The following is a 57,671-nucleotide window of genomic DNA, read 5'->3' on the forward strand; positions in this document are numbered from 1 at the left end:
GTTCCCCCAAGACCGCAATGCTCTCGAGCAGATGCCCAAGTCGGCATTGATTGACTTGCTTCTTGAGCAGCAAGTTATCGAGCAACTCGTCGCCGAGGTCGAACGCCTCAAACGTCTGCTCGACTCTGACTCCAAGACCTCCTCAAAGCCCCCTTTCAGCGACTTCATCAAGCGCTCAGAGACCCCGGTCAAACCCAAGCCGACCTCGGACCTGCCCCACCGTGCCGACCGGGCAGACAACCCGGTCATCCTGGCAAAACTCGCAAGGGGTTCGGTCACATCGACCCCCTGTGTTCTCATCGACCCGCCCGCTGTCTGCCCCATTTGCCAGTGACACACCTGGGAGTCAGCTTGCCTGCAGCCTCGGACTTAAACAGTTACCCAGTTTGTCGCTCGCCCCATCGAAATTGTCTCCCACCGCCAGCGGCGTCAGACTTGCACTCATTACGGCAGCGGCGCAGCGGGCGAGTGGAAGCAACCGTGACTGCCTCCGTGCAGGCGGTGCGCCAGTGGGTCCGGCATCAGCCCCACGTTCACGTTGACGAGTCTCCCTGGCTGGTGGGTGGCGTCAAAGAATGGCTTTGGGTGCTCTCGGGTAGGGGCTACAGCCTGTTCCACGCCGAGACCGTCGCAACCGCGACGAACAGGTGCAATTGCTCGGTCAGAGCGTTGCCAGGGTGCTTACTTCCGATGACTTCAGCGTCTACTAAGGCTACCCGGTGGCAGCGCAACATAAGTGTTAGGCGCATCTGCGGCAGCACTTCCAGAAGGTGTGCAAACTTCCCCCACCCCAGCAGGGGGAGCTGGGGGAGGCGTTCGTAAAACTGATTCTAGAAACTTTTACATGCCATCGCCAGTGGCGCACCGATGCAGATACCGGCGCATATGCTCGGAGGGCGGTAGAGTTCAAAGTCTGCTAGCAGCAAAACATCGCTCGCTGGCGGGGAGATGCCGGGCTCACGGCCGGTCTGCTGTTGAAGTCAATGCGAGAGCAGGAGTTGCAGTGGTGGTAACTCCTCGATCATACGGAGATACCGCCGAACAACAACAGTACCGAGCGGTCGCTGCGCTCGCGGTGACGAAACGCAAAGTCAGCGGAAGGTCGCACTAGTGGTCTTTATCATAAAATGTCGCTGACTTGCTGAGCGTTATCCAAACCAGTCGAGGACAGGGGGGCTCGGCGATGGAATTTTAGGGAGATGCGGTGGCACGGGCGGCAAGAGGGTGGTCGCAGGAGCTATGCCTTATTTCCTCATGTGACCAGAGCTAACCCTATTTCAAACCCTGCACCTGACTCCTTACGAATTGTTTCAGCCATATCTTGTTCGGATGCTATTGGATATCATGTATAAATCAAACAGACACAAATGCTTCAAACTAAATTCATTGATAGAGACGAAAATCAAAAATCTAAAACTCTTAGCATTTTGCTCTTGTTGCCACTTGGATTTTAGGTTTATGCCTATTTACTGGCATTTTTTTCCAAATCCAGTTCCATTATTTGCCAAGCTTTCTTAAACAATGAAATAGGATTGTTCCCATGAAGAATCGCGGAGTTTCTTTTTTTACCACCTTGCTTATTTCAGTTTCACTTCTTCTCGGTAGTATTCCAGCAGAAGCCCAAGAGAGGCAACTCGGAGAATGGATCTGGGACGGTGTTCGGCTGATTTGGAAACCAGCAATGAAAGTTCCATTGGTTGTTGGTGGCACGATTGTCGCTATTGTTGGGGGGCTTGAGTTGACCGACAAGGGCTATCAAATGTACCTGCAGTGCAAAAAGGGTTATGACCAAAGAGGAATTGTGAACCCATATAACCACAGTGTTTACGAAAGAATTTGTGCTGAATGGGCATATCAAAATCAGTATTCTTTTGAAGTTTATCAAAATAATGTTCCGAGTTATCAGTATCCCAGCCAATATTATCAATACTATCAATAAAATTTTGCATATGTATTTTGTGATCTCATTTTACAGTCTGCGCATGGCTTTGCGAATGAATGCATTTTACCTTCTTATTTGAAACCTCTGAAGTCATAAAACCTCTGAAGTCTCCTGACCTTGGAAGAAGTCCTTGGAAGAAGTCTAAGTTCTCCACACGATTTGATTTTAACGCACTTCGAGAATTCTTTGTGTAGCGGTCTGGAATTATCTTTCTTGAAGCTGACAAGCACCCTCTCAGGGTGGGTTTGAAATGTGTTTCAGAGCATAAATAGTTAGGGTTTGCTGAGAAAGGTTGGATTTTGACAATGAAAGGATCTCAGCGTTTTCTATGCCGGAAAAGTGCACGGCTATAGGCGCCACAGCCTCAAAGCCCTTACACTTGGGCCGAGAATCCGAGGCAAAAAGCTGGAGCTAGTTGGTAAAAGCCTTGTTCCATAAGCTCTCTGCCCATTAAATTTGATTTGTGGACTTTTTCGGCAAACCCTAGTTAGTACAAGTTTACTAATTGTCTTTAAGCGAGAGACTTGCAGATACTATACATTTTGGATAGCAACTTTAGGTTTATACATTTTGTCGCTGACATCGGCCTAACGCCCTTCGAGTTTGCACGCTGCTTCGAGCAATATCTTGAACATTTACGAAATAATATGTATGGTATGAAACTTCAGTTGCTCACTTTTGATTAGGAAATCGTACGACAAGACGTTCGTTTCAACAATCACCCCTCTAAAAGGGGTGATTGTTGATGTGACTAAAACTAATTGCTGCCAATCCTGACAAAACAATCCGTTGTATTGCGTGCTTTCAATGTTGGTATTCTCTGGCTCGATCTAAAGATATGAGTTATAGATATAGCTCGGCTCAAATGCTGGAGGGGGGAAATACTAGCTGAGTCTCTCAAACAATAGGGAGCATCTGCGAGGAAGGAGCGTTGAGAGAGGGTGGTCGAATGGTCAAGATCGGCTTTGGGCTTGGGAGCAAGTGCCAAATCAAGTTGGCAAAACAGAAACTTTTGCTCATGAAGGCTCGAAGAACTGAATCCCTGGGATGGCTACCGCCTAACGTTTCAACAAAATCTATGAGAGATAATGAAATTCCTCAGGACCGATGCCGACGGTTTAGGCGCTTGTTGAGGAAAAGATGTACCAAAGCTTCGAACGTGTCGTCGCAAGTAAAAACCCCATTGTCGTTGTAGGTAAGACTATAAATTGACTTGGGTGCCCCCCTCGGCGCAGCCGTAGTGCGCGCGACCCTTCTCGTCAGCCAAACATACCCTTCGAATGCCCCGTGCAACAGTGCGCCTTGCGAACATTCCCGGGACACCCAATTGCAACAACTCCAACCAACGCGATCGCCTGGCGCTATTTCAAATCTAGCAACCCTTGCTCCTTGAGCTTGGGATTGAAACGCATCTCCAAACGCGCGCCGCGGGCATCCAACGCCGACTTCACCTCCGCTTCCACGCGGCGCGCAGCGTTCTTGAGCAGCTTCATTCGTGTCAGTTCGTCTCCTCGCTGCAGCTGCTCGCGTTCCTCGTCGCTGAGGTGGAGTTTGGCATCGATCGCCTGCGTCCACAATTCGAATTCTTCGCCGTTACCGGGCGGCGACGTCTTGTTTTCCGTCAGCCAAGCCGTCCGCGCGCCATCCAAAATCTGCCGGCTCGGCCGGGCGATCGCGTGAGCCTTCACCCAATAGCATTGCTGCGGCCGGCGCGCGAGGTGCTGCTTCAAGCTGAGAAACACGTCGCGCGAGTAGCCCACGAATTGCAACACGCGATCGCGATCGAAAATCGCGTAAGCCCCGATCTTACCGCTTAGCTCGGCCGGAAGCTGGCCGTCGGCATCGAGGTAAGGCAAAAAGTCGAGGTCGGTGAGGGCAGGAACGTCGGAATTAGCAGTCACGGATAAGCTCGGCAAAACAATCGGCGATCGCCTTTCAGTCTACCGAGCAACGGTAACCGGTCGGCGATCGATCCACCTATTAGGCAATAAGTGCGAGTTGCAAGGAGTGCGCTGAGGGGGCGTATCAGCATGCAATCGTCTAATAGACCAACGGGCGCATAGACAAACAGCGTTTGGAAGTCCGCTCCAAACGCTGTTTGTCTTACATTCTGTTGGTTCCAGCTGGGGAGGGTAGAACGCCTTCCTGGCAAGTCTGGATCAGCCTAGCGAGTTCGCGCCGGCCACAACTTCCAGAATCTCCTGAGTAATCGCCGCCTGACGTGCCTTGTTGTAGTCCAGAGTCAAGCTGCGGATGAGATCTGACGCGTTGTCGCTGGCATTGTTCATTGCCGTCATCCGCGCAGCCAGTTCGCTAGCGGCCGACTCTTGCAGCGCGCGCAGCAGCTGATTGTTCAGGTACAGCGGCAGCAGCGCGTTCAGAATCTGAACCGGATCCTGCTCGAAGAGCATGTCGCGGGGAAGATCGCGCAGCTCGGTCGTCGGAGCTTTCTCTCGCTCCACCTCGAAGGCACCGCTACGGGATGTCAACCGGAAGATTTCGTCATCCGCTGCTTCTAGGCCTTGCGGGTCCAACGGCATCAGGGTTTGCACCACCGGCCGCGAACTAATCAGCGACACGAACTTGGTATAAACCAACTCCACGCGATCGACTGTCTCCGACATAAACAGCGCCAACAGCTTGTCGGCAATCTGGTTGGCTTCGTCTGCCGTGGGAATTTGCTCCAGGTCGGTGAAGGTTTCCGCAATCGGCGCACTGCGTCGCTGGAAGTGCTGGGTGGCTTTGCGCCCTACCAGTACGTAGGTATAACCCGCTCCGTTTGCCTGCAGCTCACGCGCGCGCGTCTCCGCACGCTTGATGACGCTGGTGTTGTAAGACCCGCACAAGCCGCGATCGCCCGAGACCACCAGCAGCGCTGTTGTCTGCACCGGGCGTTCCTCTAGGAGCGGCAGTTCCGCGTCCTCAAACCGCAAGCGCTGTTGCAAGCCATACAGTACCTGCGCCAAACGGTCGGCGAAGGGGCGCGTAGACGTTACCTGCTCTTGAGCGCGGCGGACTTTCGCCGCCGCCACCAGCCGCATGGCTTCGGTAATCTTGCGCGTGTTCTTTACCGATTTGATGCGATCGCGAATGCCTTTTAAGTTTGCCATGATGTTCTAGATGAACCGCTCGATATAGCTAGCGCGGGCGAGGCAGGGTGAGCCTGCCTCGTGATTTCGCGTGCGTTATAGGGATGCCATGAAGGCTTCCTTGGTCTCGGCGATCGTTTCCTTGAGGATTTGCTCGGCTTCGGGCGTAAGCGCCTTCTTCTTGTCGCCCTTAATCGCCTCAGCAAACTGCGGCTTGTTCACAATCGCCTCACGCAGCTGCTGCACGAATGCCGTGACATTCTCGGTGGGGATGTCGTCGTAATAGCCGTTGATGCCCGAGTAGACCACTGCAATCTGCTCGTATACCGTCAGCGGCGAGTACTGAGGCTGCTTGAGCATTTCCCGCAGGCGCTGACCGCGCGCCAGCTGCTTCTGAGTGGCTTGGTCGAGGTCGGAGGCAAATTGCGAGAAAGCAGCCAGCTCCGCGAACTGGGCCAGCTCGAGCTTCAACTTGCCAGCCACTTTCTTCATGGCCTTGATTTGGGCAGCCGAACCAACGCGGGAGACGGAGATACCGACGTTGATCGCCGGCCGCACGCCCGAGTTGAACAGGTCTGCCGAGAGGAAGATCTGACCGTCGGTAATCGAAATTACATTCGTGGGAATGTATGCCGATACGTCACCGGCTTGGGTTTCGATAATCGGTAGGGCGGTCATGCTGCCTTCGCCCAATTCGGGGCTGAGCTTAGCGGCGCGCTCCAGCAGGCGGGAGTGAACGAAGAACACGTCGCCGGGATACGCTTCGCGACCGGGCGGACGACGCAGTAGCAAGGACATCTGGCGGTAGGCTTGTGCTTGCTTGCTGAGGTCGTCGTAGATAACCAGCGTAGCTTTGCCTTGATACATAAAGTACTCGGCGATCGTGGCGCCCGCGTAGGGTGCCAGATACTGAAGCGTTGCCGGGTCGCTTGCGTTGGCAGCAACGACGACGGTGTAATCCAATGCACCGCGGTCGGCCAGGACACCCGTGACCTGAGCGACGGTGGAGGCTTTCTGTCCGATCGCCACATAGACGCAAATCACGTCCTCGCCCTTTTGGTTGAGGATGGTGTCGATCGCCACGGCGGTTTTGCCGGTTTGGCGATCGCCGATGATCAGCTCGCGCTGACCGCGACCGACCGGAATCATGCTGTCGATGGCGGTGATGCCGGTTTGAAGCGGCTCGTATACCGACATGCGTTCGACGATGCCCGGTGCCATCGACTCGAGCAGGCGCGTTTGTCCGGTTTGGATGTCGCCCTTGCCGTCCAGCGACTCCACCAGCGGGCTGACCACGCGACCGATGAGCTCCTCGCCGACCGGAATCGACGCGATGCGTCCGGTTGCTTTCACGGAGCTACCTTCCTGGATACCGAGACCGCTCCCCATCAGCACCACGCCGACGTTGTCTTCTTCCAGGTTGAGGGTAATGCCCACCGTGCCGTCTTCAAATTCGACCAGCTCGCCCGCCATCACCTTTTCCAGGCCGTAGACGCGCGCGATGCCGTCGCCCACCTGCAGCACCGTACCGACGTTGGACACCTGAATGTCTTGGTCGTACTGCTCGATCTGCTGGCGGATGATACTGCTAATTTCGTCCGGTCTGATGCTGGTAGCCATCGCGTTCTCCGTGCAATCTCGATCGTTGTTGTAGGTTGGGGGTGCCCGCTGGGGACACCGTCATTCTGTTGGGTTGCTCGTCTTCAGGATCGCTATCTCTAGGACGCGAGCTGCAAGCTCAACCGCCGTAACTGCCCGCGCAAACTTGCATCCAGCACCTGGGAGCCGACGCGCACGATCGCGCCACCAAGCAGGTCCGGATCGACCTTGACCTCTAGCTCCACATCCCGCGCTCCGGTGATGTTCTTGACGCGATCGCGAATGGTGTCGCGCTGCGATCCTGCAAGTTCGATGGCTGCAGTTACTTCAGCCAGCACCGTCTGGTTGCGGCGTCGCAGCAGCGTCAAATACTGCCGGCAGATGTCGTCGAGGAAAAACAAGCGGTTCTTATCCGCCAGCAGCATTAGAAAATTCGCAAACAGCGGGTCGAGGCGATCGCTCGCCAGCGTTCGCAGGACGCGTTTCTTGCTGTCGATCGCGATCGTCGGATTGGCAATCAGCTGGCGCAAATCTTCGGACGCTTCCAGCGCTGCGAGCAGGGTTCTCGCGTCTTCGCCGAAACGGTCGGCCAGATCCCGCGCGTCAGCCAGCGCCATCAGCGCGTCGGCATAGGGTTCGACAACGGCTGCACTGAGCAAACTATCTTTCATGGCAGACTAACTCCCCAACTGCGCAAGCGAACGTTCGAGCAAGTCTCGCTGTGCCGACGAATCCAAGCCCTCGCGCAACCGCGCTTCCACGCGCTCGATTGCCTGCGAGGCGATCGCTTGGCGGATTTCGGATACGGCGCGGGCGCGCTCGGCATCGAGATCCTGAACGGCAGCAGACTTAACGCGCTCCACCTCGCGCTCGCTCTCGGCGAGGATGCGCTCCTTGGTCTTGGTGGCAGCTTCTTCGGCAGCCAGGCGCAAGCGCTCGATTTCTTGCTGGGCTTGGGCGAGTTTCTGCTGTGCCTCGGCCAGCATGGCGGCGGCTTCCCGCGCCTGGGTTTCGGCAGTGCTGATTTCGGTTTTGATGCCGTCCTTGCGGTCCGCAAGCATCTTGCCGAGGACGCCGCGCCCGAAGTAAACCAGCACGGCGATGATAATGACCAAATTAATGACGTTAGCTTCGAGGAGGGTTTCGAGTAGATCCCCACCCTCTTCAGCGGACTTCGCCGCTTCAGCGAAATAAAACCACATTCCCATCATGCGTTCCCTACGCAACGTGCAAGTTGCCGCTCCCGGCAACGGTGACGCTAGCGACGCGCTAGCTCCGGTCCTACGAGCTTCTCCAGAATCTGAGCGCTGAGGTCGCTAACCTGTCCTTCCAATTCCTGTAAGGCAGCTTGCTTCTGTTCGGCAATCTCCCGAGCAGCTTGCTCGCGCTCGGCAGTTACTTCCTGTAGAGCAGTAGCAGCGCGCTCGGCAGCAATCTTCTGCGCCGCTTGTTGGGCAGCTGCGATCGTCTCCTGCGACTGGCGTCGCGCGTCCTTCAGCTCGTCGTCAAACTGGCGGGCGAGGGCTTGCGCCTGCTCCTGACTCGTCCGCGCGTCGGCCAGGTTATTGCGAATGTACTCGGCGCGCTCGTCGAGCATCTGCGTTACTGGCTTGTAAAACACCGCATTGAGTAGCGCGATCAGCAGTAAAAACTGTGCGGCCATCAGCGGTAGGGTGAGGTCGAAGTCGAACAGCCCGCCCTTGCGCGCCGTCTCGACTGCCTCTTCGGCAATCAGCCAAGTCGTCGTCCAGTCAGTCATATGCTTTCAACCCCTGCGGGTCTGTCGCGGCGGTTGGCTCGTCGCATCGTCGCTCGGACAGTGCTCGGATAATCGTATCGAGTGCAGTCTCAGTCGAACCGACCGGGGGCTGCGGAGAAACTGGCAAGCGCAGGCGGAGAGAACGCGATCGCGATCGCCGCCTGCAGCCGGATGTTATGCAAACGGGTTGGCAAACAATAGCACCAGAGCAACCACGAGGCCGTAGATGGTCAGTGCTTCCATGAATGCGAGAGACAGCAGCAGCGTGCCGCGAATCTTACCTTCAGCTTCGGGCTGGCGGGCAATACCTTCAACTGCCTGACCGGCAGCGGTACCTTGACCCACGCCGGGGCCGATTGCCGCCAAACCGATAGCGAGTGCAGCAGCAATTACGGAAGCAGCAGCAGTGAGAGAATCCATGATGTTCTTCTATCCTCTGTTGACAGTTTAGACGGAGTATGCGTCACTTGCGACGCCTGCCGCTCGGGCGGCTGTTAACGTGGTGCCACTGCAGGTGGCATGCTCTACTGAGCGACGCGGGCGTCACTCATGCTCTTCTTCGCCATGCCCTTCCATCGCTTCACCGATATACGCAGCCGCCAAAGTAGCGAAAATCAGTGCCTGGATGGCGCTTGTAAACAATCCCAATGCCATCAAAGGCAGAGGCACGAACAGCGGCACCAGCAACACCAACACGGCGACCGCGAGTTCGTCTGCAAGGATATTCCCAAACAGACGGAAGCTCAGGGAAAGGGGCTTGGTGAAATCTTCGAGAATGTTGATTGGCAACAGGATAGGCGTCGGCTGAATGTACCGTTTCAAGTAGCCGAGTCCGCGCTTGCTGAAGCCGGCAAAAAAGTAAGCCAGCGAGGTCAGCAGTGCCAGAGCAACAGTCGTGTTGATGTCCATGGTCGGTGCAGCGAGTTCCGATTCCGGTAGGGAAATCAGTTTCCAGGGCATCAACGCACCAGACCAGTTAGAGACAAAAATGAATAGGAACAGCGTTCCAACAAACGGTACCCACGGACGATATTCTTTCTCGCCAATTTGGTCGCGAGCGAGGTTGCGAATAAAGTCGAGGGCGTACTCCAGCAGATTTTGCAGTCCGCTCGGCACCCGCTGTAGGTTGCGCGTCCCGGCAATCGTCACGAGCAGGAGCAAGCCGATAACGAACCAAGAGGTGATGAAGACTTGCCCGTGTACGGTGTAGTTGCCGAAATCCCAGTAAAAATGCTTGCCGACTTCTAGTTCCGCAAGGGGAAAAAGCAATGAGTTCGGGCTAAAACCGTTCAAAAGTCCCATTCGCGAGCATTCTCCACTATCGACACGGGTCTGTTTGCCTGTGCTTGCAGCTACCCGCCCGCACGCGGCGGCGGAAACAGCGTTGTTCCAAAGACGTAAACCAGAATTGCGACTTTATAGGTCAGGAATCCCAGGAAAATTGGTAGTATCTGCAGATTTTGCAGTTGGGTTGCCGCCACAATCGCGGCTACCAATAATGCCAGACGATTGACCCCAAAGTTGAGGCGTCCGTTCTCGCCGAGCTGTTCTACATCCTTCGCTAACCGTCGCAGATAAAGGACTCCCACGCAAGCCCCCAACACGTAGTTCAGAGCAATTGCTAGCGAGTAGACAAGCCAAACCGAGCCGAAGACAACGATCGCAATTCCGAGACAGGTCAAGTAGAGGTTTTTCTGCAGTTGGTAGTACTCGCGCATGGTGTTGCGTTCGAGTGCTGGGGGGGCATTCTCTACAGCGGTTTCCTCCTCGGATGGCGCGATCTCTGCTGGGGTTTCGGGTAAATTGACCATGTACGGACGTGCGGTACGTCGGGTGCGCCGCCACTGCAAGCAAACCAGCAGCAATCATATCACGGCATAGTTACATTACTTTATCGTTTGCCTTTTTTGCGACTGAGTCTGCCGATCGCCGGTGAGAAAAATGGCTCAAACGCTCGCCTTTGCGGGCAAACCCGACACGTTCAACGGGGCAATCGTGCCAGTGGAAATGCTTCGAGGTGAAATGCTTCTGGGTGAAATGTTTCTAGGTAACAGCAAGCCGTTCGCGGAAAAGAGCGAGGGTTTTGTCCCAAGCATCGGCGGCGGCAGGGGCATCGTAGCTGTCGCGGCGATCGCAGAAGAAACCGTGGGTAACGCCGGTATAGCGGTATAAGGCGTGAGGAATGCCGTGCTCTTGAAGGGTCGCTTCGATGCGATCGACCTGTTCGAGGGGAATTAACGGGTCTTCGGACCCGAAGAACAAGACGATTGGGTGAGCGATCTCCGGGGTGCGGGCGATCGTCGGCACGCCTCCGCCGGGGGTCATGGTGGCGATACCCGCACCATAGAAGGACGCGGTTGCGTCGACTTCGGGGAGGGTGGCGCCGAGGTAGACAACGTGACCGCCGAAGCAGAAGCCGATGGAGCCGATGCCGCCGCCGTAAGCCGGAATTTGTTTGAGGTATGCGATCTCCGCGCGCAGGTCGGCGAGAAGTTCGGTGGCAGTTGTCTTGTCCTTATATTGCCGGCCGAGTCGGACGCTGGCATTGTCGTAGCCGACTTCAAAGTCGGTAACTTGGCGCTGGTAGATCGGCGGAGCGATCGCGATATAGCCCTCGCAGGCGAAGCGCTCGGTGACGTCGCGGATGTGTGCGTTGACTCCGAAGATTTCTTGCACGACGACGACACCCGGAAAGGGACCGTCCCCGAGGGGATAGGCGAGGTAGGCGTCGAGCTGGGCGCCATCGCTGGGAATGCGGATGCGCTCGGTGCGAATGTCATTCACGGGCGGTCGGGCCTGAAGGAGGAAATTCGTTTCCGATTCTACGGCCGCGCGCTCGGCAATCGAGGTGCGGCAACGATTCGATGCCGTCGCGCGCTCGTCGCACGGGAGCAACCGGTCGCTGCCCCTTACAGTCGCGTATAAGGTGGGAGGACTGCAGACCTTATATTGCCAACTATCCATAGCAACTGCTGCACTGACAATGTCCCCTGGTGAAATGACTCAGCCGACACCCGCACCTGTTTGGATTGCCGGACCGACCGGTAGCGGTCGCACCGGCCGACTGGTGCAACACTTTCGAGCATGGGTGGAAGCCCAATTTCGCCAACGTCGCCAGCCGATCTTGCCGCAGGCTCCCGGCGTACTTGTGTTAGCTGCTAATGAAGAAACGCGACGTCGCTTGGGCGATCGCTTGGCGGCGAGCGTGCGAGGACGCTATCCGATTGTTGCCAAGACGCCGCTCGGGTTCTGCGCCGATGAAGTCGAGCTATTTTGGCCGCTGCTGTTTCAGCGGTTGCACTTGCGCGCCCAGTTTCCGTTGCGCCTGCATCCCGAAACCGAACAAGAACTGGCCGCGCGCTTGTGGCACTCGCACTGGCAGCCCGACGAAATCCCTAACCCCGCTAGCGAAGCGCGCCTCGTACGCTCCACCCTGGATCTGATGCAACTTGCTGGGGCAAGCGGTACGGACTTGGCCGATATTCCGACGCTTCTATCCGAGGGACTGGCCGGTGCCAGCGGCGAAACCGCTCGCTTGCCCGCCGCTGCCCTGCAAGACGATCGCCAGCTGTGGTCGCGCATGAGCGAACGGTTGCAAGCGTGGCGGCTATGGTGCTTGGAACGCGGTTTGCTGACCTACGGATCGATCTACGAACTCTACGGGCGCGAATTGCTCGGCGACCCCACCTACCGCGATCGCCTGCAAGACCGCTACCGCGCGATCTTCGCCGACGACCTCGATGACTACCCGGCAATCGCCCGCAACTTGTTCGATATCCTGCTTGACAGCGGCGCCACCGGTGCCTTTACCTTCAACCCCAACGGCTGCGTGCGCCTCGGGCTCGGTGCCGACCCCGATGAATTGCTAGAGCTGCGCGATCGGTGTGCCATCGAGACCTTGGAGTTGCCCGTGCCCACCGGCGAGCAACTGCCTCCCAATGCTTTGGCGACAAACGTTGTGCGCCTCGCGCTCGACCCGTTCTACACCGAACCGCTGCCTCCCTCGCTGCGATCGCTCCAGACCATCTCGCGGGCGGCACTGCTGCGCCAGACCGCCGAGGCGATCGCACGAGCTGTTGACAGCCAGGCGGTCCGCCCGAGCGACATCGCCATTATCGCTCCCGGGTTGGACGACATCGCGCGCTACACCCTCATCGAAATCCTGGACGGCAGGCAGATTCCCGTCAAACCCCTCAACGAACAGCGACCGCTCGCAAGCTCGCCCCTGGTCCGTGCCCTGCTGACGATGCTGTGCTTGGTCTATCCCGGCTCGGGGCGCGCGACCGAACGCGATGCCGTTGCCGAAATGTTGGTGATGCTGTCGCGCACAGAGGCGGATGCGGCTATCGACCCCGTTCGGGCGGGCTTGCTGGCCGATCATTGCTTCGTTCCCAACCCCGAACTGCCCTGCTTGCTGGCGGCGGAAGATGCCTTCCCCCGATGGGATCGCCTGGGTCGCCGCGCCAGCCATGCCTACGATCGCATCCGCACCTGGATCGACCGTACGCGCGCTACTGAAGACGCCCGGCCCATTCCCAACGCGATCGCGGTGCTCGAGTCCGCCATCCAAGCGTTCTATGGCGGCGGGAGCAGTTTGCCGCATGCACGCCTCGCTGCCCTGCGCGAGCTGATGGAAACCGCCCAACATTTTTGGGATGTCGATCGCCGCCTGCGTCTGCACGACCCCAGCCCCCAGTCGCCCCGCGCTGCGATCGCTCAGTTCGTGCAGCTCGTCCGCAAGGGCACGATCTCGGCTAACCCCTATCCGGAACGCGCGCTTGGCACTGCCGAGGCCGTCACCCTTGCCACGATCTTTCAGTATCGCTCCAGCCGGCGCCACCACCGCTGGCAATTTTGGCTCGATGTCAGCTCGCCGCTCTGGCTCAAAGGCGGCGCGGCCGACCTGTTCGGCGCGCCGCTGTTCCAACGCAACTGGTCCGGTCGCGCGCTGACGGCCGGCGATCGCCTGGCCGCCGACGAAGCCCGCTTGGAGCGCCTCCTACACGACCTCCTCGGTCGTGCCACCGAGCGCGTCTACCTCTGCCACAGCGACCTTGCGGCCAGCGGCGCCGAGCAAACCGGACCGCTGCTAACCCTCATGCACGCTGCCGAACCGCTGCGGGAAGCGAACGCGGCTCCATCAAGTCTTTAGATATGCCTGGAAAGAGTATGTCTTGAATGCGGGGGTAGTTGAGGCAAGAATTTGAAGAAACTTGTACCCGCCTCGATCGCTTGCTCTCGGAGCCGGGGGAGGCGATCGCCTCAAACCGACGGGCGGCGACCGGGCGGGATGCCGGCGAGCTCGAACACATCTTTGAGAGTCGGGCAATATGCCGACAAGCCCAAAGATGCCGGTGCAACGGGATCGCGATGCGTAAAGTGGCGATAGCGCAAGCAATGCCGATCCCATGCCGCCATCTGGATCGGCAATACGGTAACGAGGAAACTTGCCAGCGCAAACGAAAGCGGGATGCGGAAATAGATGCGCTTGTCGAGGTAGGTGCAGAATGCTTCGATCAACTGGTTGGCCGTCACGCAGGGATTGCCGAGGACCCATCGGCGAGGTCCCGGTTCCGGTGGCGGGCTATCGATCAGATGCGCCACGACGCGGGCGATGTCTCGAGCGTGGATGAAGTGGAAACTACCGTCGGCTTTGAACCAGCGGACGAGCGAAACCCAACGGGCGATCGCGGGCAGCCCGGCGGAGATGTGAGATTCGGGGAAGGTGCCGCCGCCGCCGAGGACGAGGGTCGGGAAAACAACCGTGAGGCGATCGCGCAGTTCCAGGTCGCCGAGACGCTGGAAGCACTCGTACTTCGTACGGATGTAGTCGGTGCCGATTGCGCCGGCCTCCGGGAGCGGTTCGTGGCGGTAGTTGAGAATGCTCGCCGTGGAAAAGTAAATGGCTTGTCGGCAGGTTGCTGGATCGAGCAGTTCCAAAAAGCGCAGCGTTTGGGTCACATTAATGTCGTAGGTCGTCTGTGGATCGCCCCAGGCTGTTGCTGCCAAGATTGCCGTGTCGATAGTGGCAAGCAGGTCGCGGTAGCGGTCGATCTCGCGCAGGTCGCCAACGAGTAGCTGGACGCCCGGTCGCGCCTGCCAGTCGAGTTTTAGCTTGCGAGGGTCGCGCACCAGGAGAAAGACTTCTAAGTCGTCGCGAGCGAACAGTTCGTCTGCGATGTAGTGACCGATACAGCCGCTGGCTCCGGTGAGGAAAACACGCTTCATCGATTAATGCTGCTATCACCTTGGGCGCGTCGCGTGCGCCTGTCATCTGCCGGACCGTCGAACGTGCCGCTGATTGCCTGCAGGACCGGCCGCAGGGCTTGCGCGATCGCGTCGGCGGAGACGAACTCTAGCGTAGCGCGACGGCTATCGCCGACCATTTCCAGCCACAGGTTGACGTAGCTCGGCGGCAGATAGGGCAGCCGTTGCGCCCATTCGATGGCGACAATCCCTGGCAGCACTTCTTCGCCTTCCCAGTAAAGTTCCGGCAGTAGCCCGGCAACTGCCGGCGGCTCCAACCGATAAAGATCTAGATGGTAAAGTGGCACGCGCCCTTCAAGATACTCGTTCGCGAGTGCGAAGGTCGGGCTAGCGATCGCCTGGTCGATGCCCAATCCCGCACCGAGACCCTGCACGAGCGTTGTCTTGCCCGCTCCGAGGTCGCCGTGCAGCAACAAGGTGCTACCTGGGATTAATTGCTGCCCCAAACGGTAACCGAGCCGCTGCGTGGCGGCGGCATCCTCAAGATGGGTTTGCCAATGCACGATTCGATTTCCAAGTCGCTGCGCGACTGTACCACCGCAACAAAGCACGCGCGACAAGATGGGAGTCGTGGCGAACGCGACTGTTCTGCGGGTCTTCCCCCATCACATTAGCCAACACCGCGCGTCGCCCGAGCTGGTCGATTGCCTCGCGATCGACGAATACCGGATGCGATCCTTCCTCAGCATAGCGAATCAGGCTTTGCGCCGATGGAGTGCGCCGCTGCACCAACACAGCATCGAAGATCTGCTCGCCGCCACAGGCAGCATCGATTGCCCGAATGTGATCGGCAACGCTGTATCCGTCGGTTTCGCCGGGCTCGGTCATGATATTGCATACGTAGATGCGCGGAACGACCGCTCCAGCGATCGCTTGGCGGATCTCGGGAACCAGCAGGTTTGGAATCACGCTGGTGAAGAGACTGCCGGGTCCCATGACGATTAAGTCGGCGTCGGCGATCGCCTGCAGGGCAGCTGGCAAGGCCGGTGGGGCGGCCGGCAAGCACCCGATGTGCTGAATTTTTCCTCGTGCTTTGGCAATTTGCGATTCGCCCTCGATCCGGCGGCCGTCGGCGAGTTCCACCCACAGACAGACGTCGCTGAGGGTCGCGGGCAAAACGCGACCGCGCACGGCCAGAACCTTTGAGCTAGCTGCGATCGCTCGCTCGAGGTCCCCGGTGATATCGTTCATCGCCGTTAGGAACAGGTTGCCAAAGCTGTGACCGCTAAGCCCGTCCCCAACGCTGAAGCGATATTGAAACAGTGCGGTTAGCAGCTTCTCTTCGTCGGCAAGGGCGGCAAGGCAGTTGCGGATGTCTCCGGGCGGCAGGACGCCGTGTTCGCGGCGCAACCGGCCGGAGGACCCGCCGTCATCCGCTACCGTCACGATTGCGGTGATGTTGGAGCTGTATGCCTTGAGGCCGCGCAACAACGTTGAAAGTCCGGTCCCACCGCCCACGGCAACGATTTTGGGACCGCGATTGAGGCGGCGTCGCGCGGCGATCGCCTCGACGAGCTCTTCGTCGCCATTGGGACTGAGGGCTTCGGCGACCGACCCCAGGGTCCGTGACTGACCCCATAGAATCAAGAACAAGCCGACAGCGATCGCGAGGGGACCGGAAATGTAACTCGGCACGACCGTGGCGATCGTTTCGAGGGTAGTGGAGGTGAGCTCGATCAGGCGATAAACCGGCGTCAGGTTCGCCCAAATGGCAATACCGACCAAGACCACGATCAACCCCGTACTGCTAACCAGCAGCCAGCGCTTGACCACCAAGCCTGGTGCCAGCCACTTGAACCAACGCGGCACGCGCTTGCGCGCACCCGGAGATCTCCCCGGTGCGGAACTAGAACGGTGCCGATCGAGACCGTTGGACATAGGGAGCGAGCCGCGCCGGACAGTCGGCGAGGGGGCTGGCGGATCCGCCAAGTGCGATAGTTCGTCCCTGCTATTGTATGGGCTATGGAAACGCGTATTCTAGGACTTGACCCCGGTCTTGCAACGTTGGGCTACGGCCTCGTTGTTGCCACTGCCCCCACGAAACTTCCCCAAGCAGTAGGGTGCACGCTCGCGACCACGCCCGTACGATCCGCACGTCCCTTGGAATTCGGGACGATCGAGACATCTGCCCGCACCCCGATCGGCGATCGCCTCTGCACGATCTACGCGGACTTGCAAGCACTGGTGGCGGACCTGCAACCAGATTTGGTAGCCGTCGAAAAGCTCTTTTTCTACCGTATGGGCAACACGATTTCGGTGGCGCAAGCCCGCGGCGTAGCATTGCTCGTGCTGGCGCAAGCCGCACTACCATACGTTGAATTCACACCGCCGCAGATTAAGCAAGCGCTAACCGGTCACGGTGGCGCTAATAAGCAGGAGGTCCAAGCAGCCGTGGCGCGAGAACTCAAGCTCGATCGCGTGCCGCGCCCAGACGATGCGGCTGATGCACTGGCGGTAGCACTAGCAGCTTGGTTACACGCAATCTGAGGCCGGCGATCGCGGGCTGGCTGAGATGCATGCGCAAAACAGGGCAATGTCAACTTAACGGCACATTTCAGAAAATCGACTATTTTGATGGATGCCTCGAACCGTTGGTTACACAGCCTCGTTCATCCCTAGTAGATCTCGCCTACTGATACTTCGTAGGCTTATCCCCGCAATAGTCTTCACCCAAGATAAAATCATCAGCGTCACAGGGGTTCGTGAGGTCGCGAGCCGATGGAGCAGTAATTGTCAAATTGGGTTATCGAGACTCTCTTTGGGTCTCTGGCTTGAGCCGGTCCCTAGCGCTGCGCGTGTTCCTCCAGGAGGCCGCGCGCGCGCGGTTTGTACAGCAGATGGAACAGTGCCTCAATGTAGCGGAGTTTATCCTCGCGGTTCTCCTCGGACGTAAAGCGCCAGAAGCCGTAGATGCGCGCTAGCGATAGCAGCTTCGACGTATGAATCGACCACGTGTACGTGCTATAAACTCGGTCGATCGCCGCATTGGAGATTTCGTGCCAGCGCTGCGGGTCGCGATCGCAGCTCTCAACAAACGTCAGTAATTTGCTTGCTGTTTCGTCGAGATTGGTCGGGTTGATGTAGAAGCCGTTCGTGCCATCCTGAATGATTTCCAGCGGCCCGCCGAATTGCGTACCGAAGGTCGGCAACCCTGAAATCATCGCTTCGAGAATCGTCAGACCGAATGCTTCGAACAACGCCGGCTGCACGAAGATCCCTTGGAGATCGGCAATGACGCGATAGGCTTCTCCTGAGTCGCTTTTCGCCAAGCGCACGCCCAACCAACGAATTTTGCCGTGCAAGCCGAACTGCTCGATGAGACGATACATTTTCTCGATTTCGTCGCGCTCTTCGTTGTCGGTCGTTTCTTCCGTGCGCAACTTCCCGGCGATGAGGATGAGATTGCAGCGCTCCTGCAGCTCGGGCGATCGCCCGAAGCATTCCACTAAACCCGTCAGGTTTTTAATGCGGTCCAAACGCGCCATCGAAAACAACGGCCGCTTGTCAAGATCGTCAAGCTGTCCGTAGGCCTGTGCCGGATCGTCGAGGTGGAACAGCAACTCGCGGACGCGATCGCTACTAACCGGAACGCGCTCGGCTCTGCGGGTGTAAGGGAAATAAACGGCTTCATTGACGCCGGGTGGTACGACATTGAATTTCGGCGAGAAGAGCTCGATGCCGTTGACGACATGATACAAACTCGGCATCGTGAAGTTGTCGTAAGACTCGTACTGCCCGACACTATCGGGACGGCCGACAATCTCTTGATAGGTGCTGCTGATGATGCAATCGGCAGCATTCATCGCGATTAAGTCCGCTGTAAATTGCAGCGAGAAGTGATAAGTCGGCTCCAGATCTTGCCAATATAGATTGCTAAACAGGTACTTTGACTTTTCCAGAGCGTGTGCGACGTTAAACTGGGTAACTTGCAGGCGGCGGGCAAGTAAAAACGCCACGAGATTGCCATCAGAGTAGTTGCCGACAATCAAGCTCGGTTTGCCTTGCAGCTCGGCATACAATTCCTTTTCAGCATCGATCGCAAACGTTTCCAAATACGGCCAGATTTCAAAACGGGAAATCCAATCGCGCGTCAGTTTTGGGTTGTACTCCCGGAAGGGAACGCGCAGGACCCAGGCGTTGTCGGTGCCGTAAATCTTTTCGAGACGCTCGTTGCAGCGCGTCCCATCGCTGTTAGGAATCAGGCGCGAGAGAACGATGACTTTGGGACTGATGCCGAGCCCGTCCAGTCCGGCCAGGCGCAGGTCTTCTTGCAGCTGTTCTTCAAGACTGCGAGCTTGATCGAGGACGTACACGACTTGTCCGCCGGTATCGGGACGGCCGAGCACCCCTTCTTGACCGAACCAACCGTGAATGGACACGAGCACGATTGTGAAGATCGTGGGGATACGCGATAGCAACGCTTCGAGGACGGTCGGGTCGGGTGAATCGATCAGCGCGTCGAGCATGTCCAGACTCTCACGCACGCGATCGGACGTATCTCCCCACCCCGGCTCGAATCCAAGATCTTGAAAGTCATAGCGAAACTCCTCGTAAGGACGCTCCCCAGGGAGCTTACTAACAAAGTCAATCGCGCGCTTGGTTTGCTCGGAAAGTTGCTGCCGGTTCTGAATGCGTCCGTTGACGAGCAGTTTCATTCCTTGGAAATGGTGTAAGCTCAGAAAGTTAAACAGAGCAGCTTGCCATTCATGCGGATCCTGAAATAGTTTGCTCGACAAATAGCGATTAAGCAGATCGACTCCTTTTCCGATATTTTTCGGGTCGTGCACGACAGGCGAATAATCGTAAAACGGGCCGAAATCGATTGCGAATGAACTCCCTTCTTCGGGGTGAAATTGGTTGACAAAGCGATCGCGAACGTCAAGCAGCTGCTGGATTGTTAGAGGTTCCACGCTATAGTCTTCTGCGATTCGATAGCTTTCCTGGGTAGCAATAACTGGACGAATAATTAGGTAGAAACTCTCAGGCTCTAGAATAATCTCCTGGGTGAAGTAGATTAGCTTGCCTAAAAAGGATTTGGTTCCGTAGTCGGGAGATCGACCGCTCTCTTGGCAAAAACGCTCGAAAGCGTTAATAATGTCATTCCGCAACAAGTAACGCTCGCGGTCGCTGCCGCGCAATCCGTCAACAAATTCGCGCAAGTCGACGCGCTCTGAAGAATCCAGTACAGAAGCAATCAGCTCGGACATCAAACCTTCTCTCTATTCGCAGGACGTATTCGGTCGGGTATATAAGACGATCGCGCAATGGGTGGGTAGCATTGGCTGGCAATCGTGCCAGTATTAGCACCCTCAGCCTACCGATAACCGTGGCGACCGCCCAGTCGATTGTCTGGCGGCAGCCGCCTCCCAGATTCAGTCGCGGAGCAACGAACTCACGAGGTCGCTGTCGCGAATACCGTCAAAACTTGGGTCGGTGCGTGCGAGCGCGCGGTTGGTGCTGTCGAGGTGAATGGCTTGCCGCAAACTGTTTGCGGATTGTTCGATCTCTTGGCAGAGTGCCTTACAACTGGCGTGGTTATACCAGGCACAATCGTCCTCGGGACGGATAGCGACAGCATTGCGGTAACCGCTGGCGGCTTCGCGATCGCGACCGAGGTAGCGCAACACCTCCGCGCGTTTGTAATGCGCCCAAAAGTCGTCGGGGTCGATATCCAGCGCACAATTGTAACTTTCGAGGGCGGCAACTTGCATACCCGAGTGTCTCAAGGCGTCGCCACGTCGAAACCACGCCCAAAAATCATCGGGTCGCACCAACGAAGCTCGATCGTAGTAGGCGATCGCGTCCGCAAAATCGCACAGATGGCGTAAGGCGTCTCCGCGCCGGAAAAGCGCCCAGTAGTCGTCCGGACGCGCGCACAAGGCCTTGTCAAAGCAGGCGATCGCGCAAGGGAAGTCCTCGAGTTCTTCGAGATTGACATATCCTTTGCTGTACCATGCCCAATAATCTGTTGGGCGCACGGCAAGTGCGTTGTCGAAACTCGCCACCGCTTCTTCGGGTTCGCCGAGGGCGCTCATTACGCGGCCGCGGCCGTACCACGCCCAGTAATCGCGGGGGCAAAACAACAATGCCTGCTCGTAACAGGCAAACGCTTCTTCATAACGTTCGTCGGCTTCGTAACTTTTGGCTTGGCGGTAGCTGCTAGCGTAGTCGGCTCCATACAGTCGCGATCGCTTATCTTCCACGGTAGTGAGCGGCACTGGCGTTACTCCCCAATCCCGAAGCGTTCCTTCAACTAGATCATTCTAGGCGAGTTACGAGTTGCCGAGACACCAGCGTTCGCAAGAGTGTGATTTGAACTGAAGGTTAGGAAGAATACTGTTTGCTTTCTCCAGCATGTTGTTCTCCATACCCATAGGAGCACTTCCGGAGAGATATGGTAGTTCGAGCAGCGAATGAGCGCATATGTATCGCAATCCAAAAGTGGGTTTAAAAGGGGTTAGAGTGCTCCAGATTACACCAAGATCCCGAACTAACGACCGCATCATTGCAACTCACATCCTCACCTTTACCCCCTCCACTAAATATTCCAAACCTCCTGCTAAATCGTCAGCCCCAGTTCGATCGTCCGAAAACACCCTCCATAACCAAGGCTGCTTCAGCGGCACCAATCACTTCACTGCTTGCTGCTAAGCTCTGCTTCATAGCTTTAAAAATCTAGCGGCAACAGTCAATCACTCAGTGCAGCAATAGTTCGTTGCCCGACTGACACAAGTGCTTCAAGCCCAGCAAGCTCGAGGCGAAATTTCAGGGGTTTTAGGAGATGTGTCAGTCTAGAAGGTTTGTTGCCGCCGCCACTGTCTGCCCCGAACAGGTCGAACCGACCAACCAACCTCCGATTGCACCCCAGCCACCGCGGTTTTTTCAGGATTCATTTTCCGTCTTTAGCTCAACAGCAGACCAGGTGTGGCGATCGGTTCAGGACCTTGCCAACATGCTTTAAACAAGTCAGGAGAGCCACTGATCGAGCACATAAAATCTTTGCTTGGATTAGTTCCTGCGGATTCGAGCCTCCTTAATTCATGACCATTCGGGGCAATGGCGGTTCTTCATAACTTGGTTCAGGGAGCGCAAGGGGTCTTCGAGCCCTATCAGGGACTTCTCACATCAAGTTCAGGCTTACGGTGGAGTTAAAAAATCCTTTAAACCGAGGCCAAGGTGCTCGATTACACAAACAGACGTAAAAACTAGTTGTAAGCGTATTGAGGTCCTGACTTGGTCGCAACCAGGAGCTCGTGAGAGTAGCCGGACTCCGATTCATTACGCAGTCTACTGAACTAATATGCAACGAACCCGAGGCTTACATTTGAGAAATATACGGGGCGACCTGTTTGGGGGGATAACTGCTGCAATTGTCGCTCTGCCTCTAGCACTGGCCTTTGGAGTGGCGTCCGGCGCAGGGGCGATCGCGGGTCTCTACGGTGCCATTTTTACAGGATTCTTTGCCGCTCTATTTGGTGGAACCCCCTCCCAAGTATCGGGACCAACCGGCCCGATGACCGTGGTCATGGCGAGCGTGTTTACCCAGCTGATTGCTGCCAGTCCTGAGAACGGCATGGCAATGGCCTTCACCGCAGTGATGCTCAGCGGGGTGTTTCAGATTCTGTTCGGCATCCTGAAATTAGGTCAGTTCATCACCTTGATGCCCTACACCGTAATTTCGGGTTTCATGTCCGGCATTGGCGTTATCATCATCGCTTTGCAGATTGCGCCGTTGGCCGGGCATTCAGCCCAGGGCAAAGTGGTGGACGGGTTGCAGGAACTTCCTGAAGCTTTAGCAAATCCCCATCTCGTGGCCGCAGGGCTCGGCCTCTTAACCTTAGCGATCGTGTTTGGTTGGCCGCGTAAACTAGAGCGCATCATCCCGTCACCTTTGGTAGCACTAATTTTCTGTACTACCATTGCAGTTCTGGTCTTTCCTAACAGCGACTTTGACCGCATTGGCACCATTCCTCAAGGTTTACCACAGTTACAGTGGCCTCAGCTGAGTCTCGAACAAATAAAAGATGTTGTTGGTTACGGCTTAATGCTAGCCACTTTGGGTGCTATTGACTCGCTGCTAACATCTCTCGTTGCTGACAGCCTTACTCGCACTCATCATAACTCCGAAAAAGAGCTGATAGGACAAGGGATCGGCAACTTTCTATCTGGATTATTCGGGGGTCTGCCCGGTGCAGGAGCCACGATGCGCACCGTGATAAATGTGCAAGCCGGGGGGCGGACGCCCCTGTCGGGAACGATCCATGCGCTAATCCTATTGCTTATTGTATTGTTTGCAGGAGATATAACAGCTCAAATACCTCAAGCTGTACTAGCTGGAATTCTAATCAAGGTCGGAATCAAGATTATTGACTGGAGTTTCCTGTGGCGCGTGTGTCAAGTGTCTGCCCGTGCGTCGATCGTGACTTATGGGGTGCTACTACTGACAGTCTTTGTCGATTTAATTACAGCAGTGATTGTAGGAGCCTTTGTCACAAATATCCTGACGATCCAGCGACTATCAAGTCTCCAGATTGATAAGATTCGAGCAGTGACTCATCCAGATGAAGACTCAGAGGTGGAGTTAACGTCTGAAGAAAAAAAGCTAATGCGAGAAGCTCAAGGACGTATCCTACTAGTACGGATGAGCGGCCCTATTACCTACGGTGCTGCGAGAACCATTTCGTATCATATGGGCCGAGAATATAGTGTTTTAATACTCGATTTAACCGAGGTCTCGTTGATTGGAGTCTCTGCATCACTGATTATTGAAGCTAAAGTAAAGGAGGTCTGTCAACACCGATCTGGTCAGGTATTCGTTGTGGGAGCAAAGGGCCAGGTAAAGGAGCGGTTGAGACGATTTCGGGTTCAAGATATGTTGCCTGCAGCAAACTTTTTACCGACTTGCTCTGTTGCCCTAAGAATGGCTGCGACACTTCCTAAAGTCGGAGCCTCAGGGTCACCACCGGTGCTCTCATCACCAGTACGCACGGAGTACACTGAAGTAAGCTAGAAGCAAAAACCGTGGGTTTGAGTATCGAATTTCTGGAAACGAACTTCGAACACGGTCTTCCTCGAGCAGCAGAGTTTATAGCCAATTTTATGACAACCTATCCGAGAATTATCCGACAGCAAAGCTATTATTGGCCGAGACTGATATGGCAACAATAGAAGGAACTTCTAGACTCGCAAATATTGATACTTGATAATTTACGATCGCATGCGATTCTAGGCGAGGACTTCAAGGGGCTAGGGCTCGTATCGTCAATTTTAGGACTCCACCAGAACACTAGCTTTAGTGGGGACTGCTTTACCATTAATTGGGAATACTTTGCTCAAAACCTAAGAGCTGTATCTTTGGGCGACATCATGACAACCAGAAATACAACAGGCTTTGGTCGAAGCCTTCAATGCGATCTTGGCATTTCTACTGTATGGGGCAGACTTCTCCAAAGCATCCATTTGGCTGAACTTTACCCACATAGACGAAGACTCGCATTTCAACGATCTTTCAGTCCTCTTTAATTTATTAGCCTCTGGCCGAGCCTAGTTCGATTTCGTGCTGGTATGGCAGTTTAGAGGCTGTTTGAAAAGTCGAATTGCGCAAAATCAGGCACGTGCTCACGACGCGGGAACTGGACTTTCGGGACTTTTATGCAGGTAGCTCAGGGTAGCCTGATACCCGGTTGGATCCTTTTCAAACAGCCTCTGGGGACAATGTACGCAATTGGTTTACTCACTGCTGCTACTATGTTGCCCTTGATGTATTTAAGCAGGGCTATACTGGCCCATTGATGCATCAATGGGATAAAATCTAAAGGTTTGGCTTGCTGCATCAATGCAGCGGGAGACGGCAATCAGGGAGGATATGCTATGGATGGCAAGCACATGCTGATGATTCCGGGACCGACGCCGGTTCCAGAGGGTGTTTTGCTCGCGCAGGCCAAGCATCCTATTGGTCACCGCAGTTCTGAATTTGGCGAGCTCATTTCGGAGGTGAATTCCAACCTCAAGTGGTTGCACCAAACTGAAAGTGACGTGCTGACGCTGACAGCTAGCGGCACGGGTGCAATGGAAGCGGCAATTATTAACTTTCTTAGCCCTGGCGATCGCGTGTTGTGTGGGTGCAACGGCAAATTTGGCGATCGCTGGGCAGAGATGAGTGAAGCTTTCGGGCTTCAGGTAGAGCGCGTGAGTGCTGAATGGGGACAGTCCCTAGATCCAGATGCCTTTGGAGCTTTGCTTGATGCTGACACAAACCGGACAATCAAAGCTGTTATTGTCACCCACTCCGAAACTTCCACGGGTGTTCTCAACGACCTTGAGGCAATTAATCGCTACGTCAAAAATCACGGCCGATGTTTGATTATTGTTGACGCCGTTACGAGTGTGGGTGCGATCGATATTCCTATTGATGAGTGGGAACTGGATGTTGTTGCATCTGGCTCTCAGAAGGGCTACATGATTCCCCCTGGGTTGGGCTTTGTCGCCGTCGGTCCGAAGGCATGGGATGCTTATAAGACCGCGACGATTCCCAAGTTCTACTTTGACCTCGCGCCATATCGCAAGTCAGCAGCTAAAGACAGTACGCCGTTCACGCCTCCCATTAATCTGATGTACGGTCTGCAAGCAGCGTTGCAAATGATGCGTGCTGAGGGATTGAGCAACATTTTTGCACGACACGAGCGCGTCACGCGTGCAGCTCGAGAAGCTGTCAAGGCAATGGGTTTGCCGCTGTTTGCACCCGATGAGGCAGCCAGTCGTGCTGTCACTGCAGTCGAGCCAGCGACAGTTGAAGCCGAGCGCGTGCGCTCGGTGATGAAGAAACAGTTCGATATTGCCTTAGCTGGCGGTCAGAATCAACTTAAGGGGCGTATCTTCCGCATCGGTCACCTCGGCTTCGTGAGCGATCGTGACTTGCTAACGTGTATAGCTGCTCTGGAAGCCACTTTGCACGAACTCGGCCACGAGAATATGACTCCTGGAGTTGGTGTTGCGGCAGCAACGCGCGTTTTCTCTATGTCTTAAGTCTTTTAGTTGGAAGTGATGTCCCTGCTCAAATACATGAGGTGCAGTAAAATTACGGCATTTGCAGCATTTCTCAGTCTCGTGAGGTGAGATCTCACTTCTCTAAAGACTGCTATTCAGTCGAGCTAAAAACCATGTACACCTCACTAGTGCTCTGTCAAGAGAGAGTTATCGGGTAAAGGGGTCTTCAGTTTCAGGCGCGCATCGTCCACTTGGAACGACCAATTTCCCCCTCGCTGACTCTTGTTGCTCATTTCCGCGCACGCCTGCATTTCCCCTCTCTGAGGTGGCAATGCGTTCATCCTCGAGCCCGATTTCTTTCTCTTGACATCGAAACGCTGTTGTCCAACGTCCAGTAGGTGTCTGGAGATCGACAACCTTAGCGTCGTTGACAGGAAGCCGACCTGACAAAACGTAATCCGCGATTAGCTTAATGTCCGGTCAGTTTGACCATCCCGATGCCGCCGAAGTACAACCCTAGCACCGCACCTCCCAGCAATGATTGCGTTAGCGGGTCGGTAGATGGCGTAAGGACGGCACCGAGGATTGCTGCGCCGAGGATAACGTAACGCCAACTAGAAAGCATTTGCCTGGAATCGACGATACCTAGAAAGCCAAACAACAATTGAATGACCGGAATTTGAAACGCGATGCCAGAGCTGAACATCAGTAGTAGAACGAACTTAAAATACTTCTCAATCGACCACATCTGTTCGACCACGTCCTGACCGTAGCTGATAAAGAAGTTCAAAGCAGCCGGGACAAGTGCGAAATATGCAAATACTAAACCGACTAGGAAAAGTAGGGTCGAGCCAAGCACGATGGGACCGATTAGGCGCTTTTCGCGGCGGGTCAACCCCGGCAACACGAACATTAATCCTTGATAGATGATGAACGGACTGGCAACTAAAATGCCACTGTAACCCGCTACCTTGATCGAGACAAAAAAGTATTCCCCCGGTGCGAGTTGCAAGAATTTCACCCCGCGGGCTGGAATTTCCAACGCCTGAACGATCGGTCGAACGCCGATAAAGCAACCAATAGCGCCCACTGCTACGGCAATTAGCGAGTAGAAAATGCGCTGTCGCAACTCCTCGAGGTGATCGAACAGCGACATTTCTTTTTCGTTGGGAAGCTCGTCAAGGTGAGCGTCGTGGTCTTGTTGTATGGGCGTATTTAATTCAGACGTCGGCATCGCTGGCACTCGGCTGTGAGTCTCCACTCATTTTACCGACACCGGTTGGCTCGCCCTATTATCCTGTCGGACTCCGGGCAGTTGGGGCGGCCGCAAGGCATGCATCATAGTCTCTCACGCTGCCGAAAAGGTCGTTAGCGCTGTGCTAGCTGACCGCATCGTGCTAGTTCCGTCCGTCGCCATTCGCGATCGCCACGTCAGTCGGTGCGGAGGTAATGTGCTTCTCTGGTGGAACGAACGGGCGATGCAAGCGGATCAGCTGTGCTAGCGTCTGCTTGAGCTGTGCGCGATGCACGATCGCGTCGACAAAGCCATGCTTTAGCAGGTATTCCGAAGTTTGGAAGCCGTCGGGGAGCTTCTCACGCAAAGTTTGCTCGATGACTCTCCGCCCCGCAAATCCAATTGTCGCCTGCGGTTCGGCCAAAGTCACGTCACCGAGCATTGCAAAGCTAGCCGTCACGCCGCCGGTGGTCGGATGGGTCAATACGGGCACATACAGCAAGCCTGCGGAGCGATGTCGCTCCAGTGCTCCGGAGATCTTCGCCATCTGCATTAAGCTGAGCATCCCTTCCTGCATCCGCGCTCCACCTGAAGCACATACAGCGATCGCGGGTAACTGGCGAGCGGTTGCCCGTTCGATCGCTCGGCAGATTTTCTCGCCAACAACCGAGCCCATACTGCCACCCATGAACCGAAAGTCCATCACGGCCAAGACCGCTGGCAGTCCATCAATACAGCCAATACCGGTTTGTACCGCATCGGCCAGTCCGGTCTTAGCTTGGTAATCCTGCAGGCGTTCGCGGTAAGCCTTGCGATCGCGAAAATTGAGGGGGTCAGTTGGGTAGATGTTCGCGTCCAGAGGCTGCCAAGTTCCCTTATCGACGAGCTGGTGAATGCGCTCGCGACTGTCTGCAAGCATATGATGGTCGCACTCACTGCAGACCATGAGATTTGCACGTAGATCCTTCGCATAGGCCAGCACCCCACAAACAGCGCACTTGCTCCACAAGCCATCGGCAATCTCGCGCTCGGGCGACTGATGGGCTAGGGGCTCGGTTTTGCGGCGGTTGGCAAACCAATCGAATAAGGACATCGGCAATCATTAACCTGTGTTGTCGGGTTCGTCTGACTCCAGTGGGTTCTCGGGTGAACTGAGCAGAAGCATTGCCGTCCAGCGATCTTCCGACCGCACCTGCAAGGCAGCCGGGCTGCCCTGACCGAGGTATACGCTAGCGCCCATATCGATAATGCGCGCTGGAACGTCGTGGGCTGCAAGCATCTGCTGCATCAGCTCAGCTTCCCAGCGAGCGGGCGTGGTTCTCAGGACAATCCAAGACGTAGATTCGATCATATATCAATGACTGGTAGCACTCGTAGCGCGAACGCAGCGAGCGTCGTTTTACAAGCGGATGGAGTCGGCTGCAGCTCTCCCGGTTATTATCGAAAATGAAGCTTTTATAGGGTGCCTGTCGCTCTGCCCCGATCACCTGCTCTAGGTTGCTGGTAGGGTAGGGACCGATAGGGCACCTCTGACAAGAGAACGCGATTCCTCGATTCAGCCTTGTCCCATCCTTTATCCATAAGCGCGATGACCCCTGCGACGATTCATCAGCTTTGGTCGCTTGTCAGTGATAGTCAAATACAAAGCTTGTTGAGCCTCGATGACGCCACGCTCGCGCAAAGGCTCGTCGGACAGCTTGCAGCGCGACGGGCTCTGCCCGATCCTGAAGCTATCGCCGCTCGCGACTACATTCACAGTAAGCTTTCGCTCATTCGCGATTTGGCTGCAGACGGCGGCATTTAAATACCGAGAGTATCAGTAACCTGCATTTCTGAAATGATGAGCCAGTATCGATAGTCCGGGGCAGAGTTCGCAGGGTCCCCCAAATGGCAACTTATACTGGCAGCTGTGTCCTGTTACTGGCACCCGTGTATTGAGAGTACGTTACTAGATAGCAATCCGCAGTACAGGCGGGACCGTTGTTTGAGTGAGAACGATTGCCGATGTAAGGTACTAAGTAAGGCTTCCACTTTGGGACGAATGGAGTTGGAATGGATGTAAAGTCACCACTTCATGCGCTGCGTATCGAACACATCTCTTTATTTCCCTGTTGCGGTTGGCGAATGTGCCTACTCTAAAACATTTCGAGGATCGAGATCGAGTCGAGCGACCGTTAGGCGGACGCTATCGGATCTTGCGGCAACTCGGTCGAGGTGGTTTCGGGCAAACCTTTTTGGCAGAAGATCTACACCTGCCCGATCGCCCGACGTGCGTGGTCAAGCAACTCAATCCGCAAACTGAGGATGAAGAGAGTTTGGAGATCGCTCGGCGCCTATTTGAAACCGAAGCACGCGTGCTCTACCGGCTCGGAACCCACAGCAAGATCCCGAGGCTGCTCGCTCACTTTGAGGACGAGCACGAGTTTTACTTGGTTCAAGAGTTCGTTCCCGGCCATCCCCTTTCCAAAGAACTTAAAACTGGTCATCCGTGGAGCGAAGCGGCTGTTGTCTCATTCTTGCTCGCTGCTTTAGAGCCGCTGACGTTCGTCCACGAGCAGGGTGTTATTCACCGCGATCTCAAGCCGCCGAATCTCATGCGTCGCGATCGCGACGGGAGTATTGTTCTCATCGACTTCGGTGCGGTTAAGCAAGTGAGCGCTCGCTCGACCGAAACTCACATTCACACCACGGGTACCGTTGTTGTGGGGACTCCAGGCTTCATGCCCAGCGAACAGCTTGCCGGCAAACCGCGCTATAGCAGCGATGTGTTTGCAGTTGGTATTATCGCCATTCAGGCACTGACCGGCGTGCGGCCCGACGAGTTTCCCCAACACCCCGATACAGGCGAGCTGGAATGGCATTCGCACGCCCCGCAGCTTACGCCGGAACTGGGAGCGCTGCTGGATCGCATGGTGTACTATCACTTTCGCGATCGTTACAAGACAGCTCGGGAAGCACTGACTGCCGTCTGCACTTTACCGACCAACTTGCTGTCAGCCGCCGCAGCGCTCGCGCCCGTTTCTAATCGTAAAGAAGCTGGAATTCCGGAGGGCGGGGGATTGCCGAGTGCCATAGCAGACGAACCTGCTGGAGTTGTCGAACCAGGAGCGGTTATGGGAATTGCCCGTACAGTTCCCGAGGAGGCAATTGCCGAACCTCCAATAACCGTTTCGGCAGCGGATATGATGGCTTCCCCGATTCAGCCAGCTCCACGGGACATCAAACCAGTAAAGGATTCGGCGGCAGCTCCCCAACAGACCGTTGCGAGGAGTCAAACGGCAACATTAACTGCTGCTAGGAATAACTCAGCCCTATCGATTTTGAAGTCTACGCCGTTCGAGCGCCGGACGGCAATCGGTGCGGCTACAGCACTCGGACTCGTCGCGATCGCCGCAATTGGGTTGCTGTTTGGCAGTTCCGACTCGGCATCGCAATTGGCCGACTCGGATGGCACGGCACCTACTAACTCTTCTACTGCAGTCGTCGATCCAGCCACTGAAGATAAGGTTGACACCACCGAACTGGATGCGCCGCCAGCCCCCCAGAAACCTACACCAGCTGAGTTGGTGACTCGTGCCGATGAATTGCGCGCTCGCGAACAATATGCTGAGGCAATCGCTCAATACGATCGCGCGATTGCCGAGGGTGCAGATTCGGCGGATGCCCACTGGGGACGCTGCTACAGCCTCAATCAACTGCAGCGCTTCGATACCGCCTTGTCGGCTTGCAACCGCGCCCTGGCTATCGCGCCCGAAGACTACCGCGCGCTCAGCAGTAAAGGCTTCGCGTTTGAAAAACTTAAGAGAGCGCAGGACGCACTGATCGAGTACGATCGCGCTTTAGACATCGCGCCTGATTACGCGTTGGCTTGGAACAACCGCGGCACGGCTCTGCTCGCACTCGGGCGTAACAGCGAGGCACTTGACGCATTCGACAAAGCGATCGCCCTCGACTTAAAATTCGCTGAGTCCTGGAGCAATCGCGGTGTGGCGCTGTGGAACCTACGCCGTTTTCCAGAAGCACTGAAATCAGTGGAGACAGCCCTAGAACTGCAGCCCGATCATCCAGCTGCCAGCACACTGCACCAGCAGATGCAAGAGCGCTTGTAAGCACTGAAAATATTGCGAGCTCCTACAAATCACTAGAAATAAATCCCTAGATATGATTTGGCAAGCGTGGAGAGGGATCGCTGGGGAATGTTTCGACAGGTTCTCAGGTGTGAATCAGCAATAAATGTTGTCATCTCATAACATCCTGCACTCCGATCTCCAAATAACAATGGTTGTCGGGACGCATACCAACCTACTTGATGGGGTCTTCATGATTTGCACTCGGGAGCGGCAAAAGTAGCAGCCATACGGGACTGGTGCGACTCGAACGCACGACCTAACGCTTAGGAGGCGCTCGCTCTGTCCAACTGAGCTACAGCCCCAACCAGCCCGTCATGATAACAGCTGCTCTGTCGAACGTCAGCCCGTTTGCAAGTAACCTGACAGAAAGTTTTGACGAACTGAGCAAAATCAATGCGCTCCCCGTGCGGGAACAGTGCGGGCGCGCAGAACCATTTCCGTTACGCGAGCGAGACGGTCGAGGGTGTCTTTGTCGAGAGCGGCTTGGCGCTCGAAAGCGCGCTTGCGGTGCAATGCCGCGCGGGCGAGGTCCTCGCGCTTGCGGTGCAATGCCGCGCGAGCAACCCGATTCCAGCTTCGAGCTTCGGCGATCGCGTGGCGGTAGCGCGGCTGGACCTCGTTCCAAACGGCCTTCAGATCGTCGAGGGCGCGATCTACCAGTTGCTCGGTTTCTCCTGCCGGACCCGTCTCCAAAGCAACGCGCAGCGGTTCGGAGAGCGTCTCGAGTTGCGCGCGCGACAGAAATGGTAAGAAATCCTCCACCTGCTGGCTGTGGTGGACGCCGGTTTTACACCAGGTCGCAAAATGCTCGCAATTATTGAACAGGAGGTTGTAGTCGGCACGTTCGCCAAGGCGGCTGCGGGCGCGATCGATGACGGTATCTGGCAAATAGCACGTCGAGTATAGCCGCCGGCTAACCGGACGCCCGAGCGCAAACTCTGCCAGCGAGGTTTGCTCGATCGTCGCGTTGCCTTTTCGCAAATGCACCACCGTGCCGTCGCCGCAATCAATGCCGTGGTGTTCGTACAGCCCTTGAATTGCTGCCAGCGGCTGCAATGTGAAAATCTGGTCGCCACGCGCCATCGCCTGTTGCCTCCCGAGATTGCCACCACTGTTTGCCACGAGTGCTTGCTGTCAATTGCCCGCCGCTAGTTCGGGGGGGCGACGGTCGCGTTTCCCCGTGCATCTCGATTATCGGCAATTTACTGCCGACTTCGTCAGAGAGCGCCTGGCTCGTTGAAGTAATAGGCAGCTGCGCGATACAGATCCAACACCTGGCAGTCGTCGAGCGTGCAGTAGATTTTGCCCCCCTGCTTGCGGTAGCGCACCAAGCGCATCGCGCGCGGCATTAGCACTTGATGCGACACGGCCGACTCGTTCAGCGCCGCAATTGCTGCTAGATCGCACGCGCTCTCTTCGCGCTCGGCCCGCGCCGCCAGCCGCCTTAGTCGATTGGCATCGGCAAGCACCTTAAAGACCTCGGCCATCCTCTGGGCTTTTTCAAGGGGTAAGACGCGCTCGCCCCAATCCCGCAGGCTTGCTGGATCGGTTGCATGGGCAATCTCGCAAAGATCGTCTGCAACCGCAAACATGGGAAGGTCGGTGGTTGGCAGAGAAGCAGAGGGGGGATTAGGCACAATTGCTCGACGTTAGTTCGACTAGGGCGGCTACTATCTCTGCCCGCTCCAGCGGTGGAACGGTTCGGTAACCTGCACTTTTGGGAACCTAGTAATCGCCCGCAGTATAGGGGTATATGGTGTCGGCAGCGATCGCTATCTCGTCAGGCATGCACGCCATATAGCCATGCGAGCAAGCGCGTTGTCAGCCATCACAGCAGTCACGTTGGAGTAACAGATCATAGATGGCTAAGGTTGTAGGGATTGACCTCGGAACGACGAATTCCTGCGTGGCGGTGATGGAAGGGGGCAAGCCGACTGTCATCGCCAACGCGGAGGGCTTTCGAACCACACCGTCGGTGGTGGCATATGCCAAGAACGGCGATCGCTTGGTCGGGCAGATTGCCAAGCGCCAGGCCGTGATGAACCCCGGCAACACCTTTTATTCGGTCAAGCGCTTCATCGGTCGTAAACACGAAGAAGTCAGCAACGAATCTACTGAAGTTGCTTACAATGTTTTGCGCGATGGCAGCGGCAACGTCAAAATTGACTGCCCGGCTGCAAGCAAGCAGTTTGCTCCAGAAGAGATTTCCGCGCAGGTCCTGCGCAAGCTAGTTGAGGATGCCAGCAAATACCTCGGCGAACAGGTTACGCAAGCCGTGATCACGGTTCCGGCATATTTCAACGACTCCCAGCGTCAAGCTACAAAGGACGCCGGCAAGATCGCGGGCATTGAGGTATTGCGGATCATTAACGAGCCGACGGCGGCTTCTCTGGCCTACGGGATGGAGAAAAAGAGCAACGAGACCATTCTGGTCTTCGACCTCGGCGGCGGCACCTTTGACGTCTCGATCCTGGAAGTTGGCGATGGTGTCTTTGAAGTACTGGCAACATCCGGCGACACGCACCTCGGCGGCGACGATTTCGACAAGAAAATCGTGGATTACCTGGCTGGTGAGTTCAAGCAAGCAGAGGGCATTGACCTGCGCCAGGATAAGCAAGCCCTGCAGCGATTGACCGAGGCGGCGGAGAAAGCCAAAATCGAGCTTTCCAGCGTTACGCAAGCTGACGTCAACCTGCCATTCATCACGGCTACTCAGGACGGGCCGAAGCACCTCGATACAACTCTGACACGGGCGAAGTTTGAGGACCTGTGCTCGGATTTGATCGACCGCTGCCGCATCCCAGTAGAGTCCTCTCTCCGCGATGCCAAGCTCGGTAAAGGCGACATTGACGAGATCGTCCTCGTTGGTGGCTCTACACGCATTCCGGCTATTAAGGACTTGGTCAAGCGCGTCTTGGACAAGGATCCGCATCAGGGTGTCAACCCCGATGAGGTTGTGGCGGTTGGCGCCGCCGTTCAAGCTGGGGTTCTCGGCGGCGAGGTTAAGGATATCCTGTTGCTGGACGTGACGCCACTTTCTTTAGGCGTCGAAACCCTCGGCGGTGTGATGACGACCATGATTCCGCGTAATACGACCATTCCTACTAAGAAGGCAGAAACCTTCTCGACGGCGGTGGACGGTCAGACCAACGTGGAGATTCACGTCCTGCAGGGCGAGCGCGAGTTCGCCAAAGACAACAAAGACCTCGGCATCTTCAGACTCGACGGTATCCCGCCCGCGCCGCGCGGCGTTCCGCAAATCGAAGTCACCTTTGATATTGACGCTAACGGTATCCTTAACGTCACGGCTAAGGATAAAGGAACCGGCAAGGAGCAGTCGATCAGCATTACGGGTGCTTCGACGCTATCCGACGACGAAGTCAATCGCATGGTCGACGAAGCAGAAAAGAACGCATCTGAAGATAAGGAGCGCCGCGAGCGCATCGAGCGCAAGAACCAAGCAGACTCGCTGGTCTACCAAGCAGACAAGCAGCTGCAGGAACTCGGCGACAAAGTTCCGGCTGACGACAAGTCCAAAGCTGAAGGGTTGATTGCCGACCTGCGCGATGCGGTTGCCAAGGAAGACGACGATCGCATCCAAACTCTGATGCCCGAGCTGCAGCAGACGCTTTACAGCATCGGCACGAACGTCTACCAGCAAGGAGCGCCAGCAGGTGCTCCGGATGGCTCAGCACCGGACAGCGGACCGACCGACGCCGGATCTTCTGCTTCGTCTGATGGCGATGATGTCATCGACGCCGAATTCTCCGAGACCAAGTAAACTCGTCAAGTTCGCGATTGCCGCGATGCGCGTTCTGAAACTAATCCGGCAAGCTTGACAATCCGATTGACACCAAAAGGGGGCGCGAATGTCGCGCCCCCTTTTGTATACGTAAAGCTTTCCCGTACGGACAAGATCGCCTACAAAGTTTTGTCCCGTTCTAGAACATCGTCAGAATATACAGCAACACAAACAGCACGATCCAGATGACGTCTACGAAGTGCCAGTAGATTTCAGCCATTTCGATGCCGACGTGCTTGGTGGCGTTGTAATGTCCTTCGCGACGCGATCGCCAGAGTACGCCGAGAATTAACAAAACACCGACGAACACGTGGAGCCCGTGGAATCCGGTCATCACGTAAAAGCAGTTAGAAAACACATTTGTGCTCAATCCGTACCCGAGCGTCAAGTACTCGTAAGCCTGACCGGCTAGGAAAATAATGCCCATCAATGCAGTTGCGGCATACCACAAGCGCATCTTACCGACGTTGTTTTCTTTGATGGCCGTGTCACCCTCGTGGATTACAAAGCTACTCGACACCAGAATGACGGTGTTGATTGCCGGCAATAACAGCTCCACTTCCGTGCCTTCTGGCGGCCACTCTGCAGCCATACCGCGATAGACCAAATACGTTACGAATAGTCCGCCGAACATCAACGATTCCGATGCCAGGAAAACCAACAGCCCCAGCACTCGCAGATCGGGATGTTCTTCGTGATGACCGTCTGCGCTGTGGGCGATCGCGCCCGGTGCAACCGGCTCGTTTATTGCTCCTTGCATAGGTCAAACCTCGTTCGACAACAGTTTCTAGGACGTCAATTTCGCTTTTCTGTTAGCTCGGTAGACCAGTCGCATCCCGTCAATAATCCCCGAGAACTGAATTACCAGGCAACCAAGCGGCGATCGCTTCAGTAGCCGCCGCTCGGTTTGCTCGGTCTAGGTTGCCGACTGTTCGGGTTCGGGGGCGACGGCGGGTGTCTCCGTCAGCGCGCCCTGGAATAAGCCCATCCCGTAGTCGTAGGGTCCATGGGTTACCACTGGCAGCACTGCCCAGTTTTCGATAGCTGGTGGCGATGCTGTCGTCCATTCCAGCGTCAGCGCTTGCCAAGGATTGTCGCCCGCCTTCTCACCGGCTATCCAGCTCCACACGCAATTAATGAAGAAGGGAATTACCGAAATGCCCAACAGCATCGCCCCATAGGTCGATAGGTGATTGAGCGCTTCAAACTGCGGGTCGTACATTGCTACGCGCCGGGGCATACCCTGGAGACCCATTTCGTGCATCGGAAGGAACGTTAGGTTCGTACCGACGAACGTCAATGCAAAATGCAGGTAGCCCAGCTTCTCGTTGAGCATCCGCCCGGTCATCTTTGGAAACCAGTGGTATATGCCTGAATAGATGCCGAAGACCGAGCCGCCGAAGAGAACGTAGTGGAAGTGCGCCACCACGTAGTAGGTATCGTGAACGTGGATATCGACCGGTGCCGTGCCCAAGGTCACGCCACTGAGACCGCCGAGAACGAACATGGCCAGCAGTCCGATCGCAAACAGCATGGCTGAGGTATAGCGGATTTTGCCTCCCCACAGAGTCGCCACCCAGCTGAAAATTTTCACGCCGGTCGGGACGGCTACGATGAGCGTCGAAATCGTGAAGAAAATCCGCATCCATGGCGGCGTGCCGCTAGTGAACATGTGGTGGACCCACACAAACAAGCCCACCAAGCAAATCATCAAGCTGGAGTAAGCGATCGCCTTATACCCGAAGATCGGCTTGCGGGCGTGAACTGGGATGACCTCGGACATGATGCCGAAGATCGGCAGAATCATCAGGTAAACAGCCGGGTGGGAATAGAACCAGAAGAGGTGCTGGTACATCACCACATCGCCGCCCGCAGCCGGATTGAAGAACGACGTCCCAAAGTTGATATCAAACAGCAGCAAGATCAAGCCAGCTGCCAGCACGGGTGTCGAAAACAGCGCGAGAATCGAGGTTGCTACGATCGCCCAGCAAAACAGCGGCAGCTCGTCCCATTTCAGGCTCGGTACGCGCATTTTGTAAATCGTGACCAGGAAGTTCACCGATCCCAAAATCGACGAGGTGCCTGCCAGCACGATGCTGAGAATCCACATCGATTGCGCGGTGTTTGCCGTCACCAAACTCAGTGGCGGATAGGACGTCCAGCCGGACTGCGCGCCGCCAAAAAAGAAGCTTCCTAAAAGCAGCGCACCCGAAGGTGGCACCAGCCAGAAGGCGATCGCGTTCAAGTTGGGAAAGGCCATGTCGCGCGCGCCGATTTGCAGCGGCACCAGGTAATTGCCGAATCCACCGATCGCGGCCGGAACGATCCACATGAAAATCATGATCGTTCCGTGGTTGGTCAAAAACGCGTTGTAAAGCTCCGGAGACAAGAAGTCGGAGTCGGCAGTAAACAGCTCGGCGCGCATCGCCATCGCCATCAAACCGCCGATCAGGTAAAAGGCAAACGAGGTGACCAAGTACTGAATGCCGATCACCTTGTGATCGATATTGAAGGTGAAATAGTGCCACCACTTCCAGACTGTATGTGGATGTGCCGATGCCTGAGGCGCGCTCTCCTGAGCGGGAAGCGAATCAAATGCTTGCGATTGTGCCATGATTGCAGTTTTTATCGGAGTCTTCGGGATTTTAGAGAGAGTCAGAAAAAGGAAACGAGGCATCGCGGTAGAGATCTCCTGTTTCCCTTCAGCAGGCGCGATCGCCCCATCCAATCAATTACGTCAGTGGGCGGCTTGGTGGTGTCCGACCAGTTGAGACAAAATGCCGTCGTCCATGCCTTGATCGCTAGCGTATGGGGCGAGGTAATCTGCAGCGCTCAGCGCGTTCGCGTCTACTGCGACTGCCGCCGGCTTTAGGTTGCTGGCGATGCGATTGTCTGCCAGCCATGTGGCATAGTCCTCTTCACTGTCGACCACGAGTTCGCTGCGCATTGCCCCGTGGTAGCTACCGCATAGTTCCGCGCAGACAATCGGATAGCGTCCGGTCTTAGTTGCTACAAACTGTAGCTGCGTGTCCTTACCGGGAATGGCATCTTGCTTGAGGCGGAACTGCGGTACCCAAAACGAATGGATGACGTCTTGCGCGTTCAAGTTCAGCTTGACGCGTTGGCCGATCGGGACGTGCAGTTCGCCAGTCATAATGCCATCGCTGGGGTACTCGAACAGCCACGCAAATTGCATTCCCGTCACGTTAACCACCACGTCTGGCACGCCCTGTTCGGAGGCCGACCCAAAACCGTACTCGATCTCGCGGCGGGCATCAGCTAGCTCGCGACCCACAAATCCCAAACCGGCCCCGACATCCTGGGCTGTTGCCATCGCGTTATCGCTAGGGACTTGCGCTACCTCCACGACCTGCTCGCCCGCTTCAAACGCCGGAGCGAAGCCGCCCATGTCACGGTAGACTTCTACGCTGTAGATGCCCAAGCCGATGACAATTACTGCCGGAATTGCCGTCCAGAAAGCTTCGAGAGGGAGGTTGCCTTTGATCGGCTCTGCATCGCTGTCATCATTGCGCCGCTTGCGGAATTTAAACATGGCAAAGACAATCGCGCCTTCCACGACGATGAAAAGCGCCGTCGCGATCGTAATCAGCACGTCGAAGAAGCGATCGACCAGCGGTGCCTGTTCCGATGCCTGCTCCGGCAACAAACCGTGGTTCTGGCCATACCAGAGGCTGATCAAGGTTACCGCTACCCCGGCTGTCAAGGTCCAAAGAGCAACGGGAACGGTTTCATTTTTTTGGTCCATGTCAGGAGCGTCTCTTGCAATGGCTGCGGCTGATCCTTCCGACTCTGCTGTCGGAACACCTTTACATTGTGTGAGCGCCTGCTAGAAGCGGCCGCTTTCTTAAAGACTTTTTAACCCCCTTTGTCAAGATGCTCTGGCCCGATCGCGATCGCCATCGGACAACAAAAAAAGAGACGGCATAAAAGCCGCCTCCGCATGAGTTATTGAACTCAAATCTTAGGCTTGGGTAGCCAGACGCTCTTTCACCGGAATATCAGCATATTCGGAGAGAATTTGGCGAAATTCGTCGCCGTCAATGGTTTCCTTCTCGATCAAAAGATCCACCAGGCGATCGACTGCCTCGCGATTGTCGCGAATGAACTGGCGGGCGTGTTGGTGACACGACTCAGCAATTTCGCGCACCTGTTTGTCAATGCGTGCGGCGATCTCCTCAGAGTATTCGGCACGGTTCATCAAGCCACTCCCGAGGAATACTTCGCCACCCTGACCCTCAAGCGACAGCGGTCCCAAAGCCGACATTCCGAAACGCGTCACCATCTGTCGAGCCATGCCCGTGAGCTGCTGCAAGTCGCCGCCAGCACCAGAGGTAACCTCTGCGTCGCCGAAGACTTCTTCCTCGGCCGCGCGCCCACCCAGCGCAGCGGTGATGCGTGCTTTGAGCTGCGCTCGCGAAACGAGCATTTGATCTTCCCCGGGAGTAAACCATGTCAGACCGCGCGCCTGACCGCGAGGAATCAGTGTCACCTTCTGCACGGGGTCGTGATGCTCCAGCAGCGTACCGATCAGGGCGTGCCCGACCTCATGGTAGGCAATCAGTCGCTTGCTCTTGCTGTCTACTAATGGGGTGCCTTCCATTCCCGCCACAACGCGGTCGACTGCGTCATCGATTTCGCGTAAGGTAATAGCTGGTTTGCGACGGCGGGCCGTCAAGATCGCGGCCTCATTGAGAAGATTGGAAAGGTCTGCACCCGTAAAACCGGGCGTGCGACGAGCGATACTCTCGATCGACACGTCTTCTGCCAGCTTTTTGTTGCGAGCGTGCACGTCGAGAATATCCAATCGACCTTTGTAATCGGGCGGATCTACTGAAACTTGACGATCGAAGCGACCCGGACGCAGTAACGCCGAATCCAATACGTCGGCGCGATTCGTTGCTGCGATGACGATGATACCTGTATTGCCCTCAAAACCGTCCATCTCAGTCAAGAGCTGATTGAGGGTTTGCTCGCGCTCGTCATTCCCACCGCCAATGCCAGCACCGCGCTGGCGTCCGACTGCATCGATCTCGTCAATAAAGATCAAGCAGGGTGCGTTCTCCTTGGCTTTCTTGAACAGATCGCGGACGCGCGAGGCACCCACGCCAACGAACATCTCTACGAACTCCGAACCAGAAATACTGAAGAACGGTACGCCAGCCTCACCCGCGATCGCTTTAGCTAAAAGGGTTTTGCCCGTTCCGGGGGGGCCTACAAGCAACACGCCTTTGGGAATACGCGCGCCCACCGCGGTAAAGCGTTCCGGTTGCTTGAGGAACGTCACTACCTCTTGCAGCTCCAGCTTGGCCTCTTCAATACCAGCAACGTCGTCGAACGTGACACCAGTTTTGGCTTCCATCAAGAAGCGTGCCTTCGACTTGCCGAAATTCATTGCCTGACCTGGACCGCCTGGGGCATTATTCGAGCGGCGGAACAGAAAGAAGAGCGCTGCAATTAACAGTACTGGGAAGATCAAGTTCCCTAAAAGACCCCAAAGAGCTCCGTTATTACCAGCGGGATGCGCTTCGATAGCGATGTCGGCATCGCGCATCTTTGCAATCAGCTCGGGCGCTCGCTGCGGCAAGTCCACACGTAGGCGCTGCAAACGGCCGTCGAGTTGCGGATCCGTCGCTTCGACAATCGCGGTACGACCGCCTTCATAAAGATCGACCTGGCGGACGCGACCGGCGTCGATGTATTCCAGGAACCGACCGTAACTCATCCGCGTGCTTGCCGAGTTGCCACCCGGACCGCTACTGGCCGTCGCGAATGCGCCCTGCCAGATGAAAAAACCAACGACCAGGAGGGGCAGCGTCCAAAGCAGAACGACTTTCCAGGAAAGTTTCATCAGCTAATGTTCTCTCGTTACAGGCAGTACAAAAACTAGAATGCATTGCGCTTGCGCCGCGCGATGGCGGTTCGCGCTTTAAGCGTTTTGGTCGTAATGTTTCAACTTTGTGCTTCCTATGGGGCGTTGCTCGCAGCCCGCACTTGCTGGGATAGCAGGAGTGTATGTCTAGCTTTCTTAACCGAATTTAACTTAGTGCACCGTTGAGGAGCAACGTGTCCTTAGGAGGAAATCCTCCCGCGCGCCGGATCGGTTCGCGATTGGATCTCCAACCTCCACCTCAGGAACAATGTGAAAAAACGAACCAGCTCGACGCCAGTAGGCGATGAGCTGGTTCGCGGGCGCGTGGCAGGGCTTGCTTGTCCGAAGTATTCCGAAATGAAAGATTCCGAAATCTAGTATGTCTCCACGTGCCAGCGATCTTGGGACTTCAATTGCTTGCGGAATGCAGACCATTCAACGCCGTGCTTCTGGGCTTCACCAGCAAACGCTTCATCGATGCCGTCTTCCATGCCCTTGAGCCCGCAGATGTAGGTGTGGGTCTTCTCGTCTTGCAGGAGATTCCACATTTCCTCAACGTGCTCCGCCACCCGATTCTGGATATACATCTTCTGACCGTCGGCAGTCTGCTGCTCGCGGCTGATGGCATAGGTCAGGCGGAAGTGGTCCGGGTACTCGGACTGCATGGCCTCGAGCTTGTCCTGGTACAAGATATTCGGCGTTTTGGGAATACCGAACACCAACCATGCAAAGCCGTTGAACTTGTAATCGTCGTGTTGCTCGACGAACATGCGGCGCAAGTAAGCGCGGAACGGTGCGATGCCCGTGCCTGTAGCCATCATGATAATTTTGGCCTCCGGGTCTTCCGGCAGCAGCATTTCCTTGCCAACCGGGCCGGTGATCTGCACGTCATCGCCATCGTTTAGCTCGCATAGGAAGCGGGAGCAGACACCGTAGACCGTTTCACCAGTTTCGGGGTGCTGGTAAACCAGTTCGCGCACGCACAAAGACACGGTTTGGTCGTCGAGGCGATCGCCGTGACGGGTAGAAGCAATCGAGTAAAGACGCAGTTTGTGGGACTTGCCTTTGTCGTCGCTGCCAGGCGGAATGATGCCGATACTTTGGCCTTCCAAATAGCGCAAATCACTGCCGGACACGTCGAACGTCAGGTGTCGCACGCGACCGATGCCGCCTTCGCCGACCAGTTCGCGGTTTTCGACGCACTTGCCAATCAGCGGCGTCTTTGGGCGATAGATATTAACCGGAATATCGGTTTTGGCTTTGGCTTGAGTCATGGGCTTGCTTGGCTTGCTGTCCTTTGATGACGGGGCTGGTGCACCCGCAACCGTACTTGCCTCAACTCGTTCCCGGTCGAACCGCTCGATGCTGACGATTTTGCCGCCCAGGCGAGCAATTCGCTGCATTTCTTCGTTCATCCGACCGTACGGCACTGTAAGGCGAACGGTCCCGCTCCGGCGAATCGGCACAGCCGACTGCTGGTTATTCGGGGTTTGCCGTAAGCCGACGACCTCAAACACGAAGAGGCGATCGCCAAAAGCCGTCTTACTATTGACAGCAGAGGCGGAGCTAAAACCGTAGGTCATTCGAAGTCTCCCAAAATTTAACCTAATGCCAAGCGACAAGCATCTGCCGCCTGTGGGAGTCGCAAAGCCGCCCCGCGGGGGTCTTGGCGACTCGATGTGTTTAGCTTTCTAGCCTACCATCGCAGCCACCATCAGCCCGGGTGCGGTCTGAGTTCGAGCGCTCGCTCGGGAACGTTTATTGAACCTACTCCGCCTGCGGACGAGCAGCTGTCAAGTCTGAAGCAATTTAAGAGCAATTTAAGGATTCGGACCGCTTGCACGAGTCTGAGGCTGCGGAATCGCAGCGCTTCATCAGCAGTCGTCCCCTGCGGAACGATTAATAACTCTATGTGCGGGATACGCCCTAAAACCACACAGTTGAAAGTTGGCAGCCAGACTTTGGCATGAGTTTCGCGTTTGTTACCATCGCCAGCATACCTGCTTGCGTTTAGGATGGGGTCAAACTAACCCTACTGACTGACACGATGCTTGCCGCCCTCGACTTGGACTTTCTGCGCATCAGGGCGATCGCGCTGAATGGCTTCCGCGAAGCTATTCGCGATCGCGTGTTGTACTTTATCGCCTTCTACGCGCTGCTCCTAGCGCTGGCGACGGCAACACTCAGATACCTATCTGGCGGCGCGCATGAGAAGATTTTGCTCGACTTTGGAGTGGGGGCAATGGCGCTGCTGAGCGCGGCGATTGCGATTTACGTCGGGACGGGGTTGATCAATAAAGAAATCGAGCGGCAAACGGTGCTGATGTTGTTGCCGAAGCCGCTGTCGCGAGCCGAGTTCGCGATTGGGAAACATGTGGGATTGACAGCGGTGCTGGCCGTGGCTGTGGCGGCAATGACGGTGCTTTATTTCGCGTTTCTGGGACTATCGGGTACGTCGTTTCCGCTCGGACCGCTGCTCCTGTCGTCATTATTTTTATTGCTCGAGCTGGCAATTGTCGTGGCGATCGCGCTAGTCTTTGGTGCGTTTACGACTTCGCTGATTGCGATGTTGCTGTCGTTTGGCGTTTACGTCATGGGACACTTCAGCAGCGACATCGTTGAGTTCGGGAAAATTGCAAACACGCGCGAGGCGATTTTCTTTACGCGCTTGCTATATCTGATTTTGCCCGATCTAGAGCGCTTCAATCTTCGCAACGACGCCGTTTATGGCATTTTGCCACCCGTGCCGGAATTATGCCAAAGCGTGCTATACGGTGGTTTTTATATTGTCATCGTGTTGGCGATCGCAACGTTCGCGTTCTCGCGCCGCCAGTTCTGAAGGTTCCGATGTTTGGTAGCGAACCTAAGAGGGGTTGGATCGGTCATGAAAGAGACACTGATTGATCTGTCTGCCATCAATTCCCCCTTCTGCAACTATCTAAAATCTCAAAACCCGGACGCAACTAACCTCAGTATCAAGCGCTTCAAGTGCGTTTAATCCAACCACGCCTTTTTGAAACCCTCGCTCAGGATAAACCCACGCTAGGGTTTGTGGGTTCTTCGTGCTAATCCGCCAAAACTAATTGAATCAGGGGGTTGAAGAGGCGATTGACGATGATGCGCGGATTGTGCAGGTAGCTTTTGAGGCGGCGCAGCTTGCTCTGACCGCAGCTCCCGCGATAAGGGGGTTAAGCGTGATGGCGGCGGTTTCTTCTCCGGCCTGCCGCCGTGCGACGAGCATCTAGCTACCGTTGGTGGGTGGGCAAGGTGAGATCGAGCTGCCAATTGACCCAGCCAGATATGGGGGGGGTGGAGGGGATGGGATTGGTTTTCCGGCCGCGTCGTCGCGTCGGAGCAATGTCTGACCTTGACGTTGCTAGCTTCCAGTCGAGGCTTTCACGAGCCCAATGCCTTGTTAAGGCAAAGACTTGCCCTGCTCGGCAGCCTCTTTAGGGCAATTCGAGAAATGCGCTGCAGAGCAATGCTTGGCACAACAACACGGGAATTGCAGCCGCCGATACGTCACAATCCGGCAATTTGTCGGGGCGCCCTTTTGTCAGTCACCAGCAAGCACGAATCCAGCAAGCACTAATAAGGTAATCGATCTTAAAGATGCCTCCTATTACCTAAAGTCCGAAGGCATCCTTGCGTGGATCGAACGTTTCCAAGCGGCGCAACTGCTCGTACAAGTCCCGTTCTTCAGCAGTCAGCTCTTGCGGCACGGCAATCTGGATTTCCACCAGTTGATCGCCGCGATCGCCATCTTCCGAAATATACCCCTTGTTCGCTAGCTTCAAGCGCTTGCCTGAGGCCACACCAGGCGGTATCGACATCTTGACCAAACCATCGAGTGTTGGCACTTCTACAGCACCGCCCAATACTGCTTCGCTGGGGGCAATCGGCACCTGACAGAATACGTCGATGCCGTCGAGCTCGAAAAATGGGTGCGGCTGGATGTCAATGTTCAAATATAAATCGCCGCCGAACAGCCCTTGCCCGCGCAGGCGCATCTGCTGGCCGCCGGTCATGCCTGGTGGCATATCGACTTCTAGCGATCGCCCGTCTTCGAGGCGAATGCGCTCGCGACCACCGCGGTAAGCTTTCTCCAGCGGTAGCGATAGGCGGGCTTCCACATCGCGCGCGCGCTCATGAGTTGTCGGACTGCCAGGCGCCCGAACTTTATAAGCCTTTTTCGTCGTTCCCGGTCGAAACGGATCGGTCTCGTCGACGGGAACCCGCCGCTGTTCCTCAGAGCGGGTATCTGAACGCACGCGAGTGCCACGCCGTCCCAACACCTGCTCGGTAAAGCGGTTGAAGTCGCCACCGTAAGGGCTGCTGCCGTTGGTGCGACTTTTACCATTACGCTGACCGTTAGTGCTTCTGCCGTTACGCCCGGCGCGCATGGGGCGGTTTTGCTGGTGCCAGTCCCGCAGGTCGTCGTACTGCTCGCGCTTGGTCGGGTCGCCGAGTACGTCGTAGGCTTCGACGATGTCCTTAAAGCGCTCTTCCGATGCTTTATCGCCCGGATTGAGATCGGGATGGTACTGACGTGCTAGCCGCCGGTACGCTGCCTTAATGTCGTTCGGCTTCACGTCCGGGGCCAAATTGAGAATCGCGTAATAATTGCGAAAGTTCTGCATCGTGGGTCGTACGGAGGGCAATCGCGCGTCTCTCGACTGTCACCTAAAGCCTAATCAAGTTAGATGCGCGCGGTGCGAGTGGCTGACAGCGCTTGGTCGGGAGTATCGATGGCTCGAATTCTCACTAGAACCAGTCGTCATCGGCTTCATCCCAGTCATTTTCGTATTCGTCATATGGTCGATAGCGGCGAGTGACGCGGCGGCGATCGTCGCCGACGCGATCGAGCGGGCGGCGAGCGGGTGGCGGTTGATACGGTGACGATGTCGGCGGGTAGTAATAGCGGTCGTCCTCGTCGCGATCGCCGCTAAAGGTTTTGCGGATGGCGCTAAAGAGGTTGTCGTCGTCCTCGTCGTCATACTGCAACTTGACTTCGCGTCCGAGTTCGTACAACGCGTCCTGCAAATCTGCTTGAGAGCGGTCGATGCTGCGTTCGTCATCGCGCTCCAATGCCTCGCGCAGATCGGCGATCGCAGTTTCCACGCGTCGGCGGTAGTAACTCGCAAACTGGTTGCCGAAGTCAAGCGCGACTTCTTTCAAGCGGCGTTGGGCGGCATCGGCTGCTGCTTCGGAACGGTTGCGCTTTTCGATGCGCTCTTTGCGTTCGCGATCGAGGCGGCTGTTTTCAGCTGCCTCTTGCAGCATCTGTTCCACTTCTCGCTCGTCGAGCCGCGATGCCCCCTGAATGGTCAGGCTTTGCTCGCGCCCCGTGGTTTTATCGACTGCCGTCACCTGCAGGATGCCGTTGGCATCGAGGTCGAAAGACACGGCTACTTGCGGCACGCCACGGGGGGCAGGGGGAATCCCTGTGAGCTTGAAGCGCCCGAGAGACTTGTTGTGGGTCGCCATCTCGCGTTCGCCTTGCAGGACGTGAACTTCCACCATCGTTTGGTTGTTCTCGCTCGTAGAGAACACGTCCGACCGCCGGACGGGAATCGTGGTGTTGCGCGGGATCAGCTTTTTCATCACACCGCCGATGGTCTCGATGCCGAAGGAGAGGGGCGTGACATCCAATAACAAGATGTCTTTGACTTCACCGGCCAGCACGCCAGCTTGCAAGGCCGCCCCAACAGCAACGACTTCGTCAGGGTTGACGTTTTGGTTGGGCTCAAGATTGATGAGGCTACCGACTAGGTCTTGCACCATCGGCATCCGCGTCGCGCCGCCCACGAGCACCACTTCGTCAATCTCCGACGGACGCAATCCCGCGTCCACCAGCGCGCGCTTCAGCGGGCGTCGCAGCCGCGCCATAAGGTCTTCGCACAACCCCTCGAAATGCGCGCGGGTTAGGCGCTGCTCCAAGTGTTTGGGTCCGTCCTCAGTAGCAGTAATAAAGGGCAAATCGATATCCGTTGCTGAGACGGCCGAGAGCTCGATCTTGGCTTTCTCAGCCGCCTCGGTCAGTCGCTGCAGTGACTGGCGCGATCGCCGCAGGTCCACGCCCTCGGAGGCGAGGAACTCCTCAGCCAGCCAATCGACGATGCGGCGATCGAAATCGTTACCGCCGAGTTGCGTGTCGCCGCTCGTAGCGCGCACTTCAAAGACCCCGTCGCCGACTTCCATGACCGATACGTCAAAGGTACCGCCACCGAGGTCGAACACCAGAACCGTGGCATTCTCTTCTCGGTCAAGGCCATAAGCCAGCGCAGCCGCCGTGGGTTCGTTGAGAATCCGTAGCACCTCCAACCCGGCAATGCGTCCGGCATCGCGCGTGGCTTGACGCTGGGAGTCATTGAAATACGCAGGTACCGTAATCACCGCACCCGTCACGGGTTCGCCGAGGAAGCGGGTAGCGTCGTCGGCGAGCTTCTGCAAAATGCGGGCGGAGATCTCCTCGGGCGCGAAGTTTTTTTTCTGGCGCGGGCAGTGCACGCGGACGTAACCGTTCTCGTCGCGGCGAATGGTGTAGGGAACGCGCTTGGCAGTGGCATCGAGTTCGTCGTAGTTGCGGCCGATGAAACGTTTAATGCCAAAAAACGTGTTGTGCGGGTCGGAAATTGACTGGCGGCGAGCCATTTGTCCGACTAACAACTCGCCGTCCTTGTTGTAGCCCACTACGGACGGGGTGGTCCGCATTCCTTCAGCGTTGGCAATGACCGTCGCCCGCCCGCCTTCGGTGACGGCGACCACTGAGTTGGTCGTTCCCAGGTCGATGCCGACTACTCTACCCATGCGTGCCCTTGGTGCTCCCTGATGTTTCGCGCGCCCGCTCGGGCGCAAAGCCGTTTGCCGCCAGCGATCGCGCTCCTGTTTGGGGAATTGTACTGGCTACGGTCATTCTATCGAAGTCGCGATTGCCGCCCCCCACGACGACGCGCGCGAGAACGTATGATGCAACACCTGTCAACGGCTGCAAGCCGGACGTACACTGGGTAGAGTCGCGGCTCGCGCCGCAATGCCCCGACACCACACCTTGGCGGCTCCGGGAGCACCGTGCAGTTTCACATACAGCCGGACAGCGAGATTCCTGCGTCGAAGCAACTCTTCGACCAAATCCAGTTTGCGATCGCCTCGCGGCAGTTCCCACCGGGTCACCGACTGCCGAGTACGCGCCAGCTTGCAACGATCACGGGGTTGCATCGCAACACGATCAGTAAAATCTACCGCCAGCTCGAAGAAACCGGACTGGTAGCGTCTCATGCCGGCTCGGGCATTTACGTGCGCGCGCAGGGACATGAGGGTGGTGCGGAACGCCCATCGCCGGTGTTGGAGCAATTCCCTGACGCCTTCGAACTGGTCCAGACTAGTATCGACCAGATGCTTGCGCGTGGCTGTTCGCTACGGCAAGTTCGTAGGTTGTTTTTAACCGAGATCGAATGGCGTTTGCGCTGTTCTGCGCGGGTCTTGGTAACGGTGCCGCGCAGCGACCTCGGGGCAGGGGAATTGATGCTGCAAGATCTTGCGCCGTCCTTAGGCGTACCGGTAGAACTAGTGCCAATGGAAGAATTGGCAAGGGTCTTGGAAGAGACGGACTCGGCGACAGTGGTCACTAGCCGCTATTTTATCGGTCAAGCCGAAGCGATCGCCGTACCGCTTTCTGTGCGGGCCATTCCGGTGGATATCCACGATTACGCCGAGGAAATCGCGACAATTGCTCAGTTGCCGCAGCACAGTCGCCTGGGGATTGTCAGCATCAGCTCGGGATTTCTGCGTCCGGCCGAGCGCATTATTCACAGCCTGCGCGGGGATGACTTGCTTGTGATGACCGCCCAGGCCAGCGATGCTTACAAACTCAATGCCCTCGTACGGACGGCACGGACGATTGTCTGCGATCGTGCCAGCTATGCGCGGGTTCGACAGGCGATCGAGTCGGCACGCGAAGATTTAATTCGCCCGCCCGAAATTATGTGTAGCGAAAGCTATATCGGTCAAAAATCGATCGATACGCTCAAGCGAGAGTTGGGATTGGGGGAAAAGCTGAGAGAGGAATCGCAGCCAACAGATGAATCACAGCTGCACTTGGGTTAATTAGGGTTTGCTGAAAAAGTCCACAAAACGAATTTAGGAGGCAGAGAGCTTATGGAATCTGGCTTTTACTATCTAGCCCCAGCTTTTTGCCTCGGATTCTCGGCCCAATTGCAAGGGTTTTGAGGCTCTGGTGCCTATAACCTTGCACTTGTCTGGCATAGAAAACGCTGAGATCCTTTCATTACAGGGGTTCCAGCCTTTTTCAGCAAGCCCTAATTAATTGTGCTTATATCGCGCGCGATTTAGTTGAACCGGGTCGCGTGTTGAATAGGCTTGCACGAAGCCGCTGAAGGGTCGGCGAGGACATCCCAAACCCGAGCCGATCTCAGATCTGCGAATCTGCGAAATTAAATTTCTTAAGTGAATCTTCAGATAACTAGGGTTTGCCGAAAAAGTCCAGGAAACGAATTTAGGAGGCAGAGAGCTTATGGAATCAAGCTTTTACCATCTAGCTCCAGCTTTTTGCCTCGGATTCTCGGCCATATTGCAAGGGGTTTGAGGCTCTGGTGCCTATAAATTTGCACTTTATCTGGCGTAGAAAACGCTGAGATCCTTTCATTGCAGGGATTTCAGCCTTTTTCAGCAAGCCCTAACTATCCTGCAGGCATTGCTGCAATCTGACTCTGATAGTGTTCTGGCGGATTTGGTATGGCAACGGAAGGGAGTATCTGAACAACTTCCTGATCCTGAATGGAAGTCTCGATGCACGTACTTTTTCGGGCTTGAAAGGTTCGCGCCAGCTCCACAACTGCTAGATACCGCTGCATTGGGATGTCCATCCACCTCTGGAGCGTCTACTGGCGCGCACCGCTTCGGGTCCATTGCTGCGAAGGGCAGCGTGCAACCTGCGTGGGGAGACGCGCTCCTCATAGCAAAGGAGCTGCTCTTAACAAAAGAATACACAAAGTGCCCGGGTGATTTGCTCGGGCACAGTTGCTACGAGTGGGCTGCCGCTGAGGTCGCGCCAGGTCGTTGCGTCTAGCGGATGTACTCTTTGAGGATGCTGTTGCGGTTGGGGTGGCGCAGCTTGCGGAGGGCTTTGGCTTCAATCTGACGGATGCGTTCGCGCGTCACGTTGAAAATTTGTCCGATTTCTTCAAGGGTTTTCATGCGACCGTCCTCAAGACCGTAACGCAGGCGCAGAACGTCTCGCTCGCGGGGGCTGAGGGTATCGAGTACGTCTTCAAGATCTTCGCGCAGCAAGTTCTTCGAAACCTCGTCCTCAGGCGTTTCGCCGTCGGCTTCGATGAAATCTCCCAACCGCGAGTCCTCTTCCTTGCCGATCGGCGTTTCCAGGGAAATCGGGAGCTGCGCGGACTTAGCAATGAAGCGCAGCTTCTCGATGGTCATTTCCATGCGCTCGGCAATCTCTTCCTCAGTCGGCTTGCGACCCATCTCCTGAGACAGGATTTTGGTTGTCTTCTTAATACGCGAAATTGTTTCGTACAAATGGACCGGCAGGCGGATGGTTCGCGATTGATCGGCGATCGCGCGAGTAATGGCTTGGCGTATCCACCACGTGGCATAGGTGGAGAACTTATAGCCTTTCTCGTGATCGAACTTCTCGGCAGCGCGAATCAGACCGAGCGAGCCCTCCTGAATCAAATCTTGGAACGACAGCCCTCGATTCATGTACTTCTTGGCGATCGACACCACGAGGCGGAGGTTCGACTGCACCATCTTTTCCTTCGCGCGCCGCCCGACGAGCAACTTGCTGCGAAACTCCCGCAGCGGCATCAATGCGGCCTCAGCCCACTCCCGATCGCTGGGTTCGCGTTCGAGGGTTTCCATCATGTCGGCACGAACGCGTTCGAGCTCGAGGAGTTCGGCAATCTTCCGCGCGAGCTCGATTTCTTCATCGGCACGCAGCAGCCGAATGCGACCGATTTCTTGCAGGTAAAGGCGGATTGAATCCTCGGTGTAGGATTTTTTCTTGGCTTGATCGCGGCGACCGGTTGCGGCGCGCGTTGCTTTGGCGCGGGTCGCGGAGCTAGTATCGCCTGCATCGGAGTGGTCGCTACCGGAATCGTCCGCCTCTTGGTCGATCAGGAGTTCCAACTCGGTCGTCGGCTGATCCATAGTGAGTACGTCCTTTACCTGCGTCATGCCGTTTTCCTCTTAGCTCCTTCTGTGCGAGACCAATGGGTGGGGGGAAGGGCGATCGCTGCTGCAACGGTCCGCACTAAAACAGTACTTTTCCTACAACACTGATGCCCCGGCGCGCGCGCCCTCAGTGCCGACTTGCAACAACAGTTCGCACCCGCTTCGGGGGCAAGGTCTGGGGGCACTCTCAGCGAGAACCCATCCGATTGTAGCTTCTTAAATCCAATTAGTTTGCGAACGTGCAATTGCGGTGAAAATCATTCATACGAATTCTAGGGTTGGTGCGTGCGCGATTGCTCCTCAGTCCGACTCAACCTGCTACTGTGTCTTCGCTCGTTTCTGCCCATTGCCTTCACGCAGACGCGCGGTGCCGAATCTGGCAGGGGAGCGATGCAGTTGCTCTTCTTGGCTTGCCTCAATACTAAGCTAGAGTTGCAAAAATGCTGCAATTCCAGAACGTCCCAATTGTAATTAAGACCGTCTTCACGAGGGTGGTTGAAACGCGAGCATATCATCACGAGCTGGCTCACCGCTAACAGTAAGATTGGCACGTTTTGTTGCGCACAGGTTGTCGCTTGCAGCGCTCAAAAATCGGCAAGTGTGGTGAAGGAGAAGCCGCGCGCTCGGAGTGCCGGAATGAGGGCGGACACAGTTGCTGCAATGTCTTGACCGCCACAGACGCCGTCGTGCAAGACCACGATCGCGCCGTTACAGGCGCGCAGAAGTACTCGCTGGCAGACGCGATCGCAACCCGGTCGCTCCCAATCTTCAGGGACGACCGTCCACATTACCGGACGATAATGCCAGGCACGCAACAATCTTAAGGTTTGAGGAAGGAATAAGCTATTGGGCGGGCGCACGTCGCGCAGCTGATTATCGTTGAGCTGCGGACAAGCGGCGACAATTGCCGCGCGCGTGGCGTCCAGACTCTGACGGAGCTGTACGGAATTTAAGCGGATAAAGGCGCGGTGTGTGTCGCCATGCAGTCCGATCCAATGACCGCGATCGCTAACAGCGCGGGCGACGTGGGGAGCCCGGCGCACGCAAGCGCCCAGCCAGATGAAACTTGCCGGAACGCAATAACGATCGAGGACGGCAAGCAGTTGTGGCGTGTAAATGGGATGGGGCCCGTCATCGAACGTCAGCGCGATGATAGGACGATCGTTCGGACCGCGCCACAGACAGTGGGGAAAGCTGGGAGCAAGCAGACGATAAAGCCAAGGATAGAGCGGGGCGAGTTGCACGGCAGAATCGGGAGTAAATCGCTCATCCGCAATCAATCGTCACGCGCCAGCGATGCTAGCAAGGCGTACGAACCTGACTTTTCAGGCTCCCTATCCGTCGCCATCGCGCCTGCCAGGTGTCGAATCGACGCGGCCACAATCGTCCGCTTAGCAGTGCAAAAGGTCCTTTCAAGGAGCCAAGTATAGCGCGGGTGCTTCTCTCCATATAATGCACGCGCAAGCTAAGCACCCATTCCAGAGTAGTGTCGCAAGCCTCGCCGCCACAGCCAGCGGTTGAGAATCAACAACAGCGCACACCACGCGATCATCGCGCCGATGCCACGAACGAGATCGACTGGCAGCCCGATGAGGTAAGCGGCGGGTAGGTGTAGTACGTAAGGAAAAGGCGTCCAATGTGCGATCGCGCGGACGAGCGGCGGATAAACTTCCAGCGGTGCGAGCCCGCCAGACAGAAATAAGTAGAACAAGAAAAAGAAATCTTGGAGGGCGCTGGCGCGCTCGGTCCAGAATGCCAGCATTGCTAGCGTGTACTGCAGCAAAAAGCGAAGTGTGAAGGCGAGCGCGACGATGCCCAGGAACCCCAACACCTTCAGCGTGCCAGGCCACCACGCTGCTTGGGGGTACAGCCAGCAGAATAAGACAATCAGCGCCAACCAAAACGGGAGGCGCGCGAAGCGCTCGGCAATGTGACTGGAGATATATACCCAGAACGGATCGAGAGGCTGGAGCAGCCGGAAGGACAGTCGACCCTGGACGACCTCGCGTTCGAATTCCCAAATGACCCAAACGATGGTGAGCTGTCGGACGATAAACACGCTGAGGAAATAGCGTGCGAAATGCTGCGCGTCGAGCGGGAAGCGACCGCTAGTGGCAGCTTGCGTCCAAACACCGAGCATGACGATCGGCAGCGAGTTCGACAGTACCCAGAACCACAGCTCTGCACGGTACTCGAGCATGTAGGCGTAGTAGGTCGTCAGTAGGGCGCGGGCCTTGCGGAAGATAGCAAGAAAAAACGCGGGCATAGGGAGGCAGGGTTGGCGCAATCGCTCAGCTATCCCGAGCTTACCGCGGAGCGCCAATCAAGATTGCTCTTTGCCGTCAAACCTCAGCAAAGTTGGTGGGGTCTTGGTCCCGCCGGTGGTGGATGGGAATGGGTGGACCTTGGCGATCGCCGGCGAGGGCAGCCGTTGCTTCTAGGGCAGCCCGCAGGCGTTTGGCGGCATGGACGGACATATCACGAGGCACGCTGATACGATCTCGTAAATAGCGCAGGGCAATATCCGAGCCTGCGGGCGGGCGACAGGGAACCTCGGCAATCAGGTAGGTTAGCGCACAGCGAAGGGCTTCATCCACGATCGCGTCGGTGGCAGGATTGACGCGAATGAGGTTGGCGCGATGTTTGAGCACCCTCGACAGGGCTTCTTGGCGTGAGGTGGCAGGTTCGGGATAGGTTGCATCCGGAAGACCGAACCAAGGCCCGCGATCCACCTGTTGCATGTTCGCGATCGCAGCGGGCTCGCCGTTTCCATAACAGCCTCCCATTTGCGGCGGGAGGTCGTGGGCGTGGGTATGAAAGTCGCTTTGGGTCCCGCGATAGGTGGGGCGGCTTTCCATCGCATCAAACCAAACTCCGAGGGCGGGATTCGCCTCCCTTAGGGAATAGCCTTTGTAGTAGTACAGGCTCGCGTTCATGCGCTCCACGTAAGGGGCAAAAATGACATCGACGATGCCAAACTCCTCAAGGAAATAAGGACCGGGGGTTTGCTGCAGGGCTGCTTCTACCTGCTCGACGACAACAGTAAATTGGTCGCGGTTGGCGCGTTCCGCTCGGGGCGATCGCGTTGGACGACACAACCAGGAGCACCAGGCACGGAACAGCTCGCGCTCGAGGCGTCGCAGGACCAAGACATCGCTGTCTAAAATACTGCGACTCAGGGGATGAAATGCTTCTTCGAGGGCTAGCAAGATTTCGTCGCTTTCGGTGACGAGGCGATTGTCTAGTTGCAAGGCGGGCAGCATTCCCGAGGGGACCTTGCGTTTGTACCACGCCTCCTTTTTGCCGTAGCAAAACATCGTCACCTTTTCGATGCGATAGGGAATTTGCTGTTCTTCTAGCCAGAGCCAGACCTTCTGGCAGTAGGGACACCAAGCATGGCGATCTCGATAAAGAGTCACCCGGATACCCTTTTCAGGAGCGCCAAAGGGTCGGAGACAGGACTGGGAATTGGTAGCCCCATTGACGGGATCGAGTTGGTAGCTGGTTCGGGCTTCTAGGTCGGCCCAAGAAAGAGGCAAATTGCTCATAAAAGGGAGCGAGCGTTGACGCTACAGATCCTCCGAGATTTAAAGGTAGCCGAAAAAACTGGAGGACGAGGACCTACATGTGCTGAGTCAAGGGCAATCGGCATGCCAGCGGGCGGCCCGATTGAATATCAAACCCCCTTCGCACCAACATCCGTGGCAGTCCTGCACGTCGAGGTTGGAACAGGTGCAGACCCCGCGCTTAGCCGCGCTCCCAAACCAGCACGAGCATCTCCCTTCAGGTTGACCCAAAAGTTGAACTCGAGACGATCGCGGACAAACAGCAGTGCCGTTTTGGGAGTACTGTCAAAATCCGCGAAGGATTCCTGTCCCAAGAAATTGGTTTTAATTGATGTGTATTGAAGGTTTTCGATTGGGGGTCAATCAAAAAAACATCTGCTTGATTTGGGATCGAAGATTTTCTCTTAGTAGTTGATTTGATTTGGCCGACTATTGATTTGGTATTTGTTGATGAAAACCAGTATGCCTTCAACTGATCGCTCGCTCTGAATAGAAGGCAACTTTCGATGGAGGAAGGGACGCTAGCTCCATTGGCGTCGGTTCGGGGGGCGAATGCTTCATGCCGCTCAATCTGCTTGCCAGATGTGCCAGGGATAGGGGTAGCGACCGGTGTCGGGGTTGAACCAGTCGGATTGCAGTTGTCGATTGGCCTCGCTGGCGATCGCGCTGTCGACGAGTGTTTTCCAGGCGGGGTCGTCCTGAGGCAGGATGCAGCCGTACATTTCGGTAGTCATCGGTTGCGAAGGGGCAAGTACGAAGTCAAATTCGCCATGTTCGGGTCGACGGGTTTCACCGGTGAGCAAGATACCGTCGCTGGCAATCGCGCGAATGTCATGGCGAATGAGTAGCTCCATAGCTTCCGGGCGGTTGCTGACGGGGTGCCAATTAGCACCGGGGTAAACTTGGCGGATAGTTCTATCGGTAGTGGTTCCTGGAATGTATGCGATCGAGACACCGGTCAAGGTGCCTTGGAAGTCGAACGAGTCGATGTTTTCTGTCAGCAGTAAAAACTGCGTACCGGTTACGAAAAACGGGACCGAGAAGTTGGTAAATTCCAAGCGTGGGGCGGTGATGCTGGTAGCACCGCAGACAATCGCGAGTTCGCCGCTGCGCACCCGCTTGAAACGATCGGCAACTGTCACGAGTTCGAGCTGGAGCTGGATGGGGCGGTCGATGCGACGTTCGAGGCGATCGCGGATTAGGTTTAACAGGTCAAGAGAATAACCGCTCCAGGTGCCGTCGGCTTCGAGATATCCGAAGGGGACAGCTGCTTGCCGCGCGCCGGCGTTGAGGACGCCGGTCTTCAGTACGCGATCGAGGACGGTGCCGGCTGCAGCCGGCTGCACGATTGCCGTGCTGATACCCAGTCCGAGTAGCCCCAAAACCAAGAGCTTCCTAGCTAGCGCGACTGGCGTTAACGAGACGATCGCCGAGCGGGGGGAGCAATTCGGGACAGTAGGCACGTGGTTCGGGTATTCGGACATCGTTGACAGCACTTTGCAAGGTTTCGGAAGATTCTATGCACCTAATTTAGCGGTCAATTCAGTTGTGATTCGAGGCGAGAGACTACCGTATTGTGTTTCGATCGCGCGAGTGCAAACTGTTTCGGTATGCACAGTGTCGCCAACGATTGTTCCCCAAGCCGAATAACCGCATTAACTTGAGGGGACTTCAAATAACTTGCTCAAGATCGAAGGTCGGCACGGCAGCAAGAGCATTTCAGCCGCCGGTACGCTACAATCCAGCAAATTTTCGAGGTGCCCCTGAAGTTGAACGCATTGAGTATTGCGGGGATTTAAACCAATAAATGTGTACTACATTATCTTATGCGCTACCCACCAGGGGAGGGCAATGTAATATGGGAAGGCCGGACTGAGAGAGGACAGACCGAGGGTGCCTGCCGGGATTTTCAAGATTTTCCGGGATTTTCAAGATTTTTGAGTTAGCGGGTAAACCTCGATCCAAAAACAATCGGGATGCTCGATGGCAAATCGAGCCAGGGCTGCCTTCCAATGGTGAATCGGCCTTGCCCATTTCTAGGCGATATTCTTCATTGCCAGGGAGAGCAATTTAAACGCCACCTCCACTGATGGAAACAACTCCTTCGTCTTTAGCCCCTTCCGCAGCGATGGTTCAGCGACCCAGTTGCATTCGACTTGTAGATGTGACCCGACGAATCTCCTCGGAATCGTCAAAAAACTGCGCCACATGCTCCTGATGTTGCACGAACACGGGATGGTTTCCCACAAATCGGAAGCTCGCAGTGGCGCAATTTCTGCCGCGATTTCTCACCGATAGCCTGAGCATTGCCTCCGATTTCGATTACCACAGGCACTTGTGCTTCAGGCTCGTGGTCTCGCCTTCCACCCGCTTCATATACGTCTGGCTCACTTCGTGGCTTACCGCGTCGATGAATCTCTTGTAGATCCCGAAGCCATCATTCACCCACCAGAAGCAATCCCATCCCTGCACTCGCTCCCATGGCGGCTCAAACGTCCCGCTGCTGCAGTCCTTCGCGGTAAACGCCGCACTCCCCGGTTGCTTGTGGTTGGCGACAGTCCAGAGCCCTCTTTTTTCATACCCCAAACACCTGGAGTTCCCAGAGATCTCTAATCTCGGTTTGGGGCATCTCGGCTGCCAAGTCCGACAAATCTGCTGTCATCTAGCGAACCCATTTGATGACTGCTTTAAAGCAAAAACATTCAGAGCGTCCGATGCTACGGAAGCTCCGGCTTAGGAGATATCGCTGCAGGCAGTCCCGCCGTCGGACCCAGGATGGGTACCTCCTTAGGGTGTATTAATAAATAAATTTGCAGTTGCAGTCTTTGCAATGGTGAAATTGCTTGCCGTGGCGGTGTCCGTGCTAGCGAATAGGTTCGGAGAAGTAGCCCAAGCACCAAATCTTTGGTGGGTTCGGAATAATGGTTCGAGCGCTGCATCGGACTAAAGTGAACCGCCCTGAGCATTGCGCCAGCAACAAGTGAGGTAAGGCAGACATCGGAACGGGTTGACTTCATCTGTCTACAGGCGTGCGACAAGCATTCAGCAACCTGTGGCAATTGAGTTGGGCAAGGTGAGACCAAGCTGCTAATTGACGAAGCAAGGCGTGAAAGGCATCCTAGTGGATCGGAGCTGTTTTCACAGCCTCATCGAGTCGGAGCAGTGCCCAACTTTGACGATGCTGACTCAGCGTCGGGG

Annotated in this window: 44 protein-coding genes, 1 tRNA gene and 1 pseudogene; 11 read left to right on the plus strand and 35 right to left on the minus strand. The window is 56.1% G+C overall.

What is annotated here, in order from left to right; genetic code table 11:
• Positions 1 to 334 (plus strand): annotated as a pseudogene (locus KR51_RS17375) (hypothetical protein); the annotation flags it as partial.
• A 110-nt stretch (positions 335 to 444) separates the two neighbouring features.
• On the opposite strand, the gene KR51_RS20155 reads toward KR51_RS17375, so the two are convergent.
• Positions 445 to 618 (minus strand): hypothetical protein, encoded by a 174-nt coding sequence (locus KR51_RS20155; protein ID WP_198016715.1) that lies wholly within the window; start codon positions 616 to 618, stop codon positions 445 to 447.
• A gap of 922 nt (positions 619 to 1,540) precedes the next feature.
• On the opposite strand from KR51_RS20155, the gene KR51_RS19370 reads away from it, so the two are divergent.
• The gene (locus tag KR51_RS19370) at positions 1,541 to 1,939 is read left to right on the plus strand and encodes a hypothetical protein (RefSeq protein ID WP_022606133.1); all 399 of its coding nucleotides are present in this window, start codon (positions 1,541 to 1,543) and stop codon (positions 1,937 to 1,939) included.
• 1,364 nt (positions 1,940 to 3,303) lie between these two features.
• Here the strand turns inward: KR51_RS19370 and KR51_RS06650 are convergent.
• The 10 genes from KR51_RS06650 to KR51_RS06695 all read right to left on the minus strand — a co-directional run bounded on the left by KR51_RS06650 (position 3,304) and on the right by KR51_RS06695 (position 11,353).
• Positions 3,304 to 3,843, minus strand: a complete 540-nt coding sequence (locus tag KR51_RS06650) for a GIY-YIG nuclease family protein (protein WP_022606134.1) — start codon at positions 3,841 to 3,843, stop codon at positions 3,304 to 3,306.
• Between the two features lie 258 nt (positions 3,844 to 4,101).
• Positions 4,102 to 5,052: a F0F1 ATP synthase subunit gamma gene (locus KR51_RS06655; protein WP_022606135.1), complete on the minus strand. Its 951-nt coding sequence runs from the start codon at positions 5,050 to 5,052 to the stop codon at positions 4,102 to 4,104.
• Positions 5,053 to 5,127: 75 nt separating this feature from the next.
• Positions 5,128 to 6,651, minus strand: coding sequence for a F0F1 ATP synthase subunit alpha (gene atpA / locus KR51_RS06660; protein WP_022606136.1), 1,524 nt, complete (start codon positions 6,649 to 6,651; stop codon positions 5,128 to 5,130).
• A 98-nt stretch (positions 6,652 to 6,749) separates the two neighbouring features.
• The gene (gene atpH / locus KR51_RS06665) at positions 6,750 to 7,301 is read right to left on the minus strand and encodes an ATP synthase F1 subunit delta (RefSeq protein WP_022606137.1); all 552 of its coding nucleotides are present in this window, start codon (positions 7,299 to 7,301) and stop codon (positions 6,750 to 6,752) included.
• 6 nt (positions 7,302 to 7,307) lie between these two features.
• Complete coding sequence (locus KR51_RS06670; RefSeq protein ID WP_022606139.1) at positions 7,308 to 7,841, minus strand: F0F1 ATP synthase subunit B; 534 nt, start codon at positions 7,839 to 7,841, stop codon at positions 7,308 to 7,310.
• Positions 7,842 to 7,888: 47 nt separating this feature from the next.
• Complete coding sequence (locus KR51_RS06675) at positions 7,889 to 8,389, minus strand: F0F1 ATP synthase subunit B' (protein ID WP_022606141.1); 501 nt, start codon at positions 8,387 to 8,389, stop codon at positions 7,889 to 7,891.
• A 174-nt stretch (positions 8,390 to 8,563) separates the two neighbouring features.
• Positions 8,564 to 8,809, minus strand: a complete 246-nt coding sequence (gene atpE, locus KR51_RS06680) for an ATP synthase F0 subunit C (protein WP_022606143.1) — start codon at positions 8,807 to 8,809, stop codon at positions 8,564 to 8,566.
• Between the two features lie 123 nt (positions 8,810 to 8,932).
• The gene (gene atpB / locus KR51_RS06685; RefSeq protein ID WP_022606145.1) at positions 8,933 to 9,691 is read right to left on the minus strand and encodes a F0F1 ATP synthase subunit A; all 759 of its coding nucleotides are present in this window, start codon (positions 9,689 to 9,691) and stop codon (positions 8,933 to 8,935) included.
• 50 nt (positions 9,692 to 9,741) lie between these two features.
• A complete protein-coding gene (locus KR51_RS06690) occupies positions 9,742 to 10,200 on the minus strand; it encodes an ATP synthase I chain (RefSeq protein ID WP_022606147.1) in 459 nt (152 codons plus the stop codon).
• Positions 10,201 to 10,432: 232 nt separating this feature from the next.
• Positions 10,433 to 11,353 carry a dienelactone hydrolase family protein gene (locus KR51_RS06695; RefSeq protein WP_084202412.1) on the minus strand — a complete coding sequence of 307 codons (921 nt, stop codon included), beginning with the start codon at positions 11,351 to 11,353 and terminating at the stop codon, positions 10,433 to 10,435.
• A gap of 19 nt (positions 11,354 to 11,372) precedes the next feature.
• Between KR51_RS06695 and KR51_RS06700 the strand changes: the two genes are divergently transcribed.
• Complete coding sequence (locus KR51_RS06700) at positions 11,373 to 13,541, plus strand: hypothetical protein (protein WP_022606150.1); 2,169 nt, start codon at positions 11,373 to 11,375, stop codon at positions 13,539 to 13,541.
• A gap of 110 nt (positions 13,542 to 13,651) precedes the next feature.
• On the opposite strand, the gene KR51_RS06705 is transcribed toward KR51_RS06700, so the two are convergent.
• The 3 genes from KR51_RS06705 to KR51_RS06715 are packed head-to-tail and all read right to left on the minus strand — an operon-like array spanning position 13,652 to position 16,585.
• Positions 13,652 to 14,617, minus strand: coding sequence for an NAD-dependent epimerase/dehydratase family protein (locus tag KR51_RS06705; RefSeq protein ID WP_022606152.1), 966 nt, complete (start codon positions 14,615 to 14,617; stop codon positions 13,652 to 13,654).
• Positions 14,614 to 15,159, minus strand: coding sequence for a tRNA (adenosine(37)-N6)-threonylcarbamoyltransferase complex ATPase subunit type 1 TsaE (gene tsaE / locus KR51_RS06710; RefSeq protein ID WP_022606155.1), 546 nt, complete (start codon positions 15,157 to 15,159; stop codon positions 14,614 to 14,616). Before tsaE ends, KR51_RS06705 begins: the two co-directional genes overlap by 4 nt.
• Positions 15,137 to 16,585, minus strand: coding sequence for a gluconeogenesis factor YvcK family protein (locus KR51_RS06715; RefSeq protein WP_408638087.1), 1,449 nt, complete (start codon positions 16,583 to 16,585; stop codon positions 15,137 to 15,139). Before KR51_RS06715 ends, tsaE begins: the two co-directional genes overlap by 23 nt.
• A gap of 33 nt (positions 16,586 to 16,618) precedes the next feature.
• Here KR51_RS06715 and ruvC point away from each other — a divergent pair, with 33 nt between their 5' ends.
• On the plus strand, positions 16,619 to 17,143 hold the full coding sequence (gene ruvC, locus KR51_RS06720; RefSeq protein WP_022606159.1) for a crossover junction endodeoxyribonuclease RuvC: 525 nt from the start codon (positions 16,619 to 16,621) through the stop codon (positions 17,141 to 17,143).
• Positions 17,144 to 17,439: 296 nt separating this feature from the next.
• Here the strand turns inward: ruvC and KR51_RS06725 are convergent, their stop codons facing one another.
• Positions 17,440 to 19,863, minus strand: coding sequence for a sucrose synthase (locus tag KR51_RS06725; protein ID WP_022606160.1), 2,424 nt, complete (start codon positions 19,861 to 19,863; stop codon positions 17,440 to 17,442).
• 165 nt (positions 19,864 to 20,028) lie between these two features.
• Positions 20,029 to 20,874: a tetratricopeptide repeat protein gene (locus KR51_RS06730; protein ID WP_022606162.1), complete on the minus strand. Its 846-nt coding sequence runs from the start codon at positions 20,872 to 20,874 to the stop codon at positions 20,029 to 20,031.
• A 1,106-nt stretch (positions 20,875 to 21,980) separates the two neighbouring features.
• Here KR51_RS06730 and KR51_RS06735 point away from each other — a divergent pair.
• Together KR51_RS06735 and KR51_RS06740 are read left to right on the plus strand one after the other, a co-directional pair.
• Positions 21,981 to 23,666, plus strand: a complete 1,686-nt coding sequence (locus KR51_RS06735; protein WP_022606165.1) for a SulP family inorganic anion transporter — start codon at positions 21,981 to 21,983, stop codon at positions 23,664 to 23,666.
• Between the two features lie 860 nt (positions 23,667 to 24,526).
• Entirely contained in the window at positions 24,527 to 25,681 is a 1,155-nt protein-coding gene (locus KR51_RS06740; protein ID WP_022606169.1) for a pyridoxal-phosphate-dependent aminotransferase family protein, read from the plus strand.
• Positions 25,682 to 26,111: 430 nt separating this feature from the next.
• Here KR51_RS06740 and tatC read toward each other — a convergent pair whose 3' ends face one another.
• The 3 genes from tatC to KR51_RS06755 form a co-directional block, all read right to left on the minus strand.
• Positions 26,112 to 26,876, minus strand: a complete 765-nt coding sequence (gene tatC / locus KR51_RS06745; protein WP_022606170.1) for a twin-arginine translocase subunit TatC — start codon at positions 26,874 to 26,876, stop codon at positions 26,112 to 26,114.
• A gap of 163 nt (positions 26,877 to 27,039) precedes the next feature.
• Complete coding sequence (gene accD, locus KR51_RS06750) at positions 27,040 to 27,969, minus strand: acetyl-CoA carboxylase, carboxyltransferase subunit beta (protein WP_022606172.1); 930 nt, start codon at positions 27,967 to 27,969, stop codon at positions 27,040 to 27,042.
• A 9-nt stretch (positions 27,970 to 27,978) separates the two neighbouring features.
• Positions 27,979 to 28,227, minus strand: coding sequence for a hypothetical protein (locus KR51_RS06755; protein ID WP_022606174.1), 249 nt, complete (start codon positions 28,225 to 28,227; stop codon positions 27,979 to 27,981).
• Between the two features lie 237 nt (positions 28,228 to 28,464).
• On the opposite strand from KR51_RS06755, the gene KR51_RS06760 reads away from it, so the two are divergent.
• Positions 28,465 to 28,680, plus strand: a complete 216-nt coding sequence (locus KR51_RS06760; RefSeq protein ID WP_022606176.1) for a hypothetical protein — start codon at positions 28,465 to 28,467, stop codon at positions 28,678 to 28,680.
• Between the two features lie 322 nt (positions 28,681 to 29,002).
• Positions 29,003 to 30,985, plus strand: a complete 1,983-nt coding sequence (locus tag KR51_RS17380; protein ID WP_022606178.1) for a protein kinase domain-containing protein — start codon at positions 29,003 to 29,005, stop codon at positions 30,983 to 30,985.
• A gap of 249 nt (positions 30,986 to 31,234) precedes the next feature.
• Here KR51_RS17380 and KR51_RS06770 read toward each other — a convergent pair.
• The 3 genes from KR51_RS06770 to KR51_RS06780 all read right to left on the minus strand — a co-directional run bounded on the left by KR51_RS06770 (position 31,235) and on the right by KR51_RS06780 (position 32,643).
• Positions 31,235 to 31,308, minus strand: a tRNA-Arg gene (locus tag KR51_RS06770).
• Between the two features lie 88 nt (positions 31,309 to 31,396).
• Positions 31,397 to 32,089: a lecithin retinol acyltransferase family protein gene (locus KR51_RS06775; RefSeq protein WP_022606180.1), complete on the minus strand. Its 693-nt coding sequence runs from the start codon at positions 32,087 to 32,089 to the stop codon at positions 31,397 to 31,399.
• Positions 32,090 to 32,223: 134 nt separating this feature from the next.
• Positions 32,224 to 32,643 carry an ArsR/SmtB family transcription factor gene (locus tag KR51_RS06780; RefSeq protein WP_232214551.1) on the minus strand — a complete coding sequence of 140 codons (420 nt, stop codon included), beginning with the start codon at positions 32,641 to 32,643 and terminating at the stop codon, positions 32,224 to 32,226.
• Between the two features lie 224 nt (positions 32,644 to 32,867).
• Here KR51_RS06780 and dnaK (KR51_RS06785) point away from each other — a divergent pair, with 224 nt between their 5' ends.
• Positions 32,868 to 34,787, plus strand: coding sequence for a molecular chaperone DnaK (gene dnaK / locus KR51_RS06785; protein ID WP_022606184.1), 1,920 nt, complete (start codon positions 32,868 to 32,870; stop codon positions 34,785 to 34,787).
• Between the two features lie 160 nt (positions 34,788 to 34,947).
• On the opposite strand, the gene KR51_RS06790 is transcribed toward dnaK (KR51_RS06785), so the two are convergent.
• The 5 genes from KR51_RS06790 to petH all read right to left on the minus strand — a co-directional run bounded on the left by KR51_RS06790 (position 34,948) and on the right by petH (position 42,281).
• Positions 34,948 to 35,568 carry a cytochrome c oxidase subunit 3 gene (locus KR51_RS06790; protein ID WP_022606187.1) on the minus strand — a complete coding sequence of 207 codons (621 nt, stop codon included), beginning with the start codon at positions 35,566 to 35,568 and terminating at the stop codon, positions 34,948 to 34,950.
• Between the two features lie 156 nt (positions 35,569 to 35,724).
• A complete protein-coding gene (ctaD, locus tag KR51_RS06795; RefSeq protein WP_022606190.1) occupies positions 35,725 to 37,422 on the minus strand; it encodes a cytochrome c oxidase subunit I in 1,698 nt (565 codons plus the stop codon).
• A 123-nt stretch (positions 37,423 to 37,545) separates the two neighbouring features.
• The gene (locus tag KR51_RS06800; protein ID WP_022606192.1) at positions 37,546 to 38,574 is read right to left on the minus strand and encodes a cytochrome c oxidase subunit II; all 1,029 of its coding nucleotides are present in this window, start codon (positions 38,572 to 38,574) and stop codon (positions 37,546 to 37,548) included.
• A 216-nt stretch (positions 38,575 to 38,790) separates the two neighbouring features.
• Positions 38,791 to 40,677 (minus strand): ATP-dependent zinc metalloprotease FtsH2, encoded by a 1,887-nt coding sequence (gene ftsH2 / locus KR51_RS06805; protein ID WP_022606194.1) that lies wholly within the window; start codon positions 40,675 to 40,677, stop codon positions 38,791 to 38,793.
• Positions 40,678 to 41,072: 395 nt separating this feature from the next.
• Positions 41,073 to 42,281, minus strand: a complete 1,209-nt coding sequence (gene petH, locus KR51_RS06810; RefSeq protein ID WP_022606197.1) for a ferredoxin--NADP reductase — start codon at positions 42,279 to 42,281, stop codon at positions 41,073 to 41,075.
• 464 nt (positions 42,282 to 42,745) lie between these two features.
• On the opposite strand from petH, the gene KR51_RS06815 reads away from it, so the two are divergent.
• Positions 42,746 to 43,537 (plus strand): ABC transporter permease, encoded by a 792-nt coding sequence (locus KR51_RS06815; protein WP_022606199.1) that lies wholly within the window; start codon positions 42,746 to 42,748, stop codon positions 43,535 to 43,537.
• A 787-nt stretch (positions 43,538 to 44,324) separates the two neighbouring features.
• Here KR51_RS06815 and KR51_RS06820 read toward each other — a convergent pair.
• The 3 genes from KR51_RS06820 to KR51_RS06830 all read right to left on the minus strand — a co-directional run bounded on the left by KR51_RS06820 (position 44,325) and on the right by KR51_RS06830 (position 47,743).
• Positions 44,325 to 45,338, minus strand: coding sequence for a DnaJ C-terminal domain-containing protein (locus KR51_RS06820; protein ID WP_022606203.1), 1,014 nt, complete (start codon positions 45,336 to 45,338; stop codon positions 44,325 to 44,327).
• A 124-nt stretch (positions 45,339 to 45,462) separates the two neighbouring features.
• A complete protein-coding gene (gene dnaK, locus KR51_RS06825; protein ID WP_022606206.1) occupies positions 45,463 to 47,508 on the minus strand; it encodes a molecular chaperone DnaK in 2,046 nt (681 codons plus the stop codon).
• Positions 47,501 to 47,743 (minus strand): hypothetical protein, encoded by a 243-nt coding sequence (locus KR51_RS06830; RefSeq protein WP_198016716.1) that lies wholly within the window; start codon positions 47,741 to 47,743, stop codon positions 47,501 to 47,503. The genes dnaK (KR51_RS06825) and KR51_RS06830 overlap by 8 nt, the downstream gene beginning before the upstream one ends.
• Before the next feature lie 26 nt (positions 47,744 to 47,769).
• Here KR51_RS06830 and KR51_RS06835 point away from each other — a divergent pair, with 26 nt between their 5' ends.
• A complete protein-coding gene (locus KR51_RS06835) occupies positions 47,770 to 48,804 on the plus strand; it encodes a GntR family transcriptional regulator (RefSeq protein WP_022606211.1) in 1,035 nt (344 codons plus the stop codon).
• Between the two features lie 978 nt (positions 48,805 to 49,782).
• Here KR51_RS06835 and rpoD read toward each other — a convergent pair.
• The 5 genes from rpoD to KR51_RS06860 form a co-directional block, all read right to left on the minus strand.
• Positions 49,783 to 50,910, minus strand: a complete 1,128-nt coding sequence (rpoD, locus tag KR51_RS06840) for an RNA polymerase sigma factor RpoD (protein WP_022606213.1) — start codon at positions 50,908 to 50,910, stop codon at positions 49,783 to 49,785.
• A 581-nt stretch (positions 50,911 to 51,491) separates the two neighbouring features.
• Positions 51,492 to 52,151 carry a polysaccharide deacetylase family protein gene (locus KR51_RS06845; protein ID WP_022606215.1) on the minus strand — a complete coding sequence of 220 codons (660 nt, stop codon included), beginning with the start codon at positions 52,149 to 52,151 and terminating at the stop codon, positions 51,492 to 51,494.
• Between the two features lie 221 nt (positions 52,152 to 52,372).
• A complete protein-coding gene (locus tag KR51_RS06850) occupies positions 52,373 to 53,173 on the minus strand; it encodes an ABC transporter permease (RefSeq protein ID WP_022606217.1) in 801 nt (266 codons plus the stop codon).
• Between the two features lie 76 nt (positions 53,174 to 53,249).
• Complete coding sequence (locus tag KR51_RS06855) at positions 53,250 to 54,455, minus strand: glutathione S-transferase family protein (RefSeq protein WP_022606219.1); 1,206 nt, start codon at positions 54,453 to 54,455, stop codon at positions 53,250 to 53,252.
• Positions 54,456 to 55,039: 584 nt separating this feature from the next.
• Positions 55,040 to 55,957 (minus strand): amino acid ABC transporter substrate-binding protein, encoded by a 918-nt coding sequence (locus tag KR51_RS06860; RefSeq protein WP_022606221.1) that lies wholly within the window; start codon positions 55,955 to 55,957, stop codon positions 55,040 to 55,042.
• Positions 55,958 to 57,671 lie beyond the last annotated feature (1,714 nt).

Source organism: Rubidibacter lacunae KORDI 51-2, assembly GCF_000473895.1.
In the GTDB taxonomy this organism is placed as follows: Bacteria; Cyanobacteriota; Cyanobacteriia; order Cyanobacteriales; family Rubidibacteraceae; genus Rubidibacter; species Rubidibacter lacunae.

What these genes read in the sequence shown, in the direction of transcription:
- KR51_RS19370 (WP_022606133.1), top strand. Translation starts at nt 1,541, where the DNA reads ATGAAGAATCGCGGAGTTTCTTTTTTTACCACCTTGCTTATTTCAGTT.
- KR51_RS06655 (WP_022606135.1), bottom strand. Translation starts at nt 5,052, where the DNA reads ATGGCAAACTTAAAAGGCATTCGCGATCGCATCAAATCGGTAAAGAAC.
- atpA (WP_022606136.1), bottom strand. Translation starts at nt 6,651, where the DNA reads ATGGCTACCAGCATCAGACCGGACGAAATTAGCAGTATCATCCGCCAG.
- atpH (WP_022606137.1), bottom strand. Translation starts at nt 7,301, where the DNA reads ATGAAAGATAGTTTGCTCAGTGCAGCCGTTGTCGAACCCTATGCCGAC.
- KR51_RS06670 (WP_022606139.1), bottom strand. Translation starts at nt 7,841, where the DNA reads ATGATGGGAATGTGGTTTTATTTCGCTGAAGCGGCGAAGTCCGCTGAA.
- KR51_RS06675 (WP_022606141.1), bottom strand. Translation starts at nt 8,389, where the DNA reads ATGACTGACTGGACGACGACTTGGCTGATTGCCGAAGAGGCAGTCGAG.
- atpE (WP_022606143.1), bottom strand. Translation starts at nt 8,809, where the DNA reads ATGGATTCTCTCACTGCTGCTGCTTCCGTAATTGCTGCTGCACTCGCT.
- atpB (WP_022606145.1), bottom strand. Translation starts at nt 9,691, where the DNA reads ATGGGACTTTTGAACGGTTTTAGCCCGAACTCATTGCTTTTTCCCCTT.
- KR51_RS06690 (WP_022606147.1), bottom strand. Translation starts at nt 10,200, where the DNA reads ATGGTCAATTTACCCGAAACCCCAGCAGAGATCGCGCCATCCGAGGAG.
- KR51_RS06695 (WP_084202412.1), bottom strand. Translation starts at nt 11,353, where the DNA reads ATGGATAGTTGGCAATATAAGGTCTGCAGTCCTCCCACCTTATACGCG.
- KR51_RS06700 (WP_022606150.1), top strand. Translation starts at nt 11,373, where the DNA reads ATGTCCCCTGGTGAAATGACTCAGCCGACACCCGCACCTGTTTGGATT.
- KR51_RS06705 (WP_022606152.1), bottom strand. Translation starts at nt 14,617, where the DNA reads ATGAAGCGTGTTTTCCTCACCGGAGCCAGCGGCTGTATCGGTCACTAC.
- ruvC (WP_022606159.1), top strand. Translation starts at nt 16,619, where the DNA reads ATGGAAACGCGTATTCTAGGACTTGACCCCGGTCTTGCAACGTTGGGC.
- KR51_RS06725 (WP_022606160.1), bottom strand. Translation starts at nt 19,863, where the DNA reads ATGTCCGAGCTGATTGCTTCTGTACTGGATTCTTCAGAGCGCGTCGAC.
- KR51_RS06740 (WP_022606169.1), top strand. Translation starts at nt 24,527, where the DNA reads ATGGATGGCAAGCACATGCTGATGATTCCGGGACCGACGCCGGTTCCA.
- tatC (WP_022606170.1), bottom strand. Translation starts at nt 26,876, where the DNA reads ATGCCGACGTCTGAATTAAATACGCCCATACAACAAGACCACGACGCT.
- accD (WP_022606172.1), bottom strand. Translation starts at nt 27,969, where the DNA reads ATGTCCTTATTCGATTGGTTTGCCAACCGCCGCAAAACCGAGCCCCTA.
- KR51_RS06755 (WP_022606174.1), bottom strand. Translation starts at nt 28,227, where the DNA reads ATGATCGAATCTACGTCTTGGATTGTCCTGAGAACCACGCCCGCTCGC.
- KR51_RS06760 (WP_022606176.1), top strand. Translation starts at nt 28,465, where the DNA reads ATGACCCCTGCGACGATTCATCAGCTTTGGTCGCTTGTCAGTGATAGT.
- KR51_RS06775 (WP_022606180.1), bottom strand. Translation starts at nt 32,089, where the DNA reads ATGGCGCGTGGCGACCAGATTTTCACATTGCAGCCGCTGGCAGCAATT.
- dnaK (WP_022606184.1), top strand. Translation starts at nt 32,868, where the DNA reads ATGGCTAAGGTTGTAGGGATTGACCTCGGAACGACGAATTCCTGCGTG.
- KR51_RS06790 (WP_022606187.1), bottom strand. Translation starts at nt 35,568, where the DNA reads ATGCAAGGAGCAATAAACGAGCCGGTTGCACCGGGCGCGATCGCCCAC.
- ctaD (WP_022606190.1), bottom strand. Translation starts at nt 37,422, where the DNA reads ATGGCACAATCGCAAGCATTTGATTCGCTTCCCGCTCAGGAGAGCGCG.
- KR51_RS06800 (WP_022606192.1), bottom strand. Translation starts at nt 38,574, where the DNA reads ATGGACCAAAAAAATGAAACCGTTCCCGTTGCTCTTTGGACCTTGACA.
- ftsH2 (WP_022606194.1), bottom strand. Translation starts at nt 40,677, where the DNA reads ATGAAACTTTCCTGGAAAGTCGTTCTGCTTTGGACGCTGCCCCTCCTG.
- petH (WP_022606197.1), bottom strand. Translation starts at nt 42,281, where the DNA reads ATGACCTACGGTTTTAGCTCCGCCTCTGCTGTCAATAGTAAGACGGCT.
- KR51_RS06815 (WP_022606199.1), top strand. Translation starts at nt 42,746, where the DNA reads ATGCTTGCCGCCCTCGACTTGGACTTTCTGCGCATCAGGGCGATCGCG.
- KR51_RS06820 (WP_022606203.1), bottom strand. Translation starts at nt 45,338, where the DNA reads ATGCAGAACTTTCGCAATTATTACGCGATTCTCAATTTGGCCCCGGAC.
- dnaK (WP_022606206.1), bottom strand. Translation starts at nt 47,508, where the DNA reads ATGGGTAGAGTAGTCGGCATCGACCTGGGAACGACCAACTCAGTGGTC.
- rpoD (WP_022606213.1), bottom strand. Translation starts at nt 50,910, where the DNA reads ATGACGCAGGTAAAGGACGTACTCACTATGGATCAGCCGACGACCGAG.
- KR51_RS06850 (WP_022606217.1), bottom strand. Translation starts at nt 53,173, where the DNA reads ATGCCCGCGTTTTTTCTTGCTATCTTCCGCAAGGCCCGCGCCCTACTG.
- KR51_RS06855 (WP_022606219.1), bottom strand. Translation starts at nt 54,455, where the DNA reads ATGAGCAATTTGCCTCTTTCTTGGGCCGACCTAGAAGCCCGAACCAGC.
- KR51_RS06860 (WP_022606221.1), bottom strand. Translation starts at nt 55,957, where the DNA reads ATGTCCGAATACCCGAACCACGTGCCTACTGTCCCGAATTGCTCCCCC.